Genomic DNA, 57,671 nt, shown 5'->3' on the forward strand with positions numbered 1-57,671 from the left:
CCAGGACTAAGCCGATCGCCGTCGCGAAGGATCAAAGCCGGCGGGCTTCGTGCCGTGCTTTTTATCCTTCGCGGTTCGCGCCTGGTTTCCAGCTGCCATGCCCCGCGCCGATTTCTACCTGATCGCCAAACCGCGCTTCAGCGCACAGCCACTGCTGCTCGTATGCGAACTGGCGCGCAAGGCCTTCGCCGCGCAGCAATCGGTGCTGGTGCTGACCCGCGACTTCGCGCAGGCCGAAGCACTTGACGAACTGCTGTGGGCCTTCGACGAAGACGCCTACATTCCGCACCAGCTGGCCGGCGATGATGATGACGAACGTACGGCGGTGCTGATCGTGCCGCCAGGCGTCGATTCGCCGGTGCGCCCGTTGACGATCAACCTGCGCGAGCAATGCCCGCAAAACTACGGCGATCGCGTGCTGGAAGTGGTCGCCGCCGATCCGGCCGAACGCGACGGATCGCGCTTGCGCTGGCGCGAATACCAGCGCCTGGGTTTCGAAGTAAACAAGTTCGACATGTGACCCGCACAGCCGCGGCATGGCGGCTATCCAGCCGGTGGCCGGCGGAAGCGCTGTCTGTTATCGGGCCGATCCATGGCCTCCCATGCCCGCCTCAGAAACGTTGCACGCCGGCTTCGCGGCATTCACCGACCGACTTGCTCGCTGCCGCGGCGCCCGCCTGATCGCCGGCATGCAGGCGAACCTCGACCACGGTCTGCCAGTTGCGCGCGCATAGCGGTCCCTGTCTGGAGCCCAGCGACCAGGATTGCCGGGCGAGCTTTTCGGCTTGATCGAAGTTATCCATATAGATGGCCAATTCGGCCCGATCCTGCAATACGTCGGGCGAGTCCGGGCTGCGCTTCAGGGCCTGGTCCAGCTTGGCGGCAGCAGCATCGAACTGACCGTTGCGCTCGTCATTGCGCGCGGCCTCCTGCAAGGCGGTGATGCCCGGGTCGACCAGCGGATGCACGTTGATCACGGATTTATCGCGCTCACCCGCGGCCTGGATCTCGGCCACCATCGCCGCGTTGGATTTCGACGGCGGCTTGGGCGCTTCGGGCGCAGGCTGGGCGCAGGCAGCCAGCAAGGCGGCGAGTGCCACGGGCACGGCAGGACGGAAAACACGGGACGAAGGAAACGACATGCTCATTCTCGGGTGGTAGCAGTGGTGGCTGACGGTGCGGTGGCCGAAGGCGCTGGCGCGCCCTGGCCGGAGCCGAACAGATTACCGATCTTTTGCCAGAAACACCCTTCCGAATCGCTCGGCAGCGAACCGGCGATCACCGGCACCTGCTTCGCGCCCTGGCATTGCGGGTCGCTGCGCTTGCCATCGGCGGGGTTGATCCAGGCCATTTCCAGTCCTTCGCCCGGTGCCGCCGAAAGCGGTACCGTGGGCAGCTTGCGGAACAGTTCCTGCCAGGCGCGCAAGGCTCCGGTGGCGCCGAACAGGTGGCTGGGCTTGTTGTCGTCGCGGCCCATCCAGAACACGGCGAGCCGATCGCCGGTAAAGCCCGCGAACCAGCTATCGCGCAGATCGTTGCTGGTACCGGTCTTGCCGGCGGCATGCAGCCAGGCCAGGCTCGATTGGGCCAGGGCATGCGCCGTGCCGTAAGTGGTGACCTGCTGCATCGCCCAGGTCACCAGCCGCACTGCCGGCTGATATTCGCCTTGTCCACTTTGCACTTCGTAGCGCTTGATGGTGCGGCCATTGCTGTCGACCACGCCGCTCACCGCAAGCAGCGGCAGCGCGTGTCCATCGGCAGCCAGGTATTGATACAGCTGCGCCACCTGGATCGGCGCCAGGTCGATCGCACCGATCAGCAAGGAAGGCCCCGGCTGGATGGTGGTCAGTCCAAACGAATCGAGGAACGCCTTGATGCGCGGCACGCCCACCTCCAGCCCCAGATGGATAGTGGCGAGATTCCACGAGTACGCCAGGGCATCCACCATCGGCACCATGCCGTGGCTCTGGTCGTCGTCGTTATGCGGCGTCCAGGGCGTGCCATCGGGTTGCCGCATGCTGATCGGCGAATCGTCCAGTTCAGTGGCGAGGTTCCAGCGCTGCGGCTGGGTCAGCGCCACGAGGTAGACGAAGGGCTTGATCGTCGAGCCGATCGGGCGCTGCGCATCCAGGGCGCGGTTGAAACCCTGGTCGCCGGCGAACTTGCTGCCGACGACGGCGAGCACGCTGCCGGTTTTCGAATCCGTCACCACCGCCGCGGCCTGCGTGTCATCGCCGCGCTTGCCCAGGTTCTTGATCGCGCTATCGATCGCCTGCTCGGTGTAGAGCTGCGCGGCCGGGTCGAGCGTGGTGAAGATCGACAGGTTGCCCTGTTGCAGGGTTTCCTCGTCGAAGTCGTTGGTGATCTGCGCACGTACCAGTTGCATGAACGCGGGAAAGCGGTCGTGCGGCAACTGGCCATCGGCAATCACGCCCAGCGGCGCGGCTTGCGCGGCGCGCGCCTGCGGCTCAGTCAGCAGCCCGGTACCGGCGAATTGGTCGAGCACCAGGTTGCGGCGCGCCAATGCACGATCCGGATAACGGCGCGGATCGTACTGGCTCGGGCCTTTCACCAGGCCCACCAGCAAGGCGATTTCCTGCGGGCGCAGGTATTCCAGGCGACGGCCAAAGTAGAATTCCGACGCGGCGGCAAAGCCGCGTACCGCCTGGTTGCCTTGCTGGCCGAGAAACACCTCGTTGATATATGCCTCGAGGATGCGCGCCTTGCTGTAATGCATTTCCAGCAGCACCGACATCAGCGCCTCGTTCAACTTGCGCCCCATGGTCTGGTCGCGGCTGAGGAACAGATTGCGTATCAGCTGTTGGGTGAGCGTCGAAGCGCCCTGCACCGTATGGCCCGCGCGCAGGTCGGCAAACGCGGCGCGCACGATGGCGCCGAAATCGATGCCGATGTGATGTTTGAAGTCGCGATCTTCCACCGCCTGCAAACCGCCCACCAGCAAGGGCGGAACGTCGTTCAACTGCACGATGCGGCGATCCTCCTGCTTGGCGCCGTACACGGTGGCGATGCGCGCCGGATCCAGGTGCGTTTCGCGCAGCACTTTATCCACGCCCAGGTCGGTGACCGATTGCACCACGCCCTGGCCCAGCGCCACGCGGATGTGCTTGGGCAACTCGCCACCATCCGGGCCGGCGTAACCGCGCGAGGAAATAAAATACGCGCTGCCTTGCCTGGCCCAGCTGCCCGGTACCTCACCGCGACCATCGGCGACGTAACCGGAAAAGGTCAGTTCCACTTCGAGCGCGGCGGGCGTCATCGGCACCCCGGCCGCGAGGCGCAGCGGCTGCGAATAGATCCGCGTCGGCACGGCGAACACGAGGTCGTTGAAACGGTTCTGCACCCGCTGGTTGAGGATCAGCGCATACGGCAACACGAAACCGAAGAACAGGCCCGTGCAGATCCAGAAGGGAATGCGCAGCCATGGCCAGCATGCGCTTGCGATCGATCGAATTCGGTTCAGAAAGTCCAACGCGACGGTATCCAGTGAAAGGGAGAGTTGGAGCGAAGTGCCCGGATCATAGGGCGCGGCACCCGGCGGCGGGATGAATGCAGGCCGCCGCAAAATGGCGTGGTGCGGCCGCTTTGCGGCGCTTGCGCAGGCGATTCACGCCGGCGCTTGCCAGCACTCGGCGTCCGGCTGGAAGGGACGCGGATGGATGCCGAGCAAAGTAGTCACTTCGGTGTTGTCGGCAATCAGATCGGCTTCCAGGCGGCTCAGCGGTCCGCGCAGGCGCCCCACGCCATGGCGAGCCAGCCGCAGCAGCCATGCCGGCAGCGGCAGCGGCAAGGTGTCCACCGGCAGGCTGCGGCGTACCCGCGCGAACATGTCGCTTGCCGGCAGGCGCTCGCCGCCGCCAATGGCGAAGATCCGGCCTGCCGCAGCGGGCGTATCGAGCGCGGCCAAGGCCGCATACGCCAGGTCCTGCGCGTGCACCGGTTGACGCAACCCGGGACCGGCCGGCAACGGGAACACCCGCGTGCGCATGGCGCGGCGAGCGATCGGCGTAAGACTTTTGTCGAGTCCCGCCCCATAGATCAGCGTGGGCCGGAGAATCGTCCAATCACTGCCGTGTTTGGCGCACGCCGCGGCCAGGGCCTGTTCGCCATCGCGCAACTGGCGAGAGATCTCGCGCTCCGCCGGCACCGCCGATGTACGCTTGGTTTGTGCACTCATCGAACTGGTGGCGATGATGCGCGGCGCATGCGGCAGGTTGGCGCGATCAAGCCATTCGGCAAACGGCTGGAGCGGTCCGAAGCTGAAAACCGCCGACACGTCCTGCATTGCCGGTACAGCGCCGGGCAGGTATCCGGACAGCCACGTCACGCCGCCATCCGGCGCACGCGCAGAGCGACTCAATGCGACAACCGGTTCATCGCGCGCAGCAAGCAGGGGCAGCAGGTAATGCCCGATCTGGCTGCTGCCGCCAAAGACCAATACCGTCATCCACCGCCCTGCATACGTGCGGCCAGTTCCCTCACGCGCGGATCATCGGGCAACAACCGGCGTCCCTGTTCCAGCGACAGCGCGGCATTGTTGCGGTCGCCACTGTCCAGTTGCTGTTCGGCCTGGTCCAGCCACGCATACGCCAGGCGCTGGCGCGACGGCAGCAGACCGGCGTCGCCGGGCGCGAGGTTGCTGAGCGCATCGAACAAATTGCCCGCCTTGTTGAGATTGCCGCTGCTCAAGGCCTGATTGAACTGGTGTTGCACCAGGCCCGACAAACCCTGCAAACCCGCCAGCGCCTCCTGATTGTTGCCGTCGATGGCCAGCGCACCGCGATACAGGTCATATGCGCAATCCCCCGGCGGCGACATGATGTCGCCACGCGAGGCGGCCATTTTGGCCCGCCGCACCATATCCGCCACCTGGATTTGCTGCTGCGGGGTGATTGCGACGGGCGCCGCGGTCGTGGTGTCGTCCTGCTGGGCCGTGGTCGATTCGCCATCCGCCTGGCCCAGGCGCGCGCGCGCCGCGACCAGATCCGCCGAACCCGGCGCCAGCGTCGCCGCTTGTGCCAACAATGACCGCGCACGGTCGCTATCGTCGCTGTCGATCGCCGCATTCGCCTGCACGATCAGCGCTTCGGCTACCTGGCCGAGTCCGGCCTTGGCCTGGGCGCTGTCGGGATCGATCGCCAGCGCCGCCTTGAAACGCGCGAGCGCGGTATCGTTGCCCGCGCCATCGATGCGGCCGGCGCGCAAGGCATCGTTGCCCTGGCTGATCGCATCGTTCAACGTGCTGCTGGCCTGCACCTGCAACGCGGACAGCGAGGCGCGCAAGATCGGCAACTGCGAATAATTGGGCAGCAGCGCGGACAGGCGGTCGACGCCCGCCGACGCGGCAGCGACATCGTTCGCGCTCAACGCTTTCTGGATTTGCGCGGCCATGGCGTCGCCAACTTGATCGAGGCCATGCTGGGCGACGGCATTGTCCGGTTCGGCGGTGAGGACGCGCTGGTACAGCGCGGCGGCTCCCTCGGGGCCTTCCAGTTTGTTGTCGTTGAGCGCCTGTTGCGCCTGGGCGACCAGCGTATCGGTTTGCCCGTTGTTGACCTGGGCCTTGGCAATCGCCTGGGTAAGACGATCCACATCGCTGCCGCCGCCGAGCAGCTCGCGTGCATTGGTCAGCGCCTGCGATGCTTCATCCAGGTTGCCCGCGCGCAAGGCTGCGTCGGCACGCGAGATCTCCGCGCGGCCCACGTCATTGAGGCCTTGCCGCGCACTGTCGTTGTCCGGCTCCAGCGCGCGCGCCGCTTCGAACAGCTCGCGTGCGCTGGTACCGTCGGTGCCATCCAGGCGGCCTTGCTGCAAGGCGATCTGCGCGCGATGCAGGACGTCATCGAAATCCGTGCGCGGCACCAGACCGCGCAGGCTGCCCTGGTTGAACCACAACACCACGCCCGCGGCGATCACCACGATGAGCAGCACCGGCACCAGCCATCCGCGACCTTTGTGCTTATGCCTGTGCCTGCCGGCCGGTGGCGTAGCGCGCCGATAGTCCGGCTCCACCTTCATGCGGGGCAAATCGTCGTTCGGGGTCGCAGCCGGTTGCGGCCGATCCAGGCGATCGAGATCACCCAGTGTCGGTTCGGTACGGCCGGAATATCCAGGGTCGTTAGGATCGCGATTTCCGCTCATGACTCGTGAGCTAGCAGGTCAACAGCGGCAGCTTAACATTGCGGCCCATACCCGCGTGGAGGGCAGGATGTTGCGTTCAGGCTCGGGAACGGGGCAACCAAGGCATTCGACGGGGCATGGCATCTGGTGACACCCAGGCAACTAATCGCTCTTCCCCGGAGGTAAGGGTGCAACACGCACTCGCTCCTTTTCTCCGTCGGAGGGAAGGATGGAATGAGGGAACAATCTTGCAGGTCGTTGCCGGCGAGGCAGTGCTTTTGTGTGTTCCACGCAAGAGCCGCCCCTCACCCCAGCCCTCTCCCCAAAGAGGAGAGGAGGAAACGCGCTGCTTCTCCCCGTCGCAGGTCGTTGCCGGCGAGCAGTGCTTTTGTGTGTCCACGCAAGAACCGCCCCTCACCGCGCTCCGACTCTGCGCGCCTCCACCACATTGGGCAGGGCTGCCAGCCGATCCAGCAGCGTCGACAATTGCTCGAAATCCCGCACGCGCAAGGTGTAGCGCATCTCCACCTCGGCGGTGCGCGGGAACAGGCGGCTGGACGAAGCGATGATGCCGATGTTGGCATTGCTGATCACGCTCACCACATCCTTTTGCAGGCCCTTGCGGTCATAGCCGTTGAGCTGGATGGTCACTTCGTAGGCTTGCGCGGCGGCCTGTCCCCAGCTCACGTCGATGACCCGCTCCGGATCGCGCCGCGCCAGCCGCGCCAGGCTCGCGCAATTGGCACGGTGCACCGATACGCCCTTGGTGCGGGTAATGAACCCGCGCACCGGATCGCCGGGCAACGGCTGGCAGCAGCGCGCCAGCACGGTAAGCAGGTTGCCCACGCCTTCGATGCTGATGGCGCTGTGATCGAACACGGTCGGCCGCGCGGTGGTCGGCATGCTCGGCGCTTCCGCAGGCTGCTGCGATTCCTGCAGCACGCGCGCCACCTGGCCGGTGCTGATCTCTCCCAGCGCCAGCCCGACCAGCAGCTCATCGTGCGTCTGCAGGTTGAACAGCGCCGGCAGCTTGGCGAGATCGGCGTCCGCTATCGCCAGGCGCTTGAGCTCGCGCTCGAACAAAGCGCGGCCAGCAGCCAGGTTCGACTCATGCGCGCTACGACGGAACCACGCGCGCACCTTGTCGCGGGCCCGGCTGGTGTTGAGATAACCATGATGCACGGACAACCAGTCGCGGCTCGGCTCGGCCAGCTTGGCGGTGAGGATTTCCACCCGGTCGCCGCTGCGCGGCTGGTGCGTCAACGGCACGATGCGGCCATTGACCTTCGCGCCGCGACAGCGATGCCCCACTTCAGTATGCACGTGATAGGCGAAGTCGAGCACGGTCGCGCCATGCGGCATGTCGATCACTTCGCCCCTGGGCGTCAGCACGTAGACACGATCTTCGAGCAGTTCGGTCTGCAGGTCGGCGGCCAGTTCGCCATCGTCGTTGCGCGGCTCCAGCAGCTTGCGCATCCAGGCGATCTTGGCTTCGAAATCAGCATCGCCGCTGCCGCCTTCCTTGTAGCGCCAGTGCGCAGCCACGCCCAGTTCGTTGGCGCGATGCATATCGTGCGTGCGGATCTGCACTTCCAGCGTCTTGCCATGCGGACCGATCACCGCCGTGTGCAGCGAGCGATAACCATTGCTCTTGGGACGCGCCACGTAATCGTCGAACTCGCCCGGCAAGTGCGGCCACAGCGCATGCACCACGCCGAGCGCGGCATAGCAATCGGCCACGCTGTCGACCAGTACGCGCACGGCGCGGATATCGTAGAGGTCGGAAAATTCCAGCCCCTTGCGTTGCATCTTTTTCCAGATGGAGAAGATGTGCTTGGGACGACCCGCCAGGTCCGCATGGACATCCGCCGCGCGCAAGGCATCGCCCAGCTCGGCCAGCGCGTGCTTGATGAAGGCTTCGCGGTCGCCGCGGCGCTCATCCAGCAACTTGGCGATGCGGCGATAGGTATCCGGTTGCAGGTAGCGGAACGCCAGGTCTTCCAACTCCCACTTCAACTGCCAGATGCCGAGCCGGTTCGCCAGCGGCGAATGGATATCGCGGGTCAGGCGCGCCAATTCCTGCCGCTCGCCCTCGGGCAAGGTGCTGGCGGTACGCATGCGCGCCAATTGCCGCGTCAGCAAAATGAAGACCACGCGCAGGTCGCGAATGATCGCCAGCAACAGTCGGCGCAATCCTTCCGAGCCGCCTTCCGGCGGGCGCTGGGCATGCAGCGCCCACACCCGCTCGGCCGCAGCCTGCCCGGCGACCAGCCGCTGCAACGATTCCGGCAACGTAGCGGCGCGTTGTTCCCACACCAGCGGATGGGTGCGCGAGAGTTCGAACCACAACGCCGCGGCCTGCGTCTGCGCATCGCACCCAAGCATGGCGAGCAGGTCGAGCACATCGCCACACTCGCGTTCGTTGACCCCGTTGCGGGCACAAACCTCCAGGACGTCGGCCAGCACGGAGGGCAACGCGCCAGCTCGCGATTGCCACGCCGCCAAGTGCCCTGCAGCGGTGGTGGTGGCATGAACCATGATGCGGCGATTCCTGTGCGCCACGGCATAGGATCATGCCGTGCGTGGGATCAGCATAGCGCAACCCTGTGCCCGCTCCAGGGATGCTCTGATCAATGCTACGCAGGCGGCATGATGACCAGAAGGCTCGCAGAGTGTGTTGTGCGGCGCCGGGAAGACTGGCCGTCTTGCCAAGCCGCGCGGCGCACTCTGCGTGCCTTCTGGTCATCACCCCATCGCTTTAAATTCAACATGTTGGGGCCAGCTCTGTCTGTCCGCATCCCTGCGGTCCGTCGTCTCGACAGACTCCTCAAAGCCGGGTACATCCATGTACCCTCCCCGCGCGTGCGCCGACGAACCTATGGTCTGCGAACAGACAGAGCTGGTGACGCCTGCGTAGCATGGATCAGAGCATCCCTACCGGGCGGTGGCCTTGACCGCTTCGAGCGCCTTGGCCAGTCGCTTGGCCGACACCGGCTCGGCCGTTTTCAGTTCCTGCGCGAACAGCGACACCCGCCATTCTTCGATCAGCCAGCGCAACTCATCCAGGCCGCCGTCGCCGGCCGCGCGATGCTTGAGGTAATCGCGCCAGTAAGGCAACACTTGCAGCATGCGCTGCTGGTCCTTGGCCGGATCCTGGCGCAGACGTTCGGCGCGCAGGCGCATGGCTTTCAGGTAACGGGGCACATGCGCCAACCGCGACATCAACCCTTCGCGCAGGAAGCCCGGCTCGAGCAGCGCATCGAGCTGCTCATGCAAATCGTCGTAGCTGGCGCGCGCAAATCCCATCAGTGGCGGCTGCAACCAGGGCTTGAGCTCGGCCTGGGCGTCGATGATCGGTTCGGCCAGCTTCAACCGCTGCACCGCGGCGGCAAACAGTTCTCGCGCCGCATGCGTGCGCAGCATGTCGAACGCAGCGGCGCTGCGCGCGTTCAGATCCTGCGTGGCAAGCCAATCGTTGAAGCCGCCTTCGACGAGGTCTTCGCGCAGGCCATCGATGCTGCCCAGCGGGGCGTATTTCAGCGACAGGGCATTGGCGATCGGCAACCGCCGGCGCGCCTGTTTCAGGTCGCTGGCCAGGGCATGGCGCAGCAGACGCTGCACGCCCCGGACATGCTCGGCCAGGGCTTCGTCGCGGCGCTCGAACACGCGCAAGGCGACGGCGTCGCCCAGATCCACCAGCGCGGGGAAAGCCAGCAGGCCGCCTTCCGAACGGACCTGCTCGGGTATCTCTTCGAAATCCCATTGCGTAACGTCTTCGCGAGTCAGTTCGATATCGGTCTTGCGCGAAAAGGCCTCGCGCGCCTGGCCTTCCCATTGGCCGCGCAACGCGGCGAGGTCGCGGCCGGTGGCGAGCGTGCTGCCCTGCCTGCCGTCACGGTCATCATGCAGCCGATAGCGCATGGAGAAGTGCGGCGCAAGTTGCACCGGCGCGAAATCGCCGGCCTCTACGTCCACGCCGGTCGTGCGCCGCAGGAACGCAGCCAAAGCCTTGGCCAACGGTTCGTCGCGTGGCGTTTCGGCTTCGACGAAGGCGCGGGCGAAATCCGGCGCCGGCACGAAGTTGCGGCGCAACGCCTTGGGCAAGCCGCGGATCAGCTCAGCCACTTTGTCGCCGAGCAGGCCGGGTACCAGCCATTCGCAGCGCGCTGCGGGCAAGGCGTTGAGCATCGCCAGCGGCAAATGGAGCGTCACGCCATCGGCCTCGTCGCCGGGAACGAACCGATATTCGAGCCGATAGCGCTGCGGCGGCATATCGAGCGAAGACGGAAACGCCTTCGGATCGAGTCCGGTGCCACCGACCATCACATCGTCGATGGACCAGCGCAACGCAGCCTGCTCGGCAGGGCGCGCACTGCGATACCAGGCGTCCAGGGCGCGACTGCCGGCAATGTCCTCGGGCAGCTTGCCGCGAAAGAAATCCACCAGTTCGTCTTCGTGCCGGATCAATCCCTCGCGCCGCTGGCGGGCTTCGATGCCCTGCGCGTCCTGCAACACGCGCTGATTGGCGCGCACGAAGTCGGCGCGCGCCTCGATATCGCCGCGCGCCAGCGCCTCGCGCAGGAAAATCTCATGCGCCAGGGCTGGATCCTGGTGCTGGAACGTCACCGCCCGGCGCTCGACCAATACCAGGCCGAACAGGCTGACCTGCTCGTAGGCAACCACCGTGCCGCGCTTGCGCGACCAATGCGCTTCCCGGCAAGTGCTGCGCAACAGGTGCGCGGCTTGCTGCTCGATCCACGCCGGCTCGACGCGGGCGCACATCATGCCCCACACGCGACCGCCGATATCGAGGATCTGCGCCGCGAAGATCCAGTTCGGCGGAGACTTGGCCAGCGCCGAACCGGGGAATACCTGGAAGCGGCGTTCGCGCGTGCCGCGGTAGACGCCCTTCTCGTCTTTATGGCCGACCTGGGTAGGCAGTCCGGCCAGCAAGCTGCGGTGGACCGATTCATAGAGACGCTCCGCCTCGCCATCGCCCCCTGGAGTGAGGGGCCGGGGCTTGCCATCACTCCCTCTCCCCTCCGGGGTGAGGGGCCGGGGCTTGCGGGAAAGATCATCGATGCGGACTTTTTCAGGCCCTTTCGACAGGGCGCCCGCCACACCGCGCAAGGCCGGCCGCTCATCCCGCCCTTCTCCCCGGAGGGGAGAAAGAGAATGGCTTTCCCGCAGGCCAGAAGAAGCGGCAAGACGCCACCCCAACTCCTGTACCACCAGCAACAACTGCCGATGCAGCTCGCGCCATTCGCGCATGCGCAGGAAGCTCAAAAAATGCCGCGTGCACCAATCGCGCAGCTTCGACTGTGTCAGTTCCTCATGCGCGCTGTCGTATTCGCGCCACAGGTTGAGCACCCCCACGATGTCCGACTTCGGATCGGCAAACGCCGCATGCGCCGCATCGGCTTGCTGTCGCGCATCAGCGGGACGTTCGCGCGGATCCTGGATACTGAGGAAGGCAACCACCACCAACAACTCGCGCAGGCTGCCCAGTTTCTGCGCCTCGACCAGCATGCGCGCCAATTGCACGTCGATCGGCAAGCGGGCCAGCGTGCGGCCAGTCGGCGTGAGCTTGCGTCCATCATCGATGGCACCGATTTCCGCCAGGCGTCGATAGCCATCCGCCACCACCCGCGGATCGGGCGCCTCGAGGAACGGAAATTCATCCACTTCGCCCAGTTGCAGCGCCAGCATGCGCAGGATCACGTTGGCGAGCGAGGAGCGCAGCAGTTCCGGATCGGTATAGGCGACGCGGGCGGCGTAATCGGCTTCGTCATACAGGCGATAGCAGATACCCGGCCCCACCCGGCCACAGCGTCCTTTGCGTTGGTCGGCGGCCGCCCGCGAGATGGGTTCCACGTGCAGGCGTTCGAGCTGGCTGCGCTGGCTGTAGCGCTTCACGCGCGCCGTGCCGGTATCGATCACGTAGCGGATGCGCGGCACCGTCAGCGAGGTTTCGGCCACGTTGGTGGCCAGTACCACGCGCCGCTTGCTGCCCGGCTTGAACACGCGATCCTGCTCGTTCGCGGAAAGCCGCGCATACAGGGCGAGGATTTCCGTCTCGCGATATTGCCGGCGCGACAACGCAAGATGCGCATCGCGGATCTCGCGCTCACCGGGCATGAACACCAGGATGTCGCCGCGCGGGTCGTCGTGAGTGATTTCGTCCAGCACCGCGGCGACGTGCTCGGCACTGCCCTGTTGCAGCTCGCCGCTGCGCTGGTGGCGACGTGCGGCGACCTCGTCCACGGAACGCCAGCGCACTTCCACGGGATAGGTGCGTCCCTCCACCGATACCACCGGCGCGTTGCCGAAATGTTCGGCGAAGCGCGCGGTATCGATGGTGGCCGACGTGACGATGATCTTCAGTTCCGGCCGCCTGGCCGCCAGCCGCTTGAGGTAGCCCAGCAGAAAATCGATGTTGAGGCTGCGCTCGTGCGCTTCATCGATGATGAGGGTGTCGTAGGCCGACAGCCACGGATCGCCCTGGGTCTCGGCGAGCAGGATGCCATCGGTCATGAACTTGATCAGGCTCTGCTCGGAGACCTGATCGGTAAAGCGCACCTGGAAGCCGACCTGGTCGCCCAACTGCGTGCCCAGTTCCTCCGCTACGCGGCGCGCCACCGAACGCGCGGCCAGGCGACGCGGCTGGGTGCAGCCGATCAGGCCCGCTTCGCCGCGGCCGGCAGCCAGGCACAGCTTGGGCAGCTGGGTGGTCTTGCCCGAACCGGTTTCGCCCGCGATCACCACGACCTGGTGCTCGCCGATCAGCTTGATGATTTCATCGGCGCGCGCCGTGATCGGCAGCGCTTCGTCCAGCCGGATCGTCGGCTTGCTTTGGGCGCGCCGCTGCCGCCGCTCGGCGGAGGCGGCAATGTCGGCGGCCAGCGCCGCGAGCTTGCCCGGGTCCGGGCGGCGCGACAGGCCGCGCCAGCGGCCCAGCAATCGACCGAAATCGCGGCTGGAGACTGCGTCCAGTGACTGGCGCAAGCTGCGCAGGCGGACTTCCGGAGTAACGGCGGGGGTATCGGGTTTGGTAGGACTCATGCAGGCGTACATGATAGCTGCTGGCTATCGCCGGCATCGGCATATTGCATTTCCACGGCGACGACCGCGTGGGTAAGCTCGGACGGACTACCGCCCCCCTCTTCAAGGAGCTCCACCATGGCCACCAGCATCGGCATCGCCAGGAAGGATCGCGAGGCCGTCGCCAGGCAGCTATCCAAGCTGCTCGCCGACACCTACTCGCTGTACCTGAAAACCCACAGCTTCCACTGGAACGTGACCGGGCCGCATTTCAACAGCCTGCACGCGATGTTCGAAACGCAATACAACGAACTGTGGCTGGCGGCGGATGAAGTGGCCGAGCGCATCCGCACACTGGATGTGTTCGCCCCCGGCTCGTACAGCCAGTTCGGCAAGCTCACCGCCATCAAGGAAGAATCCGACGTACCCGACTGGAAAGACATGGTCGGGCAACTGGTCACCGGCCACGAGATTGCCGCGACGACCGCGCGCGAGGTGATCAAGAGCGCCGACGCGGCAGGCGACGAAGGCACCGCCGACATCGTTACCGGCCGCCTGAAGGAACACGAGAAGACCGCCTGGATGCTGCGCTCGTTATTGAAGTGACCGGCGCGGGACGAGACGCACATGGCGCAATCAGGCCCCGGCGCAAGTCTCGCGCCGGGGCCTGCTCGTCCTTTACCGTTTCTCATCGATCGCGTGCCGCGGAGAAAATTTCCGGCCATCTTCTTCCCCGATGCCATGGCCCTGACCTTGCGCTGACCGCTACGGGCGCAATTTATTGAGCCCACTACCGTTAATTGGTTAAGCTCCGTGAGCTTCATGCGCCTCGTGAGAGGTGACTTACGGGGACTTTCTTGAGCGCCAGACCCAACCAACCAAAAACCAGGCTATCGGTATTCACCGCCATTGTGCTGGCGCTCGTGGTCGCCGCGCTGAACATCGGCCTGTGGTGGTGGGGCAATCTCCCGCATGGCCCGGACGATTGGCACGGGCAGATCAATGGCTTCTCGGTCTCGCTGTTCCAGCGCTACCAGAACCCGTTCAACCAGGATTTCCCCAGCGACGACCAGATCGATGGCGATCTCAAGCTGTTGCGCCGCTATACCGGCCGCATCCGCACCTATTCCACGCTGATCAATCCGCAGGTCTACCGCCTGGCCCAGAAGGAAGGGCTGAAGGTGATGGCCGGTACGCAGATCGATACGCGCATCGATAACAACGAGAAAGAGATGCAGGCGCTGGTCGCCCTCGCCCATCGCTATCCGGACACGATCGAGCGCGTGCTGGTGGGCAACGAGGTACTGTTCCGCAACGACCTGCCCCTCGACAAGGTCATCACGTACCTCGACCGGGCGCGCGCGCATATCCGCCAGCCGGTGTCGATCGCCGAACCGGACTACATCTGGCTGAAGTATCCGGAACTGGCCGATCACGTGGATTTCATCACCATCCACCTGTTCCCGTTCTGGAACGGCCTGCCGGTATCCAGCGACGAGCGCAAGTCCGTTGCGCTGCAAGCGGCCGAGGGCGCCTACCAGTCCATCCGGCAACGCTTTCCGACCAAGCACATAGTGGTCGGCGAGGTGGGCTGGCCCTCCAATGGCGATCGCCGCGAGCGGGCCTATCCGTCGATTTCCAATGAGGCCATCTTCGATCGCGAATGGCTGATCTGGGCCAAGCAGAACAACGTCGACTATTACCTGTTCGAAGCCTTCGACCAACCCTGGAAGGAAGGGCTCGGCGAAGGCCGAACCGGCGCCTACTGGGGCATTTTCAACGCCGACCGCCAGCTGAAATTCCCGTTCACCGGCCCGGTGACGGAAGACACCGGCTGGCCATGGAAGGCGATCGCCGCCAGCTTGCTGGCGCTGATCCCGATGGTGTGGTTCGGCATCCGCTTCGGCCGCTTCAGGCTGACCGGGCGGCTGTTCTTCGACGTATTGATCCAGCTGGCCTGCGGACTGATCGTGTGGTCGGTGACACTGCCGTTCAATTTCTACCTCGACTGGGTCGACTGGAGCATGCTGGTGCTGCTGTTCCCCGCGCAGGTGGCGATCCTGGCGATCCTGCTGATCAACGGCTTCGAATTCACCGAAGTGCTGTGGCGGCGCGACTGGATGCGCCATGCCGGCATGCTGCCGCCCGATCCGGTCGAAAAGCAGCCGTTCGTTTCCATCCACTTGGCCTGCTACAACGAGCCGCCGGAGATGGTGATCATCACGCTCGATTCACTGGCGGCGCTCGACTACCAGAACTTCGAAGTGCTGGTGATCGACAACAACACCAAGGATCCGGCCACCTGGAAGCCGGTGCAGGCATACTGCGAGCAGCTCGGCAAGCGCTTCCGCTTCTTCCATCTCGAGCCGTGGCCGGGCTTCAAGGCCGGCGCGCTGAATTTCGGCTTGAAGGAAACCGATCCGCGCGCCGACGTGGTGGCGGTGATCGATGCCGACTATGAAGTGCGCGCCGATTGGCTGGCCACGCTCACCGGCTATTTCCACGACCCGAAGGTGGCCGTGGTGCAGTGCCCGCAGGCGCACCGCGACTTCGAGCACAACCGTTTCCGCCGCATGACCGCGTGGGAATACGACGGCTTCTTCCGCATCGGCATGCACCATCGCAACGAGCGCAACGCCATCATCCAGCACGGCACCATGACCATGGTGCGGCGTTCCGCGCTGGAAGGCACCGGCGGCTGGTCGGAATGGACCATCTGCGAAGACGCCGAGCTGGGCCTGCGCCTGATGCATGCCGGCTACGAGCTGGTCTATGTCGACGAGCTGATGGGCAAGGGCCTCACCCCGGCCGACTTCAAGGCCTACAAGAGCCAGCGCTACCGCTGGGCCTTCGGCGCCATGCAGATCCTCAAGGGTCGCTGGAGCTGGATGGTGAAGAAAGGCCCGCTCAGCAGCGGCCAGCGTTTCCACTTCCTCACCGGCTGGTTCAGCTGGTTCGCCGACGCGCTGCACCTGATCTTCACCCTGATGGCGATCTTCTGGACTGCCGGCATGGTGGGCTTGCCGCAGATTTTCAGCCTGCCGATGCAGCTGTTCCTGATCCCGGTGATCGGCTTCTTCTTCGCCAAGGCGATCTTCGGTTTCGTGCTCTATCGCGCGCGCGTTCCCTGCGGTTGGTACGACACCCTCATGGCCTCCGTCGCCAGCATGGGCCTGAGCCACGCCATCGCGCGCGGCATCCTGCACGGGCTCACGCGCGAGAAGACCTCGTTCGTGGTGACCGCCAAGAGCCGGCGCATGGGCGAGAGCAATTTCGCCGCCTTCGCGCCGGTACGCGAGGAAATGCTGATGTTCCTCGCGCTGGTGCTGTGCATTGTCGGCATGGCGATGAGCACCGCTTCGCACTACACCGAAGGCCAGCTGTGGATATTCATCCTGTCCGCGCAGGCCATTCCATATATCTCGGCGCTCGCCGGCGCGTGGATTGCGCACAAGTCAGGCGACAAAGCCGGCTGAACCTTCGTAGCCCTCTCCAACATCGCGCATAGCCTGGCCCTCTCCCCGCCGGGGAGAGGGTTTGGGTGAGGGGCCAATCTTGCGCAGCCATCTCCTGCAAAGCACGCTTCGATACATCAAAGTGCAAAAGCACCCCTCACCTCGATCCTCTCCCCGGCGGGGAGAGGAAGAAGGACAGCCCAGCCCTCTCTCCGCTGGGGAGAGAGAAAGCGCAGCACGCAATGCCTGCCCTCTCCCTCCGGGGAGAGGGTTGGGTGAGGGGCCAATCTTGCGCAGCCGTCTCCTGCAAAGCGCGCTTCGATACATCAAAGTGCAAAAGCACCCCTCACCTCGATCCTCTCCCCGGCGGGGAGAGGAAGTAGAACAGCGCGCAAAACCTGACCCTCTCCCCTCCGGGGAGAGGAAGAAGAGCAGCACCTTTCCGCCAAGCAGGCGAACGCAAGAACTACATCATCCATAAGAGCAGGCTTAATGCGCCGTGCACCCGCTACTCGCTAAGCTGCGACTTGCGATGCCAAGTTGAGGATGGAACCCTGACGCATGCGCCGGAGCCGTTGCTGCCTGAGCCTGCTCACCTTGCTGCTGATCCCCGCGTTGAGCCATGCGGGGGTGCAGCTGGTCGTGGACGGTGTGGACGATCCGCTCAAGGGTGCGGTCATCGCCGGCGTCAGCCTCTCGCAATACGCCACGCGCACGGTCAGCGAAGCGCAAGTGCGGCGCCTGGCCGATCGCGCCGACGCCCAGGTCGGCACGGCCTTGCAGCCTTACGGCTATTACGAGGCCCATGCTTCGAACAAGGTGGAACAGGCCGGCAAGGATTGGCGCGTCACGCTGCACGTGGTGCCGGGCGCGCCGGTCATGGTCACCTCGGTCGATATCAAGCTCGATGCCAACGCCGCAAAGCTGCGCCCCATCCAGGCCGCGCGCCGCGGCATCGAAAAACTCAAAGGCGAGCGCCTGCAGGATGAAGCCTACGATTCGGCCCGTGACGCGCTAAGCACCGCGCTCGCCGCCAACGGCTACCTCGACGCCAAGCTCACCGTGCACCGCGTCGAAGTGAATCGCGGCGAACACAGCGCCGCGGTACACCTGGCCTGGAGCGCGGGACGCCGTTACCGCTATGGGCAGGTGCTCTTCCAGGGCTCCCAGTTCGAGCAGGGTTTCCTGCAGCGCTACGTACCGTTCAAGCAAGGCGATTATTTCGACCAGAACCAGATCCTGAAACTGCAGCAGGCGCTCAACGGCGCCGATTACTTCTCGGTGGTCAACGTGATGCCGCAGATCGACACCGCCAGGCAAGGCATCGTCGATATCAAGGTCGAACTGGCGCCGGCCAAGCGCACCATCTATACCAGCGGACTGTTCATCGGCACCGACACCGGCTTCGGCGTGCGCGGCGGCGTGGAGCAACGGTGGATCAATCGATACGGCCACAAGTGGAAGAACGACGTCGTCATCGCACAGCGCCTGAAAACCATCTCCAGCCAATACACCATTCCATTAGCCGGCGATAACGAGCGCAGCCTCAATTTCGGCGCCACTTACCGTGATGCGAACACTGTCACCTCGCAGGCGCGCACGCTGGAACTGGTCGCCAACGAAAGCGAGCTGTGGCACGACTGGGTACGCACCGTCGGCGTGCATGGGCTGACCGGCACCTTCGACGTCGGCAAGACCCCGGACGAACCGGAAAGCACCCCCGGCGTCGAGCACGGCAGCAGCACCCTGGTCTATGTGGAAGGTTCGCTGGCGCGCAAGCAGGCCGACAATCCGGACTTCGTGCACCGTGGCTGGTCGATCAGCCTGGATGCGCGCAGCACCGCTGGCGACCTGCTGTCCTCCGCGCGCTTCAGCGAAGTGACCGTGGATGCGAAATGGATTCGCGCGTTCTGGCGCAACAATCGGCTGATCCTGCGTGGCAGCATCGGCCATGTCTGGACCGACAACTTCGACGCCCTGCCGCCGCAGCTCCGTTTCTTCGCCGGCGGCGATCAGTCCGTCCGCGGCTACTCTTTTCAATCGATCGGCCCGGAGAACAGTTACGGCCGCGTAATCGGCGGCAACAGCCTGGTGATCGCCAGCGCCACGGTGGAACACTATTTCACCCCGCACTGGGGCGTTGCCACGTTTATCGACGCCGGCAATGCCTTCAACGGCACCAACGTGCAGCCGAAGCTCGGCACCGGCGTCGGAGTACGCTGGCGCTCGCCGGTCGGCCTGATCCGTGTCGACCTGGGCACGCCGGTCAACGATGCGCAGCGCCATGGTGTCGAGCTGCATCTTGTTATTGGCCCGGATCTTTAACGTGCGGCGTAGCTATTCCACATCGCTGCGTAGGCGCCCTCTCCCCGGAGGAGAGAGGGCTATACGCTTTGCCGCCTCTCCCCGCTGCGCGCAAGGGTCGCCGCATGGGCTCCCTCTCCCCTTCGGGGAGAGGGTTGGGGTGAGGGGCCGGGGCTCGCATAGAACGACGCCTCTAGCGACCCGATCCCGCAAGGAACGCGCACAAGACAGGATGCCTCTCCGCAAGATTGGCCCCTCACCCAACCCTCTCCCCGGAGGGGAGAGGGCTATACGCTTTGTCTCCTCTCCCCGCTTCACGCAAGGGTCGCCGCATGGGCTCCCTCTCCCCTTCGGGGAGAGGGTTGGGGTGAGGGGCCGGGGCTTGCGTAGAACGACGCTTCTTGCGATCCGATCCCGCAAGGAACGCGCACAAGACAGGATGCCTCTCCGCAAGATTGGCCCCTCACCCAACCCTCTCCCCGGAGGGGAGAGGGCTATACGCTTTGTGCGCTGGTCTAATGGTTTCGGACAGCTCGATAGGGGAAACTTCCCCCACGAGACCGGAACGATATGAAATCTCCTCGACGTCATTTTGATACTGCTTTCAAGCTGCAAGTAGTCCAGATGATCCGCGACCAAGGCCTGAACGTTGGCCAGGTGTGTCGCGATCTGAATCTGGTCGATAGCGCTGTGCGCCGTTGGTTGGCGCAATACGAGGCCGAGCGTGCCGGTGGCCCCGGGTTGGGCAAGCCACTGACGTCCGAGCAGCAACGCATCCGCGAACTGGAAGCGGAGAACCGTCGTTTGCGTGAGGACAACACGCTGCTAAAAAAAGCATCGGCCTTCTTCGCCCGGGAACTGAAGTGATCCATCGGCTGATCGATCAGGGGCAGAAGGAGGCCACGGTGTCGCGCTGGTGCCGATTGCTGGAGGTCAGTCGCTCGGGGTTCTACAGCGCCCGCCGACAGCGACAGACGCCGAAAAGGGCCTGCGGGCAAAGCACGGCATTGAAGGCCGCCTACCTGGCCAGTGGTGGCAACTACGGCAGTCGGCGGCTGGCCGCCACGTTGCGTGGCCAGGGGTTCACCGTGGGGCGTTATCGCGTACGACGGCTGATGCGCCAGCATGGCCTGCGTGCGCGCTGGAAGCGCAAGTTCGTCCACACCACCCACAGCCGCCATGGCTTGCCGGTGGCCGATAACCTGTTGCAGCGACAGTTCCGGCCCGCCGCCGCCAACCAGGCGTGGGTGGCGGACATCACCTACGTGCGTACGCGCGCCGGCTGGCTTTATCTGGCTGCGGTGATGGATCTGTTCTCGCGCAAGATCGTCGGCTGGGCCATGGCGGCGCACATGCAAGCTGAGCTGGTGTGCCAGGCCTTGGGCAAGGCCATTGCCTCCCGCCGTCCCCAGTCCGGCCTGGTGGTCCATACCGATCGCGGCAGCCAGTATGCCGGCGCCGCTCACCGCGCCTTGCTCGCCCGTCACGGCCTGATCGCCAGCATGAGCCGCAAAGGCAACTGTTGGGACAACGCGGTCATGGAACGCTTCTTCCTGAACCTCAAGATGGAGCGCGTCTGGCAGCGTGATTACGCCAACCATGCCGAGGCCATCGGCGACATCAACGATTACATCGTCAACTTCTACAACGCGACTCGACTGCACTCCACCTTGGGCTACCGCTCTCCCAACGAAGTCGAGCGGCTCGCTGCATGACATGCCCTATCGGCGTGTCCGAAATTACTTGACCACGACATCGCCGCCTCTTCCCGCTTCACGCAAGAGTCGCCGCATGGGCTCCCTCTCCCCTTCGGGGAGAGGGCTACTTGCTTTGCTTCCTCTCCCCCGAAGGAGAGAAGGCTACGTGCTTTGCTCCTCTTCCCTTCCGGAAAGGGAGTGGCACGTTGCGTGCCTGAAATGATGGAAGCTCGATAAAATGGATCCAGTGAACACCTCAACTCAGGCAACCAAGCGTCCGCGCCGTCGCTGGCTGGGCCGGCTTGGTCTTATGTTGCTGGTGATCATCGTACTGATTGCCGGCGGTCTCAGCTGGCTGCTGGCTACTGGAGCCGGCTTGCGCTTCGCCCTGGCGCAGACGGAAAACCTCACGCATGGCGCACTGCACGTACAAGATGCGCGAGGCCGCCTGATCGGCCCGCTCGATATCGGCGCACTGCGGTACCACGACGGCGAAGGCCTCGATGTGCGTATCGCCGCCGTGCATCTGGATTGGCGCGTCGGCCAGTTGCTGTACAAGCGCCTGCATCTTGTCGACCTGCGCGTCGCGCGCGTTGAGGTGGCATTGCCGGAATCGCAGGAAAGCACTTCATCGTCCAACAGTTTTTCGCTGAAGCCCCCGATCGCGCTGATGCTCGATGACGTGCATGTCGGCCCCGTGGCGATCAGCCAGGACGGCAAGCCGCTGTTCGCTTCCGATCAACTCGATCTTGCCGGCAGTTGGACCAATCGTGGCTTTGATATCGCAAAACTGGCGTTGCGTTCGCCAGAGGGCCATATCGATCTCAATGGCCGGCTCGGCTTTGGCCGCAATTACCGCGGCCAGGGTCACGCACAGGCGCAATGGAAATTCGGCGATACCGACTACGTTGGCACCATCGATGCCCAAGGCGACGGCCGCAACGCACAACTGAAGCTCGCGCTTTCACAGCCCATGCTCGCGCAACTCCAGCTCGACCTGGACCAACGCAAGGACAACGCCTGGACCGCGCAACTCGACGTACCCGCCTTCGATCCCGCGCCGTTGCTCGGCGACAGTTCGCTCAAACAGCTCGGCGCGCACCTGCACGGCAGCGGCGACCAGTATCACGGCACGGTCAATGGCCAGCTGCAACTCAACAGCTATCAGTTATCGCTGCAACCCTTGCAGGCAAGCCTCGACAAGGATTTCAAAACGCTCACCCTGCAACAGCTCCAGCTCGCTTCGCCACAGGTCAAAGGCCAGCTCAACGCGGCCGGCAGCGTGCAACTGGATGCCCATCCGCTCAGCGCCGACCTGACTCTCGATTGGAGCAATCTCCAATTGCCGCCGTCCCTGGTCGGCCAGGTACTCGACAGCCAGGGGCGCCTGATCGCCAAAGGCAGCGCGGAGCATTATCACGCCGAAGGCGATATCAGCATCGGGCCGCCGGGCAAGCTGGCGAAACTCGCGCTCAACCTGGATGGCACGCCGCAACAGATTCAGCTGCATACGCTTAGCTTGTTGCAGCCGCAGGGACGCTTCACGGCCAGCGGCGCGTTGACCTTGCAGCCCGACCTCGCATGGCAATTACAAACGAATGCAGACAAGTTCAATCCGGGCCTGTTGTTCGCCGGCTGGGACGGTACGCTCGACGCCGATTTCGCCACGCAAGGCAAGCTCACCAGGAACGCGCCGGATGTGACGCTCGATTTGCGCAAGCTTGCCGGGCAACTGCGCCAGCGTCCGCTGCACGGCAACGGGCATCTGCACCTGGCTCCGAATGAGGTACTCGACGGTTCGCTCGACGTAGCCTCCGGCAACAGCACCGTGACCTTGCTCGCGCGAGCCGGTGACAGCAACGACGCCAACGTCACGCTGGCCATCGCCTCGCTGGGCGACTGGCTGCCGCAATCCAGCGGACAACTCCATGGCGCATTCCGCGTGCGCGGCAAGCTGCCGAAGCTGGCGGTCAACGGCGAGTTGCAAGGCCTGGCGTGGGTGTACCAGCAACAAACCATCCAGCAGCTGAGTTTGCAGGCCGATATTCCCGACATCAGCCATCCGGGCGGCAAGCTCGCGCTGGATGCATCCGGCGCCAAGCTGGGTGGATTGGCATTTCGCGCCATACGCCTCAACGCCCAAGGCACGTCCGCGCAACATCAACTGACCCTGGACGCGCAAGGCGAACAGCTCTCCACCGACCTTCGTCTCAACGGCGCGATGAAGGGCAACAACTGGAGCGGCACACTGTCCGCGCTCACCCTGGATGTGCACGGCTTGCCGCGCTGGCGCCTGCAACAGGCGACCCGCCTGGGCTGGAACGATGGCAAGGCAAGTATCGGCGAGCTATGCCTGACCGCCGGCGATCCCCTCCTCTGCGTCAGCGGCGATCACGATCAGGCCGGCAATCTCGATGTCAATTATCGGCTGCATGCAGTGCCGCTCACATTGGTCATGGATGCCGCCGGTGATGCCGACATGCCGGTGAGCGCCGAGGGTCTGCTCGAAGGCAGCGGCAAGCTGCATCGCAATGCCGCCGGCGTATTGACCGGCACTGCGACGATCACCTCGCCGGAAGGACGCTTTACCTACAACGAACACCCCGAGCAGCCGGCCCTTACCTACCGCGGGCTCGCCGTCGACGCCACGCTCGCGCCGGGCAACCAGCAAGTCACGCTGCGCGCGGACATCGACGGGCATGGCCAATTGCAAGGCCATGCCAGCATCACCGGAGCGCAGCAAATACTGGCCGGCCAGCTTGGCCTGCACCTGGACAACCTCGGCATCATCAACCTCTTCACCGACGCGCTGGCAAACGTAAAAGGCCGTCTGGACGGCCAATTCATGCTGGGTGGCACGCTCAACGAACCGACAGTGAGCGGCCAGGCCGAGGTCGCCGGCTTCGCCGCCGAAGTGCCGGATGCCGGGCTCAAGCTCAGCGAAGGCAAGCTTTCCATCAGCGCGGCGAACACGCACACGCTGCGGATCGATGGCAGCGTGCAATCCGGCAAGGGCACGCTGACCATCCAGGGCACCGGCGCCCTGGATGCGCAAACCCCCAGCAGCATCGCGATCAAAGGCAGCCAGTTCACCGCGGTCGATGTGCCCGCGGCGAAAGTCATCATTTCGCCCGATGTGCTGGTGCGCCACGACGCGCAGGGCCTTGACGCGACCGGCACGGTGCGGCTCGACAGCGCGGACGTCAACCTCGATAAATTGCCGGGCGGCGGCGGCGCCAAGGCATCGCCCGATATCGTCATCGTCGACCAAGCGCAGCCGCCGCCCAACAGCGGGCCGACGCCGATCGTCGCCTCGATCAAGGTCGACCTCGGCCAGCGCACCCATTTGACCGGCATGGGGCTCGACGGACACCTCACCGGCGTGCTCACGGTCGACGAACGCCCGGGTCGCAACACCACCGGGCAAGGCCAGGTCACGGTCAACGGCACTTACAAAGCCTATGGCCAGAACCTGGATATCCAGCAGGGCCAGCTGCTGTTCGCCAGCACGCCGATCGACAATCCCGGCTTGAATATTCGCGCCGTGCGCAGCCTCACGCCCACCGCCACCATCGATGAAGGCCAGCAGGTCGGCCTGCAGATCACCGGCACCGCGCAACGGCCGATCCTCACCGTATTCTCCAACCCGGCGATGGACCAGTCCGACGCCTTGTCGTATCTCGTCACCGGCAAGCCGCTGTCGCAGGTCAAGGGCGGTGAAGGCAGCACGGTCAACGCCGCGGCGCAGGCACTCGGCTCGGCCGCCGGCAACCTGCTGGCGAAAAGCGTCGGCAGCAAGATCGGCCTCGACGATATCGGCGTGTCGAGCAACGATGCGCTCAACGGCAGCTCCGCCTTCACCGTGGGCAAATACCTTTCGCCGCGGCTGTATCTCAGCTATGGCGTGGGCCTGTTCGAGCCAGGACAAGTCATCACCCTGCGCTACCGCCTCAGCCGGCGCTGGAATTTCGAAGCGCAGAACGCTACCGACTTCAACCGCGCCAGCATCAATTACCGGATCGAACGGTAAAGGCCAAGGCAAGTGTGCGGCCCGCATTCCTTGCTGCTGGCAACAAGGCTGGCAACACGCCGCATCACGATGGCATGCATACCCCCGTTGCAGCGCAGGCATGCCAGCTCGCACGATTGGCCTGCATGACCGTGGAACAGCGATGGGCTGGCCGCTCCAGCCAACCGCGTGGATACCAAAACTAAAAAAGCCCGGGTTATTCCCGGGCTTTTTTAATCACACGTGGCGAATATTTTACTGATAGCTCATGGTAAAGGTCGCCACACTGTTCGCCGCGCCGGAGGTAATGGTAGGCGCCGTTTGTACGTAGCGCGCCGTCAGGGGAATGACGAATTGCCCGTTACCGGTGGTGCCGGCGTTCCATTGGTTGGTATTGCCGGCCGCGCTCGAATCCGGACCAAACTTGAGGACAGTGCCGTTGTGCAATACCTGGATACCGACGCCCGTCGCGCCGCCAGGCGTAAGCGGCAGCGTGTCGGAAACATTCGCCGGATTGGCCTGATCTGTCAGCGTGGCAAAGACATTGGTGGTCAGTCCTGCCTGGCCGCCGGTGCACGTCAACGTAATATTGAAGTTCTGGGAGGTGGTCGATGGCTGTCCCACGCCGCCAAACTGGCTTGCAGGCACGGTACCGATATTGACGGCCGCCGGCGATGCCGCGCTGCAGGTGGGAGTGGAAGGGGCTACATCGATATTACCGTTAAGGACAAAGGACGCGAGCTTATCCCCGCTTGGCGACATATATATCGCTGCAACCTCACCGCTAAGGGTTCCGCCGGTGCTGATAGGGCCAGTTTTAACGAGATATATCCCAACTGACCAAACGTTACCCGGCGCATCCCAAATAACAGAATACCCAGGCTGGGTGCCGGGAACGGGATAAGGTACGTAACCATACACTAAGCTATTTAATTGGAGATAAACTTTCAGCCCGACACCGGGAATGCTAGTGGGAAAAGTGTTGTCAGCTCCAGGCGTGACTCCCGTTGGGCCAGTATAGTTGAAGCCAGTACTAATAGTGGGATTACAGCTGGAACTGCCAGTTGTGCGCACAGAAGATATGTATTGCGAATACAAGACAGTGCCATCCGGAACGTTGGGATCAAACTGCGCTGGAGGAAGATTTTTTAGCGTAAGCATGGCAACCTCTCCTCCGTTGGACCATTGACAGGTTGCCCATGAACATAATGGTGTCAGCGCGAGAGCAAGTGCACACATTAAGCGAAAAATGTTTTTCATAAAAACCTCGAAAGGATTATCGTTCGTAGCACCGAGTTCTGGATTGAATGCAAACCACGAAGCAATGCAATTGGTTGGGGGTAGCGTCAGCTGGTGACGTACCTCGAGTTTTCGGATGTTGATTCAGGCCATGCGGGAATCTGGCCGGTCGCATCGCGCAGGCCGACATAGCGCTGCAGGACCGAAGCATGCATGGAAGCGGGTAGCTTGATGCCCGCATCGCGGCGATCTCCGTTTGGACGGCGATCGACGGATGCGCTGTCCTGGCCGGTATGCGCGCCTGCCGCATGGCTGGTCGCTTCCGCCGCGCTGGTCGCCAGTGTTGAAACGCACTGCCCTTCAATCACATCGGCGAAAACCTGGCGCTGACCTTTCCTTTGCGCCGGCAGCCGGTAGTCGATGCGGCACTGGCCTGCCTGGGTGCTGCCCCATTTGACCGTCAGCGTGCCGCTGTCGGCGATGCCGCGAACGAACAGTTTGCCGGCCTGGCCGACGACGCCGACGGACTTGCCGCCGGCATCGAACACTTCGGCCGCGAACGGCAGCGGCTTGCCGTCGGCACGCGCTGCCCGGATGATCACGGCGCGGCCGGTTTCGGTTTCGTACTTCAGCTTGACCACGGCGCCCAGGTGCGGGGCCACGCTCTGCGTGGTGGATTTGAGCTCCACGTCGCTGGACATGTCTTTCGGATTGAGGCCGATGGTGTTGAGCTGATAGGGCGTGAGATAGGGCACCACCGCATAGCCACCGCCATCGACCTTGACCCCGACGGCTGAACCGACCCTTGCGCCGCTGGCTCCCGGCGCTTCAACCAGGCCCACCGTATCGCCAAGCGACTGCGCGAACGACACGCCACCGCCATGCACGATCACGCCACCGGACGCACCCACCGCAATCTGGTTGGCGTTGTTGCTGTGGCTGTAGCCGGCGCGCAGGTTGGCGAAGCTGCCCTGGTAGCCGACGTTGCCATTGAAGTAGGTGCTGCCGGCGTTGCCGTTGGTGCGGTTGCCGGACACTTCGTAGTTGATGTTGCGGCTGTCGCCGGCAACGCCGCTGATGCCCGCCTGCAGGCTGGTGCCGGCGCTTGCGCCCGTATCGCGCGAGGCATACGTGCGGAAGTTCGGCGCGCGCGGCGAGCTGCCCAGCGGCATCGAGAAGCTGAGCATGATGCGGTTGTCGGTGCGGCCGGGTATCACGGCGCCCGGGCCATAGAAAATATCGTCGATGCGCTCGGCCTCGACCTGCGTGGGCGTGCGGTTGACCGCCTGCAGGCGCGTGCGCTGCGCGGAAATGCCGTAGGTCAGCGATTTGTAGCTGTTGCCATAACCGATGGAGTAGGACGTCTGGCGACCTGTGCTGCTGCCCCAGTAGTCCACGGTGCTGCCGTTGAAGTACAACTGGCCGCCGCCGATTTTCTGGCTGATGTTCAGGTTGAGGCGGCTGCGTTGACGCGCAACCTGATTCGTATTGCCGTCGTACCTGACAAGGTCGCGCAGCGCCACCGCATCCTGCACATCGAGGTAGCCGTTGGTGGAGAAGCGGTACGCGCCCAGGGCAAAGTTGGTGCCCGAATCGGTGAAGTTCTTGTTGAAGGCAACGCCCACGCTCTGGCCGGTCAGCAGGCCGGGGCCAGGCAATTGCGTGTGCGACGCGGCCACATTGAAGGAGACCGCGCCGAAGCGCGTGCTGATGGCCGTGCCCAGGTTCATCTGGCCGTAGCCCTGCGAACTGGTCACGCTGCCGAAGCCGGTAAGCGTATTGTTGAAACCGTGTTGCAGCGTGGCCTGCATCACCCACGGCGTGCTGCCGTAGGTGCCGTATTGTTGCAGCTGGCCGGCGGCCACGCTGAAGTGCGTGGTGCCTGGACGCAACAGCTGGGGCAACGCGGTAAACGGTACGGTAAAGATGTTCTTGCGGCCGTCCGCCTCCGTGACCGTTACCTCCAGGTCGCCACCGTAACCGGTCGGGAACAGGTCGTTGATCTCGAACGGGCCGGCCGCGACGGTGGTTTCGTAGATGATGTAGCCGTTCTGGCGAACGGTGACGCGCGCATTGCTGTCGGCATTGCCATGGATGGTCGGCGCATAACCCTGCTGCGACTGCGGATTCATGCGGTCATCGGTAAAGAGGCTTACGCCGCGCAGGCGAAAGCTGTCGGCAACCTGGCCGCTGGTGAAACTGTCGCCCACCACCACTTGCGCACCCCAGGCGGGAATGTCGCGTTGCAGGTAGGTGGCGGTGTTCTGGTAGTTCGTCGACGAATAGCGGCCCGACACGTTGGACAGCGAGCCCTGGTGGCGCAGATGCCACGCCCCGAGGTTGATGCCCGCATTGATGCCCAGGTACGACTGCGTGCTGCTTGCCGGGCCGGTGGTATGCGAGGAACTGAAGTTGTAGGCAAGCATGCCGGCGTTGATGCCGTTATCCCATTGCGACGGATCGACGTAGCCGCGCGCCGCATTGTTCATGTACAGCTGCGGCACACTGAGGGTCAACGATTGGGTGGTCGAATCGAAGGCCACGGAGGCATCGGGAATGTACTTGCCCAGGTCGCCGCAGATCGGGCCATGGGGAAGCGCATGCGCGGCAACGTCTGCCGGCGTGCTGCCGTCGCCACGCGCGACCTTGTCCAGATTGATGCCCAGCTTGCTGAGCTGCGTGGCGTCGAAGCAGGGCACGGCGCTGTCCTGGCCCTCGACGGCGCTGAAGGTGACGTCGTCGCGACCCTGCCATTGGTCGTTGACGGTGATATCCACGCGATAGCTGCCGGGCAGTACGACGTTGCCTTTTTCGAAGCGGCTCAAGTCGACCTGCTCGCCCATGCTTGAGCTGAAGAATCGACTGTCGAAGCTTGCCGACGGCGAGGCGGGCAAGGCTGCCGGCGAGACAGGCGACAATGCGCCCAGAGCGGTGCCGAATGGCGCAAGCGCTGTCAGAATCAGCGCGCTGGAGCTGCGGATACGCAGGGCCTGCGCGGTTCGACAGTTTTTATGGGCACGTAAGTTAGTCATGGTCATGTCTTTTCAATGCTTTGGCCACCTGTTTCGGTGGCACATCGCGCATAGCGAAGGCCACGGCTCTCTCTCCTGCTTAAAGAGGCGCGAAAAGGAAAAGGAATCGGCTGCGGTTCTGCGGACGTGGCGACCGGGATCGCCACGTTGGAAAGGGTCAGGGCTTCAGTGGCGCCGTCTTGGGCATGAAGCCGCCGGCATCATTGATGATCGAGAACCGCACCTGGGCATTGCTATCCAGGGTGCCAACGCGATCCTTCAATGGAAACACGTGGGTACCGCCCGGTGCCACCATGCCGGTTTCATCGCTGTCGATAAGTTTGCCGCCAGCATCGAGCGCCACTTTTTGAAACGAGACGTAGTACGGCGTGGGGTTGCGCACTTCCAGTACCTGCTTCGCACCCTGGCTGCCCAGCGACCACGTCAGCTGCTTGGGCGCGTCTTCCACCGTACTGGCCAGGTTGGCCGGCCGGAAAAACAACTTGATGCGCGTGCGGAAAGCGAATTGCAGCGAGTTGCGCTCGGCCGTGTCACCGGTAGGCTTTGGCGGCACTTCCAGCACGTTGAGCCAGAACAGCGACTCCTTGTCCGCCGGCAACGGCTCCTTGGTGTACACGATGCGCAGCGACTGGCTCTTGCCCGGCTCCATGCGGAACACGGGTGGCGTGAGGTTGAACGGCACATCGGCCTTGTCCGGCGTGGTCTTTTCATTGCCATCGTCGATCCATGCCTGGACCAGGCGTGGCACTTTCTTGTCCTCATTGGTGAGGCTGACGGTGATCTCGCGGCTCTGCGCGGGATAGACGGCGCGCGTACCGGTAATGACGATGCCAGCGTCGGCGGGCAATGTGGTGAACCCCGCAAGGGCCAGACCGGCGAGGGCGATGAAGCGGCTGAAATGTCGCATGGTGTCCTCCTTGTGAGGGTTGAAGAAATCGTGGGTGGTGCATGGATCGATGGCTGGCTATCCGCCTTGGCCGGGAAAGCTGGAACGCAGCGGCTTCGTAGGTGCAAGTCGCTGCGCCCAGCCTTCGCCGGGATGACGGTCAAAGACACGGCCTTGCCGTCAGATCGCGCTATGTGTTGCCTGGGTTGAAATGAGAGCCGCGAGCAGGCTGAAGTGCTCGCGGCTCCGGTCGATCAGTTGTAGCTGACCGAGTACTCCACTGCGCTTTGAACGGTACCGCCGACCACGGCGCCACCGTCGGCGATGTACTGCGCGAAGAACGGCAGCACGGCGGTGTTGTTGGCGATGGTTACCTGCTTCGACACCGGGTTGGTGGCGAGGTTGATGACCGAGCGGTCGCCATTGAGCAGCTGGATCTGCACGCCGGTCGCGGCACCTGTGTTCATCAGGTTGCCGGTGGTGGCATCGATATCCGGGCTGGCGGCCTCATAGGCGATGGAGACGGGCGTGCCGTTGGTGCAACCGGCCTGGCCGGGGGCGCCGACCGTGATGTTGTAAGGCGTGGAACCGGTAAAGGTGCCGGCATTGGCCAGCGCGGAGGCCTGTACTTCCGGCAGGGTGACGGTGAAGTCGGTGGCACCCGTGCCGTTGCCGTCGATGGTGCAGGTCACGTTCGAGATCTGGCCGGTGAAGGTGATGGTGCCATCGGCGGCGGCGGCGACCGAAGCAGCCATGCCCAGGCCAACCATCACGGCAGCGGATAGAAGAATTTTCTTCATAGGTAATGTCCTAATTAGGCGTGGAATCCCCCCACATTGGCCGCAAGGTTAATGGCCCGTTTTCCACAAGTTTGTTTTAGGTTGGGGGATTACTATTTTCCCATCTGTCCACGCCCCAGGATTTAGTACAAGGCTTATTTTATTAGGGAAATTTCAATTCCCCATTAAAGATTTTCGTACATACCTTATTTAATCCATCGCGCTTTGCGAATCGCATGAATGCGGCGTCACCACCAGAAAAGATACGCATGCCCTTTCGTTGTTGTACGTGGTGCAGATGCATGCGTGCATGTGCACCACGTGCCAACGTGGCGGCAGGCTGTTTCGCCATCTCTGTACTAGCCAGGTGGAACGAACGAAGCAAACGCCTATGGTGACGCTGGGCACTTTGCAGGCAAGTCGATCGCAGCCGGCTTACGTGCCCGTCCAGTATTGCCGACAGCGCCGAATACGCCATGCCTTCAGGCCATACAGCGTAGGCCTAGTCTCTTTTCGTGGCCTTGGATATAGGTATCGCAAATCAGATTGGTACGAATAGATAAATACCTGCCGGACCGGTCCGGTTCAAATGCATTCGATTTCCAGCGTTCCCGTTGCGCAGATTGTTGCTCCAGGCAAATGGGATGCGGGAAACCCAACCGTGGAAGGGATCGCGAACCCGGCTCGTTGACGACGCGGTCAATGCAACGTCGTGGCCGGAATCGCCGTGTGCGAGGTGCGCAGCAGCGTAGCGCCAAGCAGGGCAGCCAGCGCGGCAAAGCATGCACCGGCGAGAAATGCCCATCGATAACCGGCCGCCAGCGCCGCCGCATGCGAGGCGCCCGCGATCCATACGCTTTGCATGCGCGCCTCGGCCAGCGTGGCAAGGATCGCCAGCCCGAGCGAGCCGCCCATCATGAAGGCGGTATTGACCACACCGGAGGCGAGGCCGGACTCGCTTGGGCCTACGTCGCTCATCGCCGCCAGCAACACCGGATTGAAGGCCACGCCGCCGCCGACGCCAAGCAGCAACATGCCGGGCAGGATTACGCTCACGAAGCGGCCGTGTTCCGATGCCTGCGCGAAACACAGCAAGCCCGCTGCCGCCAGCGCCAAGCCTGCCACCAATGGCCGGCGAATGCCGAAGCGCATCACCAGCCTGGCCGACAAGCCCAGCGAGAACACCGCCATGATCAGGTTGGCCGGCAGAAACGCCAGCCCGACTTCCATCGGCCCATAGCCCAGCACCAGTTGCATATACAGCGCGGAAAGAAAGAACCACGCGAACATCGCCGCCGCCCATAGCACGGCCGCCACATTGGCCACCGCCAGGTTACGCAGCTTGAACAGGCGCAATGGCATCAGCGGTGCCGGCACGCGCGTTTCGATGCGCAGAAATAGCAACAGCAACGCCATCGCCGTACCGAGCTGGCCAAGGGTCTGCAACGACCACCAACCCGACTGGCTGCCATTGATGATGGCGTAGACCGCCAACATCAGCGCCGCCGTAACGGTGACCGCCCCGAATACGTCCAGATGCCGCGAAGCGGCGCTGGCCGGCGCCCTCGGCAGCAGACGCCACGCGATCACCGCTACCGCCATGCCGATCGGCAGATTCACCAGGAATACCCAGTGCCAGCTCAGGCTGCTGGTCAGCAGTCCACCGAGCATCGCACCGAGACTGCCGCCGCCCGCGCAGACGAATCCATACACACCCATGGCCTTGGCGCGATCGCCTGGCTCGGCGAACAGATCCATGATCAACGACAACGCCGCCGCCGATACCACCGCCCCGGCCAGGCCCTGCACGCTGCGCGCGATCACCAGTGCGGACTGCGTGGTGGACAGACCGCAAGCCAATGATGTGAAGGTAAAGCCGGCGATGCCCAGGAGGAACAGGCGGCGGTGTCCATATAGATCGCCGAGGCGTCCACCCAGTAGCAAAAAGCCGCCATAGGTGAGCATGTAGGCATTCACCACCCAGGCCAGCGACGTGTCATCGAAGTGGAGATCGGTTTTGATGGAAGGCAGCGCGACGTTAACGATGGTGGTGTCGAGCACGATCATCAGCTCGCCCAGGCATAACAGCACCAGTGCCAGCCAGCGGCGATCAGGATGCGCAAAGGGACTGCTGGCAGCGAGGGGCATGAGCGATCCTGGTAGCCGGAAAAGGGGCGCATCTGTAGTCATGTCGAAGCCGCCCGACGGAGATCGGCATTATCGACTTTTTTTGGTTGAAGGCTTTTTTGCGGTATTCGATGGGAGTTTGCAGGTCGCCTCACGGGGCACTGCTTCGATAGCTGCCATGTTGCGAGGTTGTCCCCTCATCCCGGCCTTCTCCCCGGAGGGGAGAAGGGGTGGTGGGTAGCTGTAATGTCGCGAGGTTGTTCCCTCATCCCGGCCTTCTCCCCGAAAGGGAGAAGGGGTGGTGGGTAGCTGTAATGTCGCGAGGTTGTCCCCTCATCCCGGCCTTCTCCCCGAAGGGGAGAAGGGGTGGTGGGTAGCTGTAATGTCGCGAGGTTGTTCCCTCATCCCGGCCTTCTCCCCGGAAGGGAGAAGGAGAAGTGCATGGCTGCCAGGTCGCCCCTGCGCATGGGATGACCATACGCAGGGGCAACCGCTTACCGCTTACATCACATGCGCGGTCATCTGCTCATGCGGCAGCAACAGTGCTGCGTTCGATGCGACTTCATGCATGGCGACGGGTACATGCATCGCCATGCTCTCCGGCGCCGACTGGCTTGCAGCGATGTCATGCACACTCAGGCGTGCGTCATCCTGAGGGACATGCGCGGCGAACAGTTCCATTTCGCCACCCGCGAGCACATCACCCACCGACAAGCTGTTGAACTGGCTTGCCGCATGCGTATCCACGTGGATCGTAAAGGACTCGCCGCTGCTGCCATCGCGGGCGACGACCGTAAGATTGTGGTCGCCTTCGGCCAGCGGCGTGTTGGGACGGTAGGTCCATTCGCCGTTCTTGTTGACCAGGGCGATGCCCAATTTATTGTCGCCATCGTAGAGGGTGACCGTGGTGTTGGCTGCTGCCGTGCCGTAGATGGTCGGGCGGGTATCATCGATGGTCGATCCGCTTGCCATGTGCCCAACCTGGCTGCCGACCTGATCGTCGACGAACTGGATGGCGAGCACGGGCGGCGGCGCTACCGTATTGACCGTGATGACGAACGGATCGCTTGCCGCCTGCCCCGGAACCGAAACGGTCAGGCTATGCGTGCCATCGAGAAGCGCGGCGTTGGGTGTAAACGACCAATGGCCATTGTTTTCGGCATAGGCCGTTCCGATCAGCTTGCCGCCATCGAAAATGGATACCGTATCGCCAGCCGCCGCGGTACCGCTCAACACGGGACGGGTGTCATCGGTGGTCGCACCGCTTTGCAGGTCGCCTTGCGTATTGCCGACATGGTCGTAGGCACCGGTGATCATCGGCGGATGGGCAACCGTATCCACATTGATGACGAACTCCGCACTGAGCGCGCTGTTGGCGGTCCCGGCAACCAGGTGATGCGTGCCGTTGGACAGGTCCGCATCCGGCGTGAAACGCCAGGTACCGGACGGATCGGCCTGCGCCGTGCCGATCGGGTGATTGCTGTCGCCATCGTAGATCGTGACCAGGCTGTTGGGTTGCGCCGAGCCGATCAGCAGCGGACGCGCATCGTCGGTGTTGGCGCCGTTGGCCAGGTAGCCGGTCGAATTGCCGACGTCATCGTAGACATAGGCGATGGTCGGGGTACGGTCCGCCTCCAGCGGGATGACATGGATCACGAACGCCTCGCTCAACGCGCTGTTGGCGGTCGAGGCGACCAGGCTGTGCGTACCGTTGGACAGGTCCGCATCCGGCGTGAAACGCCAGGTGCCGGACGGATCGGCCAGCGCCGTGCCGATCGGGTGATTGCTGTCGCCATCGTAGATGGTGACCAGGCTGTTGGGTTGCGCCGAACCGATCAGCAGCGGACGCGCATCGTCGGTGTTGGCACCGTTGCTCAGGAAGCTTTGGCTGGGGCCGACATCGTCATAGACATAAGCAATGACCGGCGCCGGTTGCGGTGCGGGTGCGGGTGCCTCGATATGGACGACGAACGGCTGGCTGACCGTCGAACCGTCCAGCGAGGTAACGGTGTACTGGTGGTCGCCGCTCAGCGCCGTCTTCGACTCGAACGTCCATGCGCCGTTCTTGTCGGTGAAGACCGTGCCAACCGCCACTCCGTTATCGAGCACCTTGACGACCGCATTGGCCGGACCCGTGCCGTGCAACGTCGGGTGGGTATCGTCGGTGGTCGCACCGCTTGCGATATGGCCTTGTTGTGCGCCTGCGTGATCGTCCGCATAGTCGATGCTCAGCCCGGGCGCCGGTACGGACACCGCCGCTTCAACGTTGATGACGAACGCATTGCCAGCCGGACTATCGCCCAGCGAGGTGCTGATCGCGTGGCTGCCTTCGCCGAGTTGCAGCGGGTACGACCACTGGCCATTCGCCGTGGCCTGAACGGTATCGACCAGCTTGCCGCCGTCGTAGATCGCGACCATGCCATTGGCGACCGTCGTGCCGACCAGGGTCGGCGTGGTATCGAGGGTGTTCTGGCCGCTATGCAGGTCGATCTGCTTGCCGCTGGCATCGTCATAGACATGATCGATGGTCGGCGCGTGCACGACGCTATCGACGTTGATCACATACGGCGGCACGCTATCGGGCGCGCCCTCGGATTTGGCCACGAAGGCATGCTGAGCGTGATCGTCCAGGGGCTTGTCGACAACAAAGCTCCAGCGGCCGCGATCGTTAGACTGTACGGTCTTCAGCAAAGTGTTGCCATCGTAAATGGACACCCACGTGCCGGGTTCGGCCGAGCCGCCGATGACCGGTTGCGCGTTGAGGGTGGTAGCGCCATTGCCGATATAGCCTTGCCACGGGCCCTGGTTGCTGTACACGGTATCGATGATCGGGCGCGGCAGGATGAAGTCGTCGGCGGCCATGGTGGCGCTGGGGGCGGCATCATGCGCCACGCTCATGCTTGCCATGTCGGCCTGCGCTGCGGCCGGCGTGCCTACGGTAACGTCGAACGCTTGCTGGCTGACGGCGCCACTGCTGTTGCCCACGGTGAAATGGTGTTCGCCCTGGGCGAGCGCCGTTTTCGATTGATAGGACCAGCTGCCGTCGGCGCCAACCAGCGCGATGCCGATCTTCTCGCCGCCATCGAAAATCGTTACCACCGAATTCGCGCGTGCCGTGCCGTGCAGGGTCAAATGCGTATCGTCGGTGTTCGCGCCGCTGTCCAGATGGTCGCCTGCGTACTGGATGCTCGGTACCGACAGGATCGAGGTGTCCACGGTCAGCTCGAATGGCTGGCTCGACGGACCGCTGTCCAGTGATGCGGTAAGTTGATGGGTGCCTTCGTCCAACGGTTGCGGTGGAAAGAAAGTCCACTGACCGCTGTCGGGAACGCGCGCCGTGCCAAGTACCGTGCCGCCATCGCGGATGGTCATGACGCTGCCGGGCGTCCCCGTGCCGCTGAGCAGCGCGTGGGTATCGCCCACCACCGCGCCGCTGGGTTGGTTGCCATGATCGCCAACCATGCCATCGCTGACACCGGCGATGGTTGGCGCGGATGTGGTATATCCCGATACCGTATTTTTATCAGTCATGTTTTTTCCTAAGACTTCTTGCATGCAGGGCATGCTGTATTAATTGCAGGAGTTCCAGTCGTCCCGATGAAACGGGCATGGCGTTGCGTGATGCTGCGGCTGGAATACGAGCCGCCAGCGCCGGGTAAAGAGCGGTTGGCGCACGCATCGTGCAATACGTGCGCCAATCACTTCCGGTTACATCACATGCGTGGTGATGGCTTCATGGGGCAGCGCTTGGTGGATATTGAGCAGCGCGACATCGTTCGACATCGCAACCGGCGCCTTCGCGACACCGTTGCCCTGGTCGCCGTCCACGCCATGCAAGACGAGTGACGCATCATCGTGTACCGGCTGCATGGCAAACAGCTCGGTCTCGCCGCCATGCAGCACGTCGGCGACGGAAAGAGCGTTGATCGCGTTGCCCGCGACGGGTGCTTCCACGATAAGTACAAACGATTCGCTGCTGCCATTTGCCGTCGACGCCGTAAGATGGTGCACGCCATCGCCCAGTTCCATGGAAAACGTCCATTCGCCCTTGTTGGTGGCCCGCGCAACGCCAAGGACCTGGTCGCCATCGGCGATGGTCACGACGCTGCCCGCCGGCGCATAGCCCACCAATGTCGGATGCGTATCGTGCACCACACCACCGCTGGCGAAGTCGCCTTGCGAAGCCGCGGTATTGTCATGCGCATGATCGATCACCGGCGCCGAAGTGGGGGTATCGATGGTGATCGCATACGGTGCGCTCCGGCCACCTTGGGCATCGGTGACCGTGAACGGGTGCGCGCCGGGCTCGAGCGGTTGCTCCGGCGTAAACCTCCACTGGCCGAACTCGTTGGCGGTTGCCGTGCCGAGCACATGCGTACCATCGGCGACGATCACCATACTGTTGGCGGCCGCCGAGCCCTGCAAGGTCGGGGTGGTGTCGTCGGTATGCGCGCCATTTTGCAGCGCCCCCTGGTAGAAGCCCACGTTATCCATCGCCACATCGATGCTCAGCACCGGCGTGGTGATGGGCGGAATGCCCGCGCTATCGATGGTGACGGTAAACGGGGCGCTGGTTGCACCATCCGCTCCGGCCGCGATGAGGTTGTGCAGGCCGTCGCCCAGCGCAGCATCTGGCGTGAAATTCCAGCTGCCGTCCGGATAGACCCGCGCGCTGCCAAGCACATGGCTCAGGTCGCCGTCGTAGATGGTCACGATACTGTTGGGCACGCCGGTGCCGCACAAGGTCGGATGCGTCGCATCGGTGGTGTCGCCTTGATGGACAGCGCCCTGCTGCGCACCTTCGTAGTCGAACAGGCTGGTGATCGCCGGGGCCTCGCCGCTCGCCGGGGCGGTCACGATGGTTACCGTGAACTCGGCGCTGGCCGCACTATGCTCGGTCGTCGCAATGAAATGATGCGCACCCTCGCTCAAGGGCGTGCCCGGCATGAATTTCCACTGCCCGTCTTGACCGGCTTGCGCCGTGCCGACGGGATGATTGCGATCACCGTCGTAGATCGTCACCAGGGTGTTGGGCGCTGCCAGGCCATGCAACAGCGGCCGTGGATCGTTGATCGTCGTGCTGTCGTTCCATAGGCCGGCCGCTGCATGATCCGCATCGGAAACATGCAGGATTTCCGGCGGCATGGCGATGGGTGGAATAACCGCGCTATCGATGGTGACAGTAAACGGAGCGCTGATTGCACCATCCCCTCCGGCCGCGATGAGGTTGTGCAGGCCGTCGCCCAGCGCAGCGTCTGGCGTGAAATTCCAGCTGCCGTCCGGATAGACCCGCGCGCTGCCAAGCACATGGCTCAGGTCGCCGTCGTAGATGGTCACGATACTGTTGGGCACGCCGGTGCCGCACAGGGTCGGATGCGTCGCATCGGTGGTGTCGCCTTGATGGACAGCGCCCTGCTGCGCACCTTCGTAATCGAACAGGCTGGTGATTGCCGGGGCCTCGCCGCTCACCGGAGCGGTCACGATGGTTACCGTGAATTCGGCGCTGGGCGCACTATGCTCGGTCGTCGCAATGAAGTGATGTTCGCCATCGCTCAGCGGCGTACCCGGCATGAATTTCCACTGCCCGTCTTGACCGGCTTGCGCCGTGCCAATGGGATGATTGCGATCGCCGTCGTAGATCGTCACCAGGCTGTCGGGCACTGCCGTACCTTGCAACAGCGGTTGGGTATCGTCGGTGATGGCTCCGCTGGAAAGGTAACCATGCGAGGCACCCGCGTCGTCATAGACGCTCGTGATTACCACCGCTGCCGGAGGCGCGACCGGCTCGATATCGATGACGAAGGCGGCGCTGGGCGCGCTGCTCGCCGTGGCCACGATGAATTGATGCGTGCCCTGGGCAAGATCGGTTAACGGCATGAACTGCCAGGTGCCCCAACCATCGGCCCTTGCCGTGCCGATCGGATGGTTCAGGTCACCGTCGTAGATCGTTACGAGGCTTAAAGGGGCCGCCGTGCCAGAGAGGTTCGGGCGCGTGGTTTCGGTGGTACCGCCTTCGCTCACGAGACCGCCTTGGCCGCCTTCACTGCCGTAGATACGGTCGATGGTGGGCGCCGGATCGATCTTGGGTGCCACCACCGTCACATCGAACGGCGCACTGGTGCGGCCGGCCGCATCGACCGCGACAAGATGATACGTTCCCTGGGGCAAGTCGATCGCTGTATTCCAGCCGCCGTATTCGTTGGCGGTCACGGTAGTGATCAACCGGCCGTCGCTGTAAATCGTCACCAGGCTGCCGGCTTCGGCGTAGCCACTCAGGCTGGGGTGCGCATCGTCGATGGTCGAGCCGCTGTAATAAGTGCCCTGTATGTCGCCAACCCGGTCCTGCACTTCTGAGATGCTCGGCGGCGGCGCAATGACCGTCATCGAAAAATCGGCGCCGGCAGGTTCACCGGCGGCAGCGGCCTTGAACACATGCGAACCGTCGCCAAGCGGCTTCTCTAGAGAAAAGACCCAGTAGCCTTGCGCATTGCTGTGCGTGCTGCCCAGCAGCGTACTGCCGTCATAAATGTAGACCAGGCTGTTTGGCATGGCCTGGCCTTCTATATCCGGCCATATGTCATAGCTGGTCCCGCCGTCGTAGATAGGTCCCCGATCGTCGCCATAATTGCTGTATACATCCGTGATAGTGGCTGGCGAATGCGAGGAGACCGTTGGCGCGGATGCGGTATATCCCAATACCGTATTTTTATCAGTCATGTTTTTCCTAAGACTTCTTGCATGCAGGGGCATGCCGTATCAGTTGCGAGGTTTCTCGCCGACCCAATGAAAACGGGCATGGCGTTGCGTGATGCTGCGGCTGGAATACAAGCCGCCAGCGCCGGGTAACAGCGGTTGGCGCACGCACCGTGCAAATACGTGCGCCAACCAGTTCCGGTTACATCACATGCGTGGTGATGGCTTCATGGGGCAGCGCTTGGTGGATATTGAGCAGCACGACATCGTTCGACATCGCAACCGGTGCCTGCACGACACCGTTGCCCTGGTCGCCGTCCACGCGCAAGACGAGTGACGCATCATCGTGTACCGGCTGCACGGCAAACAGCTCGGTCTCGCCGCCATGCAGCACATCGGCGACGGAAAGAGCGTTGATCGCGACGGGTGCTTCCACGATAAGGACAAACGATTCGCTGCTGCCATTTGCCGTCGACGCCGTAAGATGGTGCACGCCATCGCCCAGTTCCATGGGAAATGTCCATTCGCCCTTGTTGGTGGCCCGCGCAACGCCAAGGACCTGGTCGCCATCGGCGATGGTCACGACGCTGCCCGCCGGCGCATAGCCCACCAATGTCGGATGCGTATCGTGCACCACGCCACCGCTGGCGAAGTCGCCTTGCGAAGCCGCGGCATTGTCATGCGCATGATCGATCACCGGCGCCGAAGTGGGGGTATCGATGGTGATCGCATACGGTGCGCTCCGGCCACCTTGGGCATCGGTGACCGTGAACGGGTGCGCGCCGGGCTCGAGCGGTTGCTCCGGCGTAAACCTCCACTGGCCGAACTCGTTGGCGACTGCCGTGCCGAGCACATGCGTACCGTCGGCGACAATCACCATACTGTTGGCGGCTGCCGAGCCCTGCAACGTCGGGGTGGTGTCGTCGGTATGAGCGCCATTTTGCAGCGCCCCCTGGTAGACGCCCACGTTATCCATCGCCACATCGATGCTCAGCACCGGCGTGGTGATGGGCGGAATAACCGCGCTATCGATGGTGACAGTAAACGGGGTGCTGGTTGCACCATCCGCTCCGGCCGCGATGAGGTTGTGCAGGCCGTCGCCCAGCGCAGTGTCTGGCGTGAAATTCCAGTTGCCATCCGAATAGACGCGCGTGCTGCCAAGTACATGGTCGCCGTCATAGATGGTCACGATACTGTTGGGCACGCCGGTGCCGAACAGGGTCGGATGCGTCGCATCGGTCGTGCCACCTTGATGGACAGTGCCCTGCTGCACACCTTCGTAGTCGTACAGGCTGTTGATCACCGGGGCATGGTCGCTCGCCGGGGCGGCCACGATGGTTACCGTGAATTCGGCACTGGGCGCACTATGCTCGGTCGTCGCAATGAAATGATGCGCACCCTCGCTCAAGGGCGTGTCCGGCATGAATTTCCATTGCCCGTTTCGATCGGCTAACGCCGTGCCAATGGGATGATTGCGATCGCCGTCGTAGATCGTCACCAGGCTGTTGGGCACCGCCTTACCTTGCAACAGCGGCTGTGGGTCGCTGATCGTCGTGCTGTCGTTCCATAGGCCGGCCGCGGCGTGATCCGCATCGGAAACATGCAGGAATTCCGGCGGCGTGGTGATGTCGATCGGCGGCTTGGTATCGACGTGAAGCGAGAAACTGTCGCCCAAGTCGCCGTTTTCGGACCGCGCTATGAGCGTGTGATAGCCATCGCTCAAAAGCCACCTCGACGTCATCTCCCACGAACCATCGTCATTGACATATGCCGTGCCGATCGGGCGGCCGCCATCGAGAATCGTCACGGTCGTGCCGGGCTCCCCGGTACCGTGCAGAGTGGGCCGGTTGTCGTCGGTCGTGCCGTTCTGTGCGACGTCACCTTGCGATGGACCGACATGGTCATACGCGCCGGTGATGGCGGGAAGCTCCTGCTGCGTAACGATCCCGATGAAGAATTCGTTGCCTGCCGTGCCGTTCTCGGACTGCACCATGAGGAAGTGGTAGCCGTCGCGCAGCGGCTGCTTCGGCGTCATCTCCCACGAGCCGTCGTCATTGACATGTGCCGTGCCGATCGCGCGGCCGCCATCGAGGATGGTGACGGTCGTGCCGGGCGCACCGGTGCCACGCAAGGTGGGCCGGCTGTCGTCGGTCGTGCCGTTCGATGCGATCTCGCCTTGCGATGGACCGACATGGTCATACGCGCCGGTGATGGCGGGCGGCGCCTGCTGCGTGTCGATCACGATCGTGAACGTCGCATCGGGCGCGCCATTTTCGGATGAAGCATGCAAGACATGCGTACCATCGGATAAAGCGTCCAAAAGCGCGTAGGACCAGTGGCCGTCGGGACCGACCGGCACGGTCGCCAGGAACTTGGCGCCGTCATAGATCACGACCGTCCCATTCGGGGTGTAGCTGCCTTCCAGGGTAGGCCGTGTATCGTCGGTGGTGGCGCCATTGGCAAGGTAACCCTGCGAGCTACCCACGTCGTCATAGACGCCCGTGATCACCACCGATGCCGGTGGCGCGGCAGCCACGATATCGATCACGAAGGCGGCACTGGGCTCGCTGCTCGCCGTGGCCGCGATGAATTGATGCGTGCCCTCGCTCAAGGGCGTGCCCGGCATGAATTTCCATTGCCCGTCTTGACCGGCTTGCGCCGTGCCGATGGGATGGTTGCGATCGCCGTCGTAGATCGTCACCAGGCTGTTGGGTACTGCCGTACCTTGCAACAGCGGTCGTGGGTCGTTGATCGTCGTGCTGTCGTTCCACAGGCCGGCCGCTGCGTGATCCGCATCGGAAACATGCAGGATTTCCGGCGGCGTATCGATGGCAATCGGTGGCAGGGTAGCGATCTGGATGAAGAATTCGTTGCCTGCCGTGCCGTTCTCGGCGTGCACCGTGAGGGAATGATTGCCGTCGCGTAGCGGCTGCTTCGGTGTCATCTCCCACGAGCCGTCGTCATTGACATGGGCCATGCCGATCAGGAGGTAGTTATCGAGAATGGTCACGGTCGTGCCGGGCACACCGGTGCCGCGCAAGGTGGGCTGGTTGTCGTCGGTCGTGCCGTTCGATGCGATCTCGCCTTGCGATGGACCGACATGGTCGTATGCGCCGGTGATGGCGGGCGGCGCAGGTGGCGCGGGCGGCGCCTGCGTAACGATCTGGATGAAGAAATCGTTGCCCACCGTGCCGATCTCGGACTGCACCCTAAGGGAATGGGCGCCGTCGCTCAGCGATTGATTCGGCGTCATCTCCCATGAACCGTCATCATTGACATGGGCCGTGCCGATCGGGAGGTAGTTATCGAGAATGGTCACGGTCGTGCCGGGCACGCCGGTGCCGTGCAAGGTGGGCCGGTTGTCGTCGGTCGTGCCGAACGGTGCGATCTCGCCTTGCGATGGACCGACATGGTCATACGCGCCGGTGACGGCGGGCGGTGCGGGCGGCGCGGGTGGCTGCGTAACGATCCCGATGAAGAATTCGTTGCCTGCCGTGCCGTTCTCGGCGTGTACCGTGAGAGAGTGATTGCCGTCGCGTAGCGGCTGCTTCGGCGTCATCTCCCACGAGCCGTCGTCATTGACATGGGCCGTGCCGATCAGGAGGTAGTTATCGAGAATGGTCACGGTCGTGCCGGGCGCGCCGGTGCCGTGCAAGGTGGGCTGGTTGTCGTCGGTCGTGCCGTTCGATGCGATCTCGCCTTGCGATGGACCGACATGGTCATAGGCGCCGGTGATGGCGGGCGACGCGGGCGGCGCCTGCGTAACGATCCCGATGAAGAAAGCGTTGCCCATCGTGCCGCTCTCGGACTGCACCGTGAGGAAGTGGTTACCGTCGCTCAGCGGCTGCTTCGGCGTCATCTCCCACGAGCCGTCATCATTGACATGTGCCGTGCCGATCGGGATGTAGTTATCGAGAATGGTCACGGTCGTGCCGGGCGCGCCGGTACCGTGCAAGGTGGGCTGGTTGTCGTCGGTCTTGCCGTTCGATGCGATATCGCCTTGCGATGGACCGACATGGTCATACGCGCCGGTGATGGCGGGCGGCGCGGGCGGCGCCTGCGTAACGATCCCGATGAAGAAAGCGTTGCCCATCGTGCCGCTCTCGGACTGCACCGTGAGGAAGTGGTTACCGTCGCTCAGCGGCTGCTTCGGCGTCATCTCCCATGAGCCGTCGTCATTGACATGTGCCGTGCCGATCGGGAGGTAGTTATCGAGAATGGTCACGGTCGTGCCGGGCGCGCCGGTACCGTGCAAGGTGGGCTGGTTGTCGTCGGTCTTGCCGTTCGATGCGATATCGCCTTGCGATGGACCGACATGGTCGTATGCGCCGGTGATGGCGGGGGGCGCGGGCGGCGCCTGCGTAACGATCCCGATGAAGAAAGTGTTGCCCATCGTGCCGCTCTCGGCCTGCACCCCAAGGGAATGGTAGCCGTCGCTCAGCGGCTGCTTCGGTGTCATCTCCCACGAGCCGTCGTCATTGACATGTGCCGTACCGATCGCGCGGCCGCCATCGAGGATGGTCACGGTCGTGCCGGGCACGCCGGTACCGTGCAAGGTGGGCTGGTTGTCGTCGGTCGTACCGGCCAATGCGATCTCGCCTTGCGATGGACCGACATGGTCATAGGCGCCGGTGATGGCGGGCGGCGCGGGCGGCTCAGGCGGCTGCTGCGTAACGATCCCGATGAAGAACTCGTTGCCTGCCATGCCGTTCTCGGCCAGCACGGTGAGGGAGTGGTTGCCGTCGCGTAGCGGCTGCTCCGGCGTCATCTCCCACGAGCCGTCGTCATTGACATGTGCCGTGCCGATCAGGAGGTAGTTATCGAGAATGGTCACGGTCGTACCAGGCGCGCCGGTACCGTGCAAGGTGGGCTGGTTGTCGTCAGTCTTGCCGTTCGATGCGATCTCGCCTTGCGATGGACCGACATGGTCATAGGCGCCGGTGATGGCGGGCGGCGCGGGCGGCGCCTGCGTAACGATCCCGATGAAGAAATCGTTGCCCACCGTGCCGATCTCGGACTGCACCGAGAAGAAGTGGTTGCCGTCGCTCAGCGGCTGCTCCGGCGTCATCTCCCACGAACCGTCGTCATTGACATGTGCCGTGCCGATCGGGTAGCCGCCATCGCGGATGGTCACGGTCGTGCCGGGCACGCCGGTGCCGCGCAAGGTGGGCTGGTTGTCGTCGGTCGTGCCGAACGATGCAATCTCGCCTTGCGATGGACCGACATGGTCATACGCGCCGGTGATGGCGGGCGGCGCCTCGATCACGATCGTGAACGTCGCATCGTGCGCGCCATCTTCGGATGAAGCATGCAAGACATGCGTACCCACGGACAGCGCCTGCGAAAGCGGAAGCGTGTAGGACCAGCGTCCGTCGGGGCCGACCGGCGCGGTTCCCAGCAAACTGGCGCCGTCATAGATCTTGACCGTTCCATACGGGACGTAGCTGCCTTCCAGGGTCGGCCGTGTATCGTCGGTGGTGTCGCCATTGGCAAGGTAACCCTGCGAGTAACCCTCACCGTCATAGACGCCCGTGATCTCCACCGATGCCGGTGGCGCGGCAGCGATATCGATCACGAAGGCGGCGCTGGGCTCGCTGCTCGCCGTGGCCGCGATGAATTGATGCGTGCCCTGGGTAAGATCGGTTACCGGCATGAAGTGCCAGGTGCCCCAATCACTGGCCCTTACCGTGCCGATCGGATGGTTCAGGTCCCCGTCGTAGATCGTTACGAAGCTTAAAGGGGCCGCCGTGCCAGAGAGGGTCGGGCGCGCGGTTTCGCTGGTACCGCCCTCGTTCAAGAGCTCGCCCTCACTGCCGTAGATACCGTCGATGGTGGGCGTCGGATTGACCTTGGGTGCCACCACCGTCACCTCGAACGGCTCACTGGCACGGCCAGTCGAATCGACCGCGACAAGATGATGCGTCCCCGGGGGCAAATCGACCGACACATGCCAGCCGGCGTATCGATTGGCGTTTACGGTAGTGAGCACCTGGCCATCGCTGTAGATCGTCACCAGGCCATTGGCGACGGCCTCGCCACGCAGCGTGGGATGAGTGTCGTCGATAGTCGAGCCACTGTAATGGTCGCCCTGTATATCGCCGACCAGGTCCTGCACCAGGGAGATGGCCGGCGACGGCAAGTACACCGTCATCGAAAAACCCTCACCGGCAGGCTCGCCGGCAGCGGCGGCCGTAAGCACATGCGAACCGTTGGCCAGCGACTTTTCTGTGGGAAGCGTGCAGTACCAGTTGCCTTGATCATTGCTATACGCACTGGTCAGCAACACACCGTTGTCATAGATACGGACCAGGCTGTTCGGCGTGGCCAGGCCTTCCATCTGCGGCGTTACGGTGTAGATGGTCCCGCCGTTCTCGATGCGGTCATAACTGCTGAATACATCCGTGATGATGGCCGGCGAAACGGCCTTCCCTGACGTCATCCTGTTGTCGATCACTGCTTATCCTTCGTTTGTCTTGGTTCTTGGTAGGCCGAGGCCTGTCTACTGCTTGCTTGCTTCGTTTTCCCCTGAACTGCTTAGCCAATCGAGCAACTTGCCCGCGCCCGCATAAGCGCTGATGACGGCTTCGTAACCGTCAAAGCGGCTGCTGACCTCGCCTATCTGATCGTTGTAGTGATCGGTTTCGGAGATGAGCACGTCGAGCAGGCTGCGCTTGCCCAGCTGGTACCACTGCTCGAACATCGCCTTGCGCACCTGCAAGGTTTCATTGACCAGGTCGCCATAGTCGTCGGCGCGCTTGAAAGCATCGCGTGCATTCAACACCGCATCGCGCAGCTGGTACTCGTAGTTGCGCTCCAGCGACGCGGCTTGTTGATGGCTGCCCTCGGCGCGCGCAAACGCGGCGCGGCGCGACGACGAATTGGCGCCGCCGCTGAAGAGCGGCCAGCTCACCTGCAACACGGTTTGCCACGGTCGCTGCAATCCCTGCGCATCCCGGAAGGCGCTCTTGCTGACCAGCCAGTCGACGCGCGGCTTGAACGAAGCACCGAGCGAACCGGCGTGAAGGTCGGCCGCGGCAGCGGTCGCCTTGGCCTGCAGTACGGCGGGATGATCGCGATAATCGCCGGCCAGGGATTTGAGGCCTTCATCGCTGATCGGCCAGCGGCCGCCGTCGGGTATCTCCGCATGCTGGCCGTTGAGCAGAATGCGCAGCTTGAGTTCGTCGTTGCGCATTTGTGTGGCGCTGGTATCGCGTACCGTCATGGCCGACAGCAACTGCGCCTTGGCCTGCACCCATTCGCTGCGGCGCCCCTGGTCGGCCCTGGCGATCTGCGCCAGCATGTTCACCAGCGTGCGCATGCGTGCGACGTAGGCATCGCCCAGCGCCGTCATCGTGCGGTGGCGGCCGAGTTCCAGCAGCGTCGTGCAGACGTCCAGGGCGTTGCTTTCCAGCGCCGCGCGATAGCCCAGGCCGGCGGCCTGCGCGAGTTGCCGGCTGCTTTGCACGTTCTTGCGCCCGCTGCCCCAGTCGAACACGGTGGTTTGCATGTTGAGCGATACGGAGTCGTACCGGTTCGTATCGTTCGGCGACAAGGACGGGCCTCCAAACGTCTTGGCGCGGGTCTGTGCGCCCAGCGAGACCTGCGGCAGGCGCTGCCCGCGCGCGGTGCCGACGTCGTCGCCGGCCGCTTCGGCCTGCGCACGCGCCTGCAACACATCGGGACTGGCCGCCGCCGCCAGCGTGGCCATGTCGTAAAACATTTTGCGCAGTTGCGCCGCCGTGAGCGCCGCATCACGCCGATGCAGCGACTCGTCTTCGGGCGCATCGTTCAGCCATTGCGCAAACACGGAAGCGGCCACGGTAGGCGAGGCGCCGGTGACGGGTCCGTGCGGCGCCGGCGCCGCGCCCTCCTCGTCCACCGTGGCCGCCGCCGCCACCGATGCGCGTGGCGGCGGCGCGGTGCCGTCGTTCGCCGCGGCGATGCCCGTGCATGCCAGCGATATCGCCAGCATCCACAGGCCGTTCCATCGCCTGCCCGACGCGGCAGGCCAGCATGTACTTGGGTGCATGTTCATCGTTCCCGGAATGCTTCGCGGGCCTTGAAAACCGGCTTGAGGATGTAATCCTGGATGGTCTTTTCGCTGGTGCGGATATCGATCGTCGCGGTCATGCCGGGAATGATCGGCAACGCCTTGCCGCCAGCGTGCAACGTGCGCTGGTCCGATTGCACCAGCACGCGATAGAAGCGTTCCTCGTTGGGCTTGCGCTCGTCTTCCAGGGTATCGGCGCTGACCACTTTCACCACGCCCTTCAGCGCGCCGTAAATGCCATAGTCATAGGCGGAAAGCTTGATCGTCGCCGGTTGGCCGGGGTGCACGAAGCCGACTTCCGACGGCTTGATCTTGCCCTCGACCCACAACGGCTCGTCGACCGGCGATACCTGCAAAATGGTTTCGCCCGGCTTGATCACGCCACCGAGGGTAGTGATGCGGATATTGGTGACCACGCCATCCAGTGGCGCGACCACGTCGGTACGCTCCAGCGCGTCCGCGTGGCCGACGAGGTTTTCGCTGGTCTGCGCCAGTTCGAGCTGCGCCTGCGCCAGTTGCGAATTGGCCTCGGCCTTGAAGCGGTTGCGTTGCTCGACGATCTGCGCCTGCAAGCTGTTGGCGTCGCGCCGCATGCGCAGGATTTCCACTTCCGATACCAGCCCCTTGTGCATCAGCGGCTCGGATAGCGCCAACTCCTTCGCGGAAAGGTCGTAGCTGCGCTGCAGCGATGCCACCGCCTGATCCAGCGCATGGCGGCGCGCGCGATAAGCGTCGGTCTCCTCTTTCACCACCTTGGCGTCCTTACGGACCTCCTCGGGGAAAACCAGCGGCGTGTCATAGGCTTCGGCCTTCAGGCGGGCAACCGTGCCTTTCAAGCCGATCACCTTGGACAGCACTTCGCGATAGCCGACCTGCGCGCGCGTCGGATCGATCTTCAGCAACAGCTGGCCTTTGGATACCTGCTCGCCCTCGTGCACCCGCATATCCGCCAGGATGCCGCCATCCAGGCTCTGGATATCCTGCTCGCGGCTCTGCGAAACCACCTTGCCCTCGGCGCGGGTCACTTCCTCGACCCGCGCGAAGTGCGCCCACGTCATGCCAATGACCAGCACCACGGCGATCACGCACAACGTGATTCGCGTCGCGGGCAGGGATTGGGCGAGCAGCGCTTCATGGAGGTCGTTGACGTATTTCGCATCGCCGGCCTGCAACGCCTGTTGGTTCTTGCGCTTGCCGCGCAGCCACGGCGCGATCATGACGACACCTTGGCAGCACGCGGCGCGGTCTCGGCGGCACGTGCCGCCGCCAGGTTCGCCAGTACCGTGTCCTTGGGACCGTCGGCCACCAGCTTGCCCTCGTCCACCACCAGCACGCGATCGACCAGGCTCAACACCGACGGACGATGCGTCACGAGCAACAATGTCTGCCCTTGCGTGGCGCGCGCGAGATGTTCGATAAAGCGCGCCTCGGTCTGGCTATCCATGGCGCTGGTGGGTTCGTCGAGCAGCAGCACTTTGGGCTGTGCCAGCAGGGCCCGCGCCAGCGCCACCAGTTGCCGTTGGCCACCGGACAAGCCTTCGCCGGTTTCGCCGATCGGCAGGTTCACGCCCAGCGGATGACGCGCCGCCATGCCCTCCAGGCCGGTAAGGCGCAGCACGTGCAGGAATTCCTCGGCGCTGGCCTGCGGCCGCGCCAACATGATGTTCTGTCGCAAGGTGCCGTAGAAAAGGCGCGAATGCTGGCCGACGTAACCCACCGCCGCACGCCAGTCGGCAAGATCGAGCTGCGAAGCGTTGAGCCCATCGGCAAGCAATTCGCCCTGGGTCGGCTGGTAAAGGCGCGCCACGATGCGCAGCAGCGTCGACTTGCCGCTGCCGACCTTGCCGACGATGCCGATGCGCTCGCCGGCGGCGAACGACAGATTTATCCCGCTGAGCATGGGCGGCGGCGGCGGCTGTCCCTGCGGCACCGGATAGGAAAAGCCCAGGTTGCGCAGTTGCATCCGGCCGGTGATGACATGATCGGAAAGATATTCCTGGCTGGCATCGCGCTCGGTCGGCGTCGCCATCAGCTGGTCGATCGACTTCAGCGCGACCTTCGCCTGCTGGTAGCGCACGGCCAGGCCGATCACCTGGTTCAACGGCGCGATCGCCCGGCTGCCCAGCATCACCGTGGCAATCAGCGCGCCCTGGGTCAGCGTATGCGCTTCGATCAGGTAGACGCCGATCACGATCAGGATGACCGTCTGCAACTGCTGGAAGAAAGTGATGAAATTGGTCGCCAAGCCGGAAAGATGGCGCGACTTCATCGACGTGGCGGCCGACAGTGCGCTGAAATGGTCCCAGCGCCGCTGCATGAAGCCTTCGCCGCCGGCCGCCTTGAGTGTCTCGATGCCTTCGATCGATTCGATCAACACGCCCTGCTTCAACGACGATTCGCGCAAGTTCTCGTTCATGACGCGCGACAGCGGCCATTGCACGATGGTGCTGACGATGATGACCAGCGGGATCATCGCCAGCGGCACGAAGCCCAGCGGGCCACCCACGGCAAAAATCACCGCCACGAACAACAGCACGAACGGCAGGTCGGCAATCGCCGACAACGTGGCCGAGGTCACGAAGTCACGCACCGAATCGAACTCGCGCAACTGGTTGGCGAACGTGCCGGGCGAGCTGGGCTTGTATTCCATGCGCACCGACATCGCCTGGCGGAACACCATGCTGCCCATCACCAGGTCGGCCTTCTTGCCGGCCATGTCCAGCACGTAGCTGCGCACGAAACGCGATACGCCTTCAAAAACCATGGCGATAGCCACGCCGATGGCAAGCGACCACATGGTGACCAGCGCGTAATTCGGCACCACGCGGTCGTACACGTTCATGGTGAAGAAAATGCTGGCCAGCGACAGCACATTGACCAGCACGCTGGCGAGCGCGGCCTGGCCGTAGTACGAGCGATAGCGCCACAGCGTGGCGAACAGCCAGTGGCCCTTGGCGGCAGGCGGCAAGGTGCCAGTGCGCGCATCGGGTTGCGTATCCGGCTTGGGCTTGGCCAGGATCGCAACGCCCGCGTACATCGCGTCCATCTCTTCCTGGCCGACTTCCACGGCCGTATCGCCAACCTCCGGCATGATGACGCGATAGCGCAATTCTTTTTCCACGCGCTGGCAACCCAGCAGCACGCAGCCGCCGCGATCCCTGCGCAGCAAAACCACCGGCAACAGATGTGGCGAGATGGTGGCCGCCTTGCGCTTGACCAGGGCCGCGGACATGCCGGCCTGATCCAACACCGATAGCGCCAGCGAAGGCTCCAGCGGCCCCACCAAAGGCAGGTTCGCCTTGTAGGCATGAACCGATTTCTGCTTGCCGTAATGCGAACAGAGCAGCATCAGGCTATGCAGCAACGTATCGTCCACCGAGGTGCCTTGGCGCGTATCGGGTAACGATGATGAAAGGTCCGCGAGGCTGCTAGAACTCACGCTTGCACGCTCCATAAAAAGCCATTGATGTTTTTCGCGGCACAGTCATGCTGCTGACAAGCAGCGACATTTCGTCGGAGCGTGCCGGTGCAACCCTTAGCTCATGAAGCCGTGACGGATTTGAATATGGGTGCGTCGGAAAAACGGTGGCATTTATGGTCGCGAGTAAGTCATGCCTGTTCCATAGAACTATTCTTAAATATGTAGCACTCCGTTTCCTTGGAGCGGAGACGCCGAGTGAGGCCTGCCGCTTACGCGACTTCATCAAAACAAACTTAGTTAACGTAGATATTTTTGCGGGGCGCAAAAAGCAGATGCATCGGTTATTGCAAGTGAACTGTTGAACAGCTGAGACGAGTAACGATCAAGCAAGCGCGTGCAATGTGGGCTTCTCTTTCCTCAGGAATATGGATAGATGAAATAGGGCGCGCTCAGGGCATGGCCTCGCCCCGGCAAAAGAAGGGAGCAGCTCCACACTCCGCGCACCGATTCGCCTAGCCCAAAAGTCATGCCCACAAAACCGTCGTGGCCTACTATCGTCGGGAACTCACTCCATAGAAGGCGATCGTCATGCTGCGATTTCGAAAGCTCCTCACCTTATCGATGCTCGGCAGTGCCGTGGCCCTGGGCGTGGCCACGATCGCAATGGGTGCCGGACAAGGCGCCGCGCCCGGCACGGATATCGGCATCGACCTGAAAGGTATCGACCACACCATCCAGCCCGGCAACGACTTTTTCGGCTACAGCAACGGCGATTGGCTGAAGACGGCGCAGATCCCGGCCGATCGCTCCAGCACCGGTACGTTCCTGCAGGTCTACGAACTGGCCGAAAAGCGTACCGCCGAACTGATTCGCAATGCCGCCACGCATCCCGCGGCGGCCGGTTCCAATGAGCGCAAGATCGCCGACTACTACGCCGCCTTCATGAACGAGGCCAGCATCGAGAAGCAGGGCCTCGCCCCGCTGAAACCGCAGCTGGATCGCATCGATGCGATCAAGACGCGCAACGACCTGGCCAGCGTGCTTGGCAGCGAGCAACGCGCCGACGTCGATCCGATCAATGCCACCAACTTCCATACCGAACACGTGTTCGGCCTGTTCGTCACCCAGGGCCTGGAAGACCCCTCGCATCCGATGGCTTACCTGCTGCAAGGCGGCATCGCGATGCCCAGCCGCGACTACTACCTGTCGCAGGATGCGCAAATGGCGGCGTTTCGCGGCAAGTACCTCACCTATGTGACGTCGCTGCTGCGATTGGCCGGCACGCCCGATGCCGAGACGCAGGCCAAGGCCATCATCGGCCTGGAAACCAGGATCGCCCAGGCGCAGGAATCGCTGGTGGACAGCCAGGATGTGCACAAGGCCAATAACGTCTGGAACGTCGGCGACTTCGCGCAGAAGGCGCCCGGCCTGGACTGGAACGCCTATTTCAAGGCTGCCGGCCTGGCCGGACAGAAGCAGATCGACGTCTGGCAACCTTCGGCCACCACCGGCATCGCCGCCCTGGTGGCGAGCGAACCGCTGGAAACCTGGAAGGCGCTGTTGCGCTACCACGCGCTGGACGAGGCCGCGCCACTGCTGCCCAAAGCCTATGCCGACCTCAACTTCGATTTCTACGGCACCACCTTGCAGGGTACGCCCAAGCAGCAGGAGCGCTGGAAGCGCGCCGTCGCCGCTACCAATACCGACCTGGGCGATGCCGTCGGCCAGATCTATGTGGCGCATTATTTCCCGGCGGCGTCCAAGGCGAAGGTGCAGGCGCTGGTGAAGAATATCCTGGCCGCCTTCGACGACCGCGTCGATACCTTGTCGTGGATGACCCCGGCCACCCGCGCCAAGGCCAAGGAAAAAATCGCCACGCTGCGCGTTGGCGTCGGCTATCCGGAATCCTGGCGCAACTATCGCGCGCTGGACATTCGCGCGGACGATCCGCTCGACAACCACGAGCGCGCGGTAGCGCTCGAATACCGGCATCAACTCGCCAAACTGAACCAGCCGGTGGATCGCGGCGAATGGTGGATGACGCCGCAGACCGTCAACGCGGTGAACCTGCCATTGCAGAATGCGCTTAATTTCCCGGCCGCGATCCTGCAACCGCCATTCTTCGATCCAAACGCCGATGCGGCCGCCAACTACGGCGCCATCGGCGCCATCATCGGCCACGAGATCAGCCATAGCTTCGACAACACCGGCGCCGATTTCGATGCGCAGGGCAAGCTGGAAAACTGGTGGACGCCGCAGGATGCCGCGCACTTCCAGGCCGCCACGCAGAAGCTGGTCAAGCAGTTCAACCAGTATGAAGCCCTGCCCGGCTTGCATGTGGACGGCCAGCAGACGCTAGGCGAAAACATTGCCGACGTATCTGGACTCACCGTCGCGTATGCCGCTTATCACAAGTCGCTGGGCGGCAAACCTGCACCGGTGATCGACGGCCTCACGGGCGACCAGCGCTTCTTCCTGGCGTTCGGGCAGGCATGGCGTTCGAAGATCCGCGACGCCGCGCTGCGCCAGCGCCTGGCTACCGACGTGCATGCACCGGCCAATTTCCGGGCGGAAACTGTGCGCAATATCGATGGCTGGTATGACGCATTCGATGTAAAGCCGGGCCAGAAGCTTTATCTGTCGCCGGATCAGCGGGTAAAGATCTGGTAAGTATTGCCTTGCTTCCCTTTTGTTCCCTCTCCCGTTCGGGGAGAGGGATGGAGTAAGAGCACACCTTGCCAACAACCATGGTGGCGCGCCGTCGTTGCCATCAGCGACAAGCGCCACTCTCCTTTCCGAATCTTTTCTTGAAAACGAAGAACGCAGCCGGCGTTTGTCACGCCATGCCATCCATGTATGGCAGTTATCGCCGCGACTGCCGGACTTAGCGTCGACGAACGAAGCTTCGCATCACCAGTCCGGGGACAGTCTTGAATACCATGGGTCGTTCGCAGCCTTCGTCGGCAGCGATGAATACGAAGCGGTCGCCATCGAGGATGTAGCTGGCCGGCAGTTGCTTGCCGGCATCCGCGCCGATCGCGTCCACCCAGGTGATGGCCTTGGGCGTAACGGAGGCATCAAGCGCGAAGGTGCCTTCCAGTAGCAACTCTCCAGTTACGCTGTGCACGGCGAAGTGCTGGCCGCGAATGGTCGTGATGGCGCCGGGTGCGCCGTGTTCGTCGGGAGGGTTGTTGAGGCCATCGGCTTCGTGGGCGATTTGTTCCCATCGGCCTTGCAGGTTGGCCAAGTCCTGGCGTGATGGGTTGCAGGTGCTGTCAGGCATTAGCTTGATGGTCCATGGATATGTTTCTTGCTCTATCCCTTTGGGGGAGAGGATCGAGGTGAGGGGCAATCTGGCCTTGCCGCATATCGGAGCGGTGCTTTGAATGACTCTTCGGGCGAGGTTGGCCCCTCACCCTGCCCCCCATGACTGGCGTAACGGCGGGATTGGACCGCGCGCGAATTTCCCGGAAACATTCGTGTTCTTCGCCGCAACCGTACTTGCCGGCCATGTGCTGCAACGGCGTCCGCGATGACGGTGCTTGGCGCCCGGCTTTTCTGGGCGCGGTTGATCTACGTGCCGGCGTACGCGCTGGGCATCGCCTATGTGCGGACGCTGGTCTGGGCAGTGAGCATCGTCGGTATCGTACTGCTGCTGGTTCCGCTGTTCTGAGGCAACCACCGCTCACGCCAGATTGACTTGCACCTTCACTGCCGACCGCGGCGAGAGCGCGGCCGCCAGGGCGGACGAAAGCTGTTCACCCGTCAGCGGCTTGCGCAGGAATCCATCGATGCCCGCCTGGCGGATGCGAGCCGCTTCATCGCCCCGTGTGCCCAGTGCAATGATCGGCACGTGCTCGCCATCGCTTTCGCCCTGGCGCATCAAATGCGCCACCTGGAAACCATCGATGCCTGGCAGCTCCAGTTCGAGCAGGACTACGTCGCATGGTCCGAGCGCCATTTCAGCCAGCGCATTCAAGCCGTGCGTGGCGTAGCGCACGCGATGCCCCTGATGTTCGAGCATATGGCGGATGGCGTTTGCGGCGACGGGATCGCCATCGACCAGCAGCACGTCGCACACACGTCGGCGAGCCGGCGCAGGCATATCCGCCGCAGCCGGAAGCCGTGACATCTGCAAGGGCAGGCGTATCCGGAACGTGCTGCCTTCGCCGAGCGCCGATTCCAGCGTCATGCCGCCGCCCATCAGATTGACCAGCTCGTTGCAGATCGCCAGGCCCAGTCCGCTGCCAATGCTTCGCTGCGGCCCTTCGTCCTGTTCGAAGCGATGGAACATGCGTACCCGGCTGGTCTCGGAAATGCCCGGCCCGGTGTCGCTTACATCCAGGCACAGGTGATCATCCGTCCAGCCGGCGTGGATGATGATGCTGCCGCGCTCGGTAAACTTGACCGCGTTGTTGACCAGGTTGAACAGTACCTGGCGAATCCGCAGTGCATCGCCGACCAACGATGCGGGTACGTCATCGTTGATGCGCAGGCTGAGCGCCAGGCCCTTGGCCTGCGCAGCGCCGCGTTGCAGGCGCAGCACATCCTGCATCATCGGGCGCACTTCGAACGGCACGCTATCCAGCACGAGCTTGCCGGCCTCGATGCGAGCGAGGTCCAGGGCATCGTTCAAGAGTTTGAGCAGCACATTGCCGGCACGCTGCATCGACTCGGCGTAGTCGCGCTGCGTTTCATTGAGCGGCGTGGCGAGCAGCAACTCGGCCATGCCGATCACCCCCGTCATCGGTGTGCGGATTTCATGGCTGAGCGTCGCCAGGAAGTGGCTCTTGGCCGCGCTGGCCTGTTCGGCAATCTGGCGCCGCTGCTCGGCCAGCTGCATGCCATGCCGGTGCGCCATCCGGCGACGCCAGGCCAGCAGCAGCAATATGGCCAATGCCACCGCCAGTCCCGCGTAGAGCAGCCAGGCCCACCAACGCATCCAGGGCGGCGACTGCACCTGGATGCGCAGGGGTGTCTGCAATTGCATCCAGCCGCCGTCCGCGCCGCGCGCCGTGATGTCCAGCGTGTAATCGCCGCTGCCCAGGCCGGTGAATTCACGCTCGCCGTGGTTGTCCAGATCGACCCAATCGCTGTCGAACCCACGCAACCGGTAACGGTATTGGTTGGCTGACGGATTGATATACGAAAACACCCGGGCCTGGACACGCAGCTGGCTGTCGCGCCAGCTCACCTTTATCGGTGCGGGTCGTAGTGGAAGGTTACGCACCACGCCATGGCGCAGCACGCTGACCTGCGTGACCGATAGCGCGGGCGACACCGGCGCCTTCTCGACCTTGTCCGGATCGAAGCCCACCACGCCCCCGAGCGTGGCCGCATACAGGTAGCCATTGGGCAGCAAGGCAAAGCCGCGGCCGAATTCGCCGTTTGCCAAACCGTTTTGCAGGCCCAGCTGGTGGAAGCTTCCGTGCTCGGGGTTGAAGCGCCACAAGCCGTCGATGCTGAAAATCCACAGGCGACCCAGGCAATCGACATCCAGATCGACCGCCTGCAGCGAAGGCCAACCCCGGGCCGCATCGACTGTGCGATCGAGCACCAGCCCATCGCCTCGGCGGCGATAATGCGCCAGGCCGTCATCGGTGGCCAGCCAGATACCGGTGCGATCGAAGTCGAAAGCGTTGATGGATTGGCCCGCCGGTACGCCGGGCACCATCACGAAACGGTCGCGCGCGCGATCCAGCCACATCAGGCCGCCATCGCTGGCGTACCAGAAGGTGCCCTGGTAGAGCATCATTTCGCTGCCCCACATCACCTTTTCGTTCGGCCGGTCCATCGCCACCTGGGAAACCGCCAGCGTGTCCGGATCGATACGGAAGATGCCGTGACCGAAGGTGCGTGCATACATCTTGCCGTCCATGCCGGGTTCCACTTCCAGCGGACGGTTGAGTTCGTGCGTCTGCGGATCGACCTGATCGAGCCGGCCATGCACATAGTCATAGCGATACAGCGCGCCTTGCACGGCCACCCACAGGCGTTGGCGATCGTCTTCGGTCATGCCGAGCACTTTTCCGCGCAGGCCACTGAGCATGTGCTCCACGCCGCCCGTGACCGGATCGAGGCGATCGATCCGGCCGTCGCGCTCACCCACCCATACATGCCGGCCATCATGGCCGCGCGCCATGGTCGTCGCTGCCGAATCGCGCAGGCTGCCGGGGTCATCCGGGATATGCGTGAAACGGCTGAAGCTGTTCCAGTCCGGCGCGAGGTAAGCCACGCCGCCATCGAGCAACGCCACCCACAAACCGCCTTCGCGATCGACCAGCGTCTGCGAAATCCAGCTGCCGGGCAAGTTGCCATACAGCAGGGGCTGGTCGAACACGGCGGTCACCGGTCCATCGGGGCGCGATTGCAGATACATGCCGCGCTGCGTGCCGATCCACAGATGGCCGGCGGTATCGCGGGTGCTGACCATGACATTGGTGCCGGGTGGAATGACCGGTTCGCCAAACGGCCTGGCGATGCCATCGGCACCCACCACCAGCAGTCCGCTTTCAGCGGCGATGCGCACTTCCTGGCCGTTGCCATCGATGCGCCATGCGTCCATCGATTGCCGGGGATCGGCCGGCTTGATGCGCACGAAGCTGCCATCGAGTTCGCGCCGGAACACGCCGCGGTCCGAGCCCACCCACAAGCAGCCCTGCGGATCGGCATAGAGCGCGGTGACGGTGCCGAAGTCCGGCGCATATAAACCGAGCAACGGATTGGCGATATGTTCGAAGCCGCGCCCGTCAGGCCGCATGCGTTCGAGACCTTCGCTGGTGCCTACCCAGATCACGCCG

The 57,671-nt window shown here is 63.6% G+C and carries 28 protein-coding genes (2 of these 28 running past the window's edge); 9 read left to right on the forward strand and 19 right to left on the reverse strand.

Features of this window, described 5'->3' with window-relative positions:
- Both ISP15_RS13970 and ISP15_RS13975 read left to right on the forward strand, forming a co-directional pair.
- Positions 1-10 carry the final stretch of a leucyl aminopeptidase gene (locus ISP15_RS13970; RefSeq protein WP_404548354.1) on the forward strand. 1,487 nt of this gene lie to the left of the window's left edge, so the window shows 10 of its 1,497 coding nt (coding positions 1,488-1,497); its start codon lies off the left edge, out of view; it ends in the stop codon at positions 8-10.
- 87 nt (positions 11-97) lie between these two features.
- Positions 98-520 carry a DNA polymerase III subunit chi gene (locus tag ISP15_RS13975; RefSeq protein WP_404548223.1) on the forward strand — a complete coding sequence of 141 codons (423 nt, stop codon included), beginning with the start codon at positions 98-100 and terminating at the stop codon, positions 518-520.
- A gap of 91 nt (positions 521-611) precedes the next feature.
- Here ISP15_RS13975 and ISP15_RS13980 read toward each other — a convergent pair whose 3' ends face one another.
- The 6 genes from ISP15_RS13980 to hrpA all read right to left on the reverse strand — a co-directional run bounded on the left by ISP15_RS13980 (position 612) and on the right by hrpA (position 13,200).
- Positions 612-1,142, reverse strand: a complete 531-nt coding sequence (locus ISP15_RS13980; protein ID WP_404548224.1) for a tetratricopeptide repeat protein — start codon at positions 1,140-1,142, stop codon at positions 612-614.
- 2 nt (positions 1,143-1,144) lie between these two features.
- Complete coding sequence (gene mrcB, locus ISP15_RS13985; protein ID WP_404548225.1) at positions 1,145-3,490, reverse strand: penicillin-binding protein 1B; 2,346 nt, start codon at positions 3,488-3,490, stop codon at positions 1,145-1,147.
- 135 nt (positions 3,491-3,625) lie between these two features.
- Positions 3,626-4,465: an SDR family oxidoreductase gene (locus ISP15_RS13990; protein WP_404548226.1), complete on the reverse strand. Its 840-nt coding sequence runs from the start codon at positions 4,463-4,465 to the stop codon at positions 3,626-3,628.
- Entirely contained in the window at positions 4,462-6,159 is a 1,698-nt protein-coding gene (locus ISP15_RS13995; RefSeq protein WP_404548227.1) for a tetratricopeptide repeat protein, read from the reverse strand. The genes ISP15_RS13990 and ISP15_RS13995 overlap by 4 nt, the downstream gene beginning before the upstream one ends.
- Positions 6,160-6,552: 393 nt before the next feature.
- Complete coding sequence (locus ISP15_RS14000; RefSeq protein ID WP_404548228.1) at positions 6,553-8,676, reverse strand: RelA/SpoT family protein; 2,124 nt, start codon at positions 8,674-8,676, stop codon at positions 6,553-6,555.
- A 396-nt stretch (positions 8,677-9,072) separates the two neighbouring features.
- Positions 9,073-13,200, reverse strand: a complete 4,128-nt coding sequence (gene hrpA / locus ISP15_RS14005) for an ATP-dependent RNA helicase HrpA (RefSeq protein ID WP_404548229.1) — start codon at positions 13,198-13,200, stop codon at positions 9,073-9,075.
- 117 nt (positions 13,201-13,317) lie between these two features.
- Here hrpA and ISP15_RS14010 point away from each other — a divergent pair, with 117 nt between their 5' ends.
- The 5 genes from ISP15_RS14010 to ISP15_RS14030 all read left to right on the forward strand — a co-directional run bounded on the left by ISP15_RS14010 (position 13,318) and on the right by ISP15_RS14030 (position 24,665).
- The gene (locus ISP15_RS14010) at positions 13,318-13,785 is read left to right on the forward strand and encodes a Dps family protein (RefSeq protein ID WP_404548230.1); all 468 of its coding nucleotides are present in this window, start codon (positions 13,318-13,320) and stop codon (positions 13,783-13,785) included.
- 251 nt (positions 13,786-14,036) lie between these two features.
- The gene (locus ISP15_RS14015; RefSeq protein WP_404548231.1) at positions 14,037-16,655 is read left to right on the forward strand and encodes a glycosyltransferase; all 2,619 of its coding nucleotides are present in this window, start codon (positions 14,037-14,039) and stop codon (positions 16,653-16,655) included.
- A gap of 540 nt (positions 16,656-17,195) precedes the next feature.
- A complete protein-coding gene (locus ISP15_RS14020) occupies positions 17,196-18,959 on the forward strand; it encodes an autotransporter assembly complex protein TamA (protein ID WP_404548232.1) in 1,764 nt (587 codons plus the stop codon).
- 549 nt (positions 18,960-19,508) lie between these two features.
- Positions 19,509-20,653 (forward strand): IS3 family transposase gene (locus ISP15_RS14025; RefSeq protein WP_404548233.1). Its coding sequence is split into 2 segments (ribosomal slippage): positions 19,509-19,776 and positions 19,776-20,653, totalling 1,146 coding nucleotides; the frame shifts between segments, so codons are not numbered across the junction.
- Between the two features lie 220 nt (positions 20,654-20,873).
- Complete coding sequence (locus tag ISP15_RS14030; protein WP_404548234.1) at positions 20,874-24,665, forward strand: translocation/assembly module TamB domain-containing protein; 3,792 nt, start codon at positions 20,874-20,876, stop codon at positions 24,663-24,665.
- Between the two features lie 234 nt (positions 24,666-24,899).
- Here ISP15_RS14030 and ISP15_RS14035 read toward each other — a convergent pair whose 3' ends face one another.
- The 11 genes from ISP15_RS14035 to ISP15_RS14085 form a co-directional block, all read right to left on the reverse strand.
- A complete protein-coding gene (locus tag ISP15_RS14035) occupies positions 24,900-25,406 on the reverse strand; it encodes a fimbrial protein (protein ID WP_404548235.1) in 507 nt (168 codons plus the stop codon).
- A gap of 584 nt (positions 25,407-25,990) precedes the next feature.
- Positions 25,991-28,915: a fimbria/pilus outer membrane usher protein gene (locus ISP15_RS14040; RefSeq protein WP_404548236.1), complete on the reverse strand. Its 2,925-nt coding sequence runs from the start codon at positions 28,913-28,915 to the stop codon at positions 25,991-25,993.
- 157 nt (positions 28,916-29,072) lie between these two features.
- Positions 29,073-29,822, reverse strand: coding sequence for a fimbrial biogenesis chaperone (locus ISP15_RS14045; protein WP_404548238.1), 750 nt, complete (start codon positions 29,820-29,822; stop codon positions 29,073-29,075).
- Positions 29,823-30,055: 233 nt separating this feature from the next.
- Positions 30,056-30,601 carry a fimbrial protein gene (locus tag ISP15_RS14050; protein WP_404548239.1) on the reverse strand — a complete coding sequence of 182 codons (546 nt, stop codon included), beginning with the start codon at positions 30,599-30,601 and terminating at the stop codon, positions 30,056-30,058.
- A gap of 678 nt (positions 30,602-31,279) precedes the next feature.
- Positions 31,280-32,728, reverse strand: coding sequence for a DHA2 family efflux MFS transporter permease subunit (locus ISP15_RS14055; protein ID WP_404548240.1), 1,449 nt, complete (start codon positions 32,726-32,728; stop codon positions 31,280-31,282).
- A 480-nt stretch (positions 32,729-33,208) separates the two neighbouring features.
- Positions 33,209-36,238, reverse strand: coding sequence for an Ig-like domain-containing protein (locus tag ISP15_RS14060; protein ID WP_404548242.1), 3,030 nt, complete (start codon positions 36,236-36,238; stop codon positions 33,209-33,211).
- A 177-nt stretch (positions 36,239-36,415) separates the two neighbouring features.
- The gene (locus tag ISP15_RS14065) at positions 36,416-39,424 is read right to left on the reverse strand and encodes an Ig-like domain-containing protein (RefSeq protein WP_404548243.1); all 3,009 of its coding nucleotides are present in this window, start codon (positions 39,422-39,424) and stop codon (positions 36,416-36,418) included.
- A 178-nt stretch (positions 39,425-39,602) separates the two neighbouring features.
- Positions 39,603-45,854, reverse strand: coding sequence for an Ig-like domain-containing protein (locus ISP15_RS14070; protein WP_404548244.1), 6,252 nt, complete (start codon positions 45,852-45,854; stop codon positions 39,603-39,605).
- Positions 45,855-45,899: 45 nt separating this feature from the next.
- The gene (locus ISP15_RS14075) at positions 45,900-47,429 is read right to left on the reverse strand and encodes a TolC family protein (RefSeq protein ID WP_404548245.1); all 1,530 of its coding nucleotides are present in this window, start codon (positions 47,427-47,429) and stop codon (positions 45,900-45,902) included.
- Between the two features lie 2 nt (positions 47,430-47,431).
- On the reverse strand, positions 47,432-48,667 hold the full coding sequence (locus ISP15_RS14080) for an HlyD family type I secretion periplasmic adaptor subunit (protein WP_404548246.1): 1,236 nt from the start codon (positions 48,665-48,667) through the stop codon (positions 47,432-47,434).
- Positions 48,664-50,889, reverse strand: coding sequence for a type I secretion system permease/ATPase (locus tag ISP15_RS14085; RefSeq protein WP_404548247.1), 2,226 nt, complete (start codon positions 50,887-50,889; stop codon positions 48,664-48,666). The genes ISP15_RS14080 and ISP15_RS14085 overlap by 4 nt, the downstream gene beginning before the upstream one ends.
- A gap of 570 nt (positions 50,890-51,459) precedes the next feature.
- Here ISP15_RS14085 and ISP15_RS14090 point away from each other — a divergent pair.
- Positions 51,460-53,541, forward strand: a complete 2,082-nt coding sequence (locus tag ISP15_RS14090) for a M13 family metallopeptidase (protein ID WP_404548248.1) — start codon at positions 51,460-51,462, stop codon at positions 53,539-53,541.
- Between the two features lie 214 nt (positions 53,542-53,755).
- Here ISP15_RS14090 and ISP15_RS14095 read toward each other — a convergent pair whose 3' ends face one another.
- A complete protein-coding gene (locus ISP15_RS14095) occupies positions 53,756-54,154 on the reverse strand; it encodes a TIGR03067 domain-containing protein (RefSeq protein ID WP_404548249.1) in 399 nt (132 codons plus the stop codon).
- Positions 54,155-54,403: 249 nt separating this feature from the next.
- Between ISP15_RS14095 and ISP15_RS14100 the strand changes: the two genes are divergently transcribed.
- Positions 54,404-54,544, forward strand: a complete 141-nt coding sequence (locus tag ISP15_RS14100) for an MAPEG family protein (protein ID WP_404548250.1) — start codon at positions 54,404-54,406, stop codon at positions 54,542-54,544.
- 12 nt (positions 54,545-54,556) lie between these two features.
- On the opposite strand, the gene ISP15_RS14105 is transcribed toward ISP15_RS14100, so the two are convergent.
- Positions 54,557-57,671: the 3' portion of a hybrid sensor histidine kinase/response regulator gene (locus ISP15_RS14105; protein WP_404548252.1), read on the reverse strand. The gene runs 473 nt beyond the window's last position; 3,115 of the gene's 3,588 nt are visible here — the last part of the coding sequence; its start codon lies beyond the right edge, outside the window; its stop codon occupies positions 54,557-54,559.

This window comes from Dyella jejuensis (assembly GCF_044904675.1).
Classification (GTDB): domain Bacteria; phylum Pseudomonadota; class Gammaproteobacteria; order Xanthomonadales; family Rhodanobacteraceae; genus Dyella_B; species Dyella_B jejuensis.

Excerpts from the sequence above, each read along its gene's own strand:
- ISP15_RS14080 (WP_404548246.1), bottom strand. The coding sequence starts at position 48,667 with ATGATCGCGCCGTGGCTGCGCGGCAAGCGCAAGAACCAACAGGCGTTG.
- ISP15_RS14000 (WP_404548228.1), bottom strand. The coding sequence starts at position 8,676 with ATGGTTCATGCCACCACCACCGCTGCAGGGCACTTGGCGGCGTGGCAA.
- ISP15_RS14095 (WP_404548249.1), bottom strand. The coding sequence starts at position 54,154 with ATGCCTGACAGCACCTGCAACCCATCACGCCAGGACTTGGCCAACCTG.
- ISP15_RS14065 (WP_404548243.1), bottom strand. The coding sequence starts at position 39,424 with ATGACTGATAAAAATACGGTATTGGGATATACCGCATCCGCGCCAACG.
- hrpA (WP_404548229.1), bottom strand. The coding sequence starts at position 13,200 with ATGAGTCCTACCAAACCCGATACCCCCGCCGTTACTCCGGAAGTCCGC.
- ISP15_RS14050 (WP_404548239.1), bottom strand. The coding sequence starts at position 30,601 with ATGAAGAAAATTCTTCTATCCGCTGCCGTGATGGTTGGCCTGGGCATG.
- ISP15_RS14090 (WP_404548248.1), top strand. The coding sequence starts at position 51,460 with ATGCTGCGATTTCGAAAGCTCCTCACCTTATCGATGCTCGGCAGTGCC.
- ISP15_RS14035 (WP_404548235.1), bottom strand. The coding sequence starts at position 25,406 with ATGTCGCCAAGCGGGGATAAGCTCGCGTCCTTTGTCCTTAACGGTAAT.
- ISP15_RS13980 (WP_404548224.1), bottom strand. The coding sequence starts at position 1,142 with ATGTCGTTTCCTTCGTCCCGTGTTTTCCGTCCTGCCGTGCCCGTGGCA.
- ISP15_RS14040 (WP_404548236.1), bottom strand. The coding sequence starts at position 28,915 with ATGACTAACTTACGTGCCCATAAAAACTGTCGAACCGCGCAGGCCCTG.
- ISP15_RS14055 (WP_404548240.1), bottom strand. The coding sequence starts at position 32,728 with ATGCCCCTCGCTGCCAGCAGTCCCTTTGCGCATCCTGATCGCCGCTGG.
- ISP15_RS13990 (WP_404548226.1), bottom strand. The coding sequence starts at position 4,465 with ATGACGGTATTGGTCTTTGGCGGCAGCAGCCAGATCGGGCATTACCTG.
- ISP15_RS14020 (WP_404548232.1), top strand. The coding sequence starts at position 17,196 with ATGCGCCGGAGCCGTTGCTGCCTGAGCCTGCTCACCTTGCTGCTGATC.
- ISP15_RS14030 (WP_404548234.1), top strand. The coding sequence starts at position 20,874 with ATGGATCCAGTGAACACCTCAACTCAGGCAACCAAGCGTCCGCGCCGT.
- ISP15_RS14075 (WP_404548245.1), bottom strand. The coding sequence starts at position 47,429 with ATGCACCCAAGTACATGCTGGCCTGCCGCGTCGGGCAGGCGATGGAAC.
- ISP15_RS14010 (WP_404548230.1), top strand. The coding sequence starts at position 13,318 with ATGGCCACCAGCATCGGCATCGCCAGGAAGGATCGCGAGGCCGTCGCC.
- ISP15_RS14100 (WP_404548250.1), top strand. The coding sequence starts at position 54,404 with ATGACGGTGCTTGGCGCCCGGCTTTTCTGGGCGCGGTTGATCTACGTG.
- ISP15_RS13975 (WP_404548223.1), top strand. The coding sequence starts at position 98 with ATGCCCCGCGCCGATTTCTACCTGATCGCCAAACCGCGCTTCAGCGCA.
- ISP15_RS13995 (WP_404548227.1), bottom strand. The coding sequence starts at position 6,159 with ATGAGCGGAAATCGCGATCCTAACGACCCTGGATATTCCGGCCGTACC.
- ISP15_RS14045 (WP_404548238.1), bottom strand. The coding sequence starts at position 29,822 with ATGCGACATTTCAGCCGCTTCATCGCCCTCGCCGGTCTGGCCCTTGCG.
- ISP15_RS14060 (WP_404548242.1), bottom strand. The coding sequence starts at position 36,238 with ATGACTGATAAAAATACGGTATCGGGATATACCACATCCGCGCCAACC.